This window comes from Mesorhizobium sp. Root102, from assembly GCF_001425625.1.
In the GTDB taxonomy this organism is placed as follows: Bacteria; Pseudomonadota; Alphaproteobacteria; order Rhizobiales; family Rhizobiaceae; genus Mesorhizobium.
Genome location: NZ_LMCP01000002.1, coordinates 1 through 55,883, shown reverse-complemented (window position 1 = coordinate 55,883; position 55,883 = coordinate 1). Strand labels below are relative to the sequence as shown.

Below are 55,883 nucleotides of genomic sequence, written 5' to 3'. Positions count from 1 at the left end.
AACTGCCCGACATGAAGATGGTCACACCGCTGCCGACGATGGCCGCGTTGGCGTTGATCTTGAGATCGCCCCGAACGACATAGACGCCCGGCGAAAGCGTGACATTGCCCTTTAGGTTCATGCCGCTGCAATAGGTGCCTGGACTGAGCGTCGGCTTGTTGTCGTTCTGGCAGGGGTTCGAGGCCGTCGGGGCCGGCAGGTCGGCAAAGGGATCGGCGACCGGCAGTGCCTGGGTGATTGGGGCCGCGCAGACGGTTGTGACGGGATTGCTGAGAGAGACGCCGCCCGCCGATATCAGGCAATCGACCTGGAGGCTCGCCGAGCCCTGGAGCTTGATGGCGTCCGGGGCGATCGAATTGGACATCACCACGCAGCCGGTGACCTTCACGGTGGTATTGCCGGAAAACAGTGCCGCCTGCGGGGCGGCCGGATCGAGCGCGGTCATGCAGGCCTTCGAGGCATCGGTGATGAGGGCCACCGCCCTCGCCTGTTCGGGAACCTGGGCCTGCGTAAAGATTGCGGTGAACATCCGGTCGAGCTTCTGACCCACGATGACCTCGACCGCCTTCTTCGCCGTATTTGGTCCAGACGCTGGTGGCGTATTGACGACGATCGTGCCCGAGCCCAATCCGTTCGTCGCTGCCGACTGGGTCGCGGCCGCGACGATTGTCGGCTTGTCGGAACCCGAGACCCGTTCAAGCGCGCCGGCATAGGCGGCGGCATCGGCCGTCGCCTGCAATCTCAGGCTGTTGTAGTACCAGTAGGAGGTCTCGACACCGAAGCCCGCGGCGCCGACAACGATCGGCAAGGTCAGGGCGAAGATGGTGGCAACATTTGCGCCCGTGCTCCGGCGCATGCCGTCTATTGTAAGCCAAATACGGGTGAAGCTACTGGAGGCCATGGCATAAATTAGAAAGCACGCACATATGAACGAATGGCTAAAAAGTCCCGTTCAATTTTGATCAGTGACCTATTTGTTTCCAAAAGGAAGGGTTTGTTGGCTGACCGACGGGTTTTGGACATGACGCTCCTTGCCCGCGCCAGTTCGCCGGTGCGAGCTCATTTCATAGCAGCGTGTCTTGGCGGGCGAATGGGCCAGCGTCATCAAGACGGCCGCTATTGGAGCACTTAATAGAGCCCGGTTCCGCGATATTTTCTTTAAGCGGAAAGTATTGGCATCGACTCCGCAGGCGTTCCAGCCAACATCTCTCGCTGTACGGCCAGGAAAAACCTGCGCACTTCATCGCTGGCTGCTGTTCTGTCCCTGCCGGAACCGACCACGAGATCGAGCAACTCCGACGCCTTGGCCCTCCAGAAGGAGGTGGCGGTCTCGCCATGCAGACTACCGAGCTTGGCAGCAACCTCCCTGACCAAGAATACCTGACGGTCGATCGGGAATGCACGAATTTTTTCTGAGGACATCTTCCGAACCATGAGACTGACGCAACGAATCAACCATTGCCAACAAGCAATGGCGTAGCCGGGAAGGTGGAAACGGAAGCTTAACGGCGCTGTCGCTGGTGCACCTGATGTGCAGCCGTACGCTCACGACATCGCCGTGTGCGTTCAAACATTGACGTTGCGACGGCCCTCAGGCCTGGAGCGCCCTCGCCTGACCGCCGCGCTTGCGCGGCGTCATCATGTCCCTGGCCATCAGTCCGCTCGCCCGGCAAAACGCCATGAATGCCCGGCACGCATCCTCGGTCTTGACCACGTCCACCGTGGCGCCAAAGCAGGCGTTGAACGCTTTCTGATAGATCGGGCCCTGACGGCGCGCAGGCCAGTCCTGAAGAAAATCGAGCGCCTGTTCGACGCCGTATATCTCCTCGACTGGCAGGCCGGGCGCGGATGCGATGCGCACCGGCACCTCGAATTGCAGTCTGTCCATTTCCTGTCTCCCGAACTGGCGTCACCGAGGCAACGCCATTCGTCGTCAAAAGTTGCTTTGACCAGCTTTTGGCCCAGAAATGTGTCGTCTCTTGGGTCGCTGAACCGCCACGTCGCCCAAACAATCGAGGATATGCTTTGGGCGACTGCGTTCACTGGTTCGCCGGATCCGTCTCCGCGTCGAAAGCCATGCGAATGGCGGTAATCAGCACAGATATCGTCGGCACAGCGAAGATGCCGCCGAGAGCAAGGGCCGCCATCGCCGACAGGCCGAGCGTCTCGGCAACCGCCCAATAGACGGTTCCGATGCAGATGAGCGCCTGGACAGAGAGGAACGCGGCAGCCGCGGCAGCACGCGACAGAGTTTTGAAAGTCTTGATGCGGTGTTGCATTGAAAATAGTCCGGAAATGACGCGCCGCGCTACCGCGGCGCGGCCGACAGCCGCCGCACGATCACGGCGCGAACAGGGATAGCTATGGGTGAAGGGTGCGGTTCTGGACCGCTCAGGCCGCGATGGATGGCGGTGCGCGCGGCTGGTTGGTGCTCGCCCTGGGAACCGAGGCCGCTCCGTATCCCGAAACAACCGCTCCCGCCGGCGTCCGTTCGACCCAAAGGAAGACAGCGTCGGGGACCGGCAGAGCGGGGTGGCCGCCGGCGAACTTGACCAGAGCCGGACGGACGGCGCGAACTTCCAGCGCTTGCGCCTTGCCGGTGACACGCAGCAGCGCCGCCACCTCATCGGACCGCTCGACACCGACGCTGGTAACGCTCGGCGCACTATCCGGGAAGGCTGGCACCACCGGCTGGCCGAGGCACAGCATCGCCAGCAGCACCATGCCCATCAGGCATGAGCAGGCTGCCGTCAGCGGCGCTTCAAGCCATCTGGCTTGCCTGGCCGCCGTGAAGGGGCGAGATCTCGAAAACATCACCCGCCCTACCGCACGATGACCAGAATGGAAAGCAAACCGGGCAAAACCCGGCAAGACATTAGCCCATGCAAGGCGAATATCCCGAATGCACGGCTGCATCAGGCAGTTCTTCCTTGAACCTTTCGCCCTCAAGTGCCAAATCTGGGGAGATTTTCACGTCGGCCCTCTTGCAGGGTCCTACCGGCTACACGGACAAAATGGTCACCTATCTCGACGCCGCCACGGCCCCGCTCAGAAACACCGGCCAGATTCGCCTCTATGGCAAGGACGGCTTTGCCGGCATGCGCAAGGCATGCGATCTCACCGCGCGCTGTCTCGACGAACTGGTGCCGATGGTCGAGCCCGGCGTCACCACCGAAGCAATAGACCGCTTCGTCTTCGAATTCGGCATGGACCATGGCGCGCTACCGGCGACACTCAACTATCGCGGCTACACGAAATCGTCCTGCACCTCGATCAATCATGTCGTCTGCCATGGCATTCCCGACAACAAGCCGCTCAAGGATGGCGACATCGTCAACATCGACGTCACCTACATCCTCGACGGCTGGCACGGCGATTCCTCGCGCATGTACCCGGTCGGCACGATCAAGCGTGCCGCCGAGCGCCTGCTCGAAGTCACGCATGAATGCCTGATGCGCGGCATAGCGGCGGTCAGGCCCGGCGCCCGCACCGGCGCCATCGGCGCCGCCATCCAGACATATGCCGAGGGCGAGCGCTGCTCGGTGGTGCGCGATTTCTGCGGCCACGGCGTCGGCCAGCTGTTCCATGACGCACCGAACATCCTGCACTATGGCAGCGCCAATGAGGGCGTCGAGATGCGGCCCGGCATGATCTTCACCATCGAGCCGATGATCAATCTTGGCCGGCCGCACGTGAAGGTTCTGTCGGACGGCTGGACCGCCGTGACGCGCGACCGCTCGCTGTCGGCGCAGTACGAGCACACGATCGGCGTGACCGACACCGGCTGCGAGATTTTCACCCTGTCGCCAAGAAAGCTCGACCGCCCCGGCCTGCCGGCTTAGCGCATCTTACCCGGCACGCGACCTTCTATGACGGTTGGGCACTTGGACCATTCGGCAGGACGACGGTAACGACCAGTCCATTGGGTTGGTTGTCCAGCAATTCGATCCTGCCGCCGTGCCACTCGACGATGTCGGCAACGATCGAGAGGCCCAGGCCGAACCCATGCTTCGACGCAACGCCGCGCGACGCATCCTCCTTGAAGAACGGTTCGAAAAACGAGCGCGGGCCGTCATCGGAAATCGTCGGTATCGACTGCAATGGCGTCGGCCGCAAGCACGATCCCCGAATGCGTTGAAAACAGAATTGCCATCGCCGCAAGAGAGGCCCGGCCAGCGAACATTCCAGAATCGATTTTGGCCAACGGCGTGCTCCGGAAGAGCGAGGCCGTGGGGCCCTCATGCTCTGGCTATTTCAGGTGAAAATGGCTGCATGCGTGAAGTGATGTTAAGTTTTGTTGCGCAATCTTGGTCTGATCTTGGCGCCTGTATTAGCTAGAGAATCCCGAAGTTGACAACACAGGCTGGCATGACGCCCGCGCCGGTCGTCTCGCGCTTGCAGAACAGAACGGTTTTCAATCCAGCCCAGAACGGTTTTAATGTTCGCATCGGAGGGGCGGCATATGGGGAACAGAAGCGACGACGACGAGCGGAATTTCTTCGCCGAAGTGCCGATGCGGCCAGCGGCGAATGCCAAGGCGAGAGACGAGAGGCCGCATTATCTCGGCCATCGCGACCGCTTGCGCGAGCGCTTTGCCTCGGCGGGTCCGGACTCCCTGCCCGATTACGAACTGCTGGAGCTTCTGCTGTTTCGCCTGATCCCCCGCGCCGACACCAAGCCGGTGGCCAAGGCGCTGCTGGCGCGCTTCGGCACGCTGGCCGAAGTGCTTGGCGCGCCTCTCGGCCTGCTGCAGGAGGTCAAGGGCATCGGCCCGGCGGTGGCACTCGACCTGAAAATCGTCGCCGCGACGGCGCAGCGCATGGCACGCGGCGAGGTCCACGGCCGCGAGATCCTCTCATCCTGGCAGCAGCTTCTCGACTATTGCCGCTCAGCCATGGCCTTCGAGGCGCGCGAGCAGTTCCGGATCCTGTTCCTCGACAAGAAGAACGCGCTGATTGCCGACGAGGTGCAGCAGACGGGCACTGTCGACCACACGCCTGTCTATCCGCGCGAAGTGATCAAGCGCGCGCTCGAACTCTCAGCGACCGCCATTATCCTGGTGCACAATCACCCGTCAGGCGACCCGACGCCGTCGCGCGCCGACATCGAGATGACCAAGGAGATCATCGAGGCGGCCAAGCGCCTGGGCATCGCCGTCCACGACCACATCATCATCGGGCGCAAAGGTCATTCCAGCATGAAGGGCCTGCTGCTGATCTAGGGCCGGAGGGCATAGTTGGGGACTGCCACGAGCGCCCGACCAAGCCCGGGCGATCGAATTAAGCGCAGGAAATTCGTTTGCATAATCTTCTGCCGAGATCCCTATCTGCGAAAGCACCCTGCCCGCGTCGAGTGGATCCTCGACGCCGACTGCGCCGAAATCCCGTCGGACAATCCCTTTGTCGGCGTCTTCCAGGAGGCCGTCAAAGAAGCCAACCTCTCGCCGGTCCTGAGTGGTTTTGGCGCGCACAGCGACATCGGCCTGCCGACCGGCCTTGGCAACACCCCGACCGTCAATTTCGGTCCCGGCGATCCGGCGCAGGCGCATCAGCCGAACGAACGCGTTTCGGTGCGCGATCTCGTCGATTGCACCAAGGCAATTGCAATTGCCGTCGAAAAATGGTGCCGCTAGCAGGCAGGAAGCGATGTCAGCGACGGAGAAATCCGGATCGAGCCTGTTGAGCCCGCCTCAAGGCCCTTCCATTGTGTCCAACGAGCCGATATCGACGCGACCTTCACCGTTCTGATCAGCCGCTGAAGTGGATGGGACGAATCCGGCTAAAATAAGCGAGTGCCCCGTTCATATTTTCCTCGAGCGCGGTTCGGAATTCTCGCTCGAACCCCTGTTGAAGCATGGGTGAGACCTGGGCTCTGTTTCTTATGATGTTGATGTGGCCGAGGAGATGGGGACTGAAGGGCCGTATCGTCAATCTACCTGCCCATCGAGCCGCCGAGAACGGGTCGACGATTGACACTCCCAAGCCCTGTGCGACCAGAGCGCACGCCGTATCGGCGAACGGTGTTTCGAAACAGTAGCCGACGGCAACCCCGGCGTGATGGGACGTTGATGCTTTTCAGGCGGCCAGAGCGTTGCCTATACGCCGGAGGGCCGTTGGAAGGGGTCGCTCAGTTCGACAGCTCTCGGCCTGACCGATGCCATCGCGACCTTGCCTTTCATCGGCGAGTCCACCTTCCTGAAGGTCGATGCTTCCCGCGTCGAGAGTTGCGCGGTTGACGGCATCCCGATTGTCGACACGCCCGCTGCCTTGCACAACACCATCTATGGGTTTGCCTGGACTGGCCATGGCTTCGCCATCGCCCTTGGCTTCACCAATACCTCACGGACTGGATCGTCGGTGGTGAAAAGCCGCAAGCGCTCGAAGTTTTCTCGGGCAAACGGTTTCATGGGCCGCTTTTGGCGAGTGGCATGCATACCCAAGTGGCTTTGGGCGGGATTCCGCGCCAGGAAATCTGATCACGGTACATCCGTGTTGCAGCTACCGGCAACCTGATTGACCGCTTCGCCGAACCCGGCGAGGTCGAAATCGGCTTCGCCGCGCCCCGACAGCAGCCCGAACCGCCACGAAAGCTGGAGCCGGTTCGCGGCGACAAGGCGCCTGATGCCATCGGCGCCGTCGCGCACCAGCATCCTGCCGCGTGGCCCGACCGACCAGCTTTCATCGAACTTGCTGCCCTGGTCGAGCGTGACCGACATGGTGATCTTGCGGCTGGCCGAGACGGCGTCGTTCAATTGCAGCCATTCGGTCCAATGCGGCTCGCCGTTTGCCCGGCAGGCAATCGTCAGGATCGGGCTGTAGCTCAAGGCGCCGCCGCCGGTGATCAGCTTGTTGGTGGCATAGAGCGACGCCGTGACGAGGCCGTCGTCGCCCGTGTCGAACCGCCAATTGTCAAGCACCGTATCGGCTCGGGCGATGCCGCAGGCCGAGACAAGGATCAGCGCGATTGCCGCTGCGTGTCCCAATTCGACGAAAAGTCTCAACACGCCCTCCAACAGCCAAGCGGCTTTCAATAAGAGCGCAGATAATGATCAAAGCTTGGTCGCCACAGGCCGTCGCTCGCGAAGCGAGCCGGCTGTTGCAGTTTGGCAACGAAAAAGGCCGCCTCGAGGGCGGCCTTTCCTGTCTCAGCGGAGCGCAGGTGTTGTCAGGCGTCCTTGGCAGCTTTCTTCTTCGGCGCGGCCTTCTTCTTGGGCTCTTCCGCGTCGTCGCCAGATTTGGCGTCGCTCACCTTGTCGTCGGCCTTCTTGGCGGCGGCTTTCTTCGCCGGCTTCGCCTTGACGGCGGTTTCGTCCTCCTCGTCGTCGGCCATCAGCTCTTCCTTGCTGACCTTGACGTCGGTGACCGAAATCTGGCCGAGCAGATGGTCGACCACCTTCTCCTCGAACATCGGCGCCCGCAACGTGTTCAACGCTTCCGGGTTGTTGCGGTAGAACTCGAAGACTTCCTGCTGCTGGTTGCCCGGATAGCGGCGCACCTGCTCGAAAAGGCCGCGCTGCAACTCCTCGTCCGATACGGTGACACCGGCCTTCTCGCCGATTTCAGCCAGCACCAGACCGAGGCGCACGCGGCGCTCGGCAAGCCGCAGATACTCGGCACGCGCCTCTTCTTCCGTCGTCTCTTCGTCGGCGAAGGTGCGGCCGGCTGCTTCCAGGTCGCGATTGACCTGCGCCCAGATGTTGTTGAACTCGGCGTCGACGAGCTTCGATGGCGCCTCGAACGAGTAGGCCGCGTCGAGCTGGTCGAGCAACTGGCGCTTGACCTTCTGTCGCGTCATGGCGCCGAACTGGTTCTCGATCTGACCGCGCACGACGTCGCGCAGGCGCTCCAGAGACTCCAGGCCAAGGTTCTTGGCGGTCTCGTCGTTGATTTCCAGCGCGCCGGGCTGGGACACCTCCTTGACGGTGACGTCGAAGGTCGCTTCCTTGCCGGCCAGATGCGCCGCCTGGTAGTTTTCCGGGAAGGTCACGGTGACCTGCTTTTCGTCACCGGCCTTGGCGCCGACAAGCTGATCCTCGAAGCCGGGGATGAACTCCTTCGAGCCCAGCACCAGCGGCTGATCGGTGCCGGCGCCGCCATTGAAGGCCTCGCCGTCGATCTTGCCGACATAGTCGATGGTGACGCGGTCGCCATTGGCGGCCTTGCCGGTCTTCGGCTCGTAGCTGCGCGCCGATTCGGCCACGCGCTGGACCTGCTCGTCGATCTCGGCATCCGGCACGTCGAACACCTGGCGCGTCACCTTAATGTCGGAAAAGTCCTTGATCTCGATCGCCGGAATGATCTCGTAGTTGAGGCGGAACTCGAAGTCGACGCCGCCGGCCAGGATCTTCTCGGCTTCCTTCTCGTCCTCGGTCATGATGACTTCGGGCTGCATGGCAGCCTTTTCGCCACGCCCGGTGATGATCGAACGGGTCGAATCATTGAGGATTTCGTTGACCACTTCGGCCATGAACGACTTGCCGTAGACCTTGCGCAGGTGCTGCACCGGTACCTTGCCGGGACGGAAGCCGTTGATGCGGACCTTGTTCCTGGCATCCGAGAGCCGCGCCATCAGCTTGGCTTCCATGTCACCGGCCGGCACGGTGATCTTGATCTCGCGCTTGAGACCGGAGTTGAGCGTTTCGGTGACCTGCATCGTAAAACCTTTGTTTTCACCAATGAGACTGCCACGGCCTCTGCCGTTTACAGCCTGCCGGTATATTCTTGCCGGGAATGGCTTTTGGTACGGAACCTGGCGATTTGACCGAAAATACGGCTCAAACTCTCCCAAACTGCGTTCCAAAATGTGAATAAGTTCTTGTTTTTCCTACTTCTTATCACATTCTGTAGAAGCGGATCGTCGCGTCCCGTCACATTTGACACGCCTTTTGTCACAGGCGAGGCTAATTTTCAACAGTCTTCGCATTTCGGCGAACAACCATCATTTTGGCCCTGATCCAACATCTTGTCTGACATTGACAGAATGATGGCTACATGGGATTGCCGACCCATGCGGATGTGGCGGAACTGGTAGACGCCCTGGATTTAGGTTCCAGTGCCGAAAGGCGTGGGGGTTCGAGTCCCTTCATCCGCACCACCCTTCGCTCTTCGAGCTTCGGGTGGCAGGCCACCTGAAGTTCGCTAGACGAAGGAGTGTCCTCCGAAGCCTTGGCGAAGGAGGACCGACGCAGGTTCGAACTCCATCTGCTCGGGCACACCAATGTCCCCGGCTAGTGGCCGCTCCATGGGATCATGCCTCGAACACTCGCCCGGTGAACCACTCGGCCAGCTTTGCAAGCTCCGGCCCCAGCACACGATCGTCGTCGACAGGCGGCACGATGTTTCTGACCTCAGTGACGAATGATTGCAGCGCCGGCGGCGGCGTGCGTTCGGTGACGTGCAGCGCCTGGGAGGCGATCATCGCCAGCATCGCCATGGCGGCATCAACGCAGCGTCCGGCGGTTGCCTCCTTGGTCCAGGCGAAGAACGCCGTCGTGGCGACGTCGTCCTGCCCGGCGCCGGCTGATTCCGTTCCCGGAATGAAGGTGCGCTGTGCGGCCAGCTTGGCCTGCTCGAGATAGCCGGTGATCGCCATCGGCACATAGCCGACATTGCCGTGGCCGTCGCTGTCGGCTGAGTGTCGTCCGGTCATCAGGAGATCGGGCAGCAGCGACACCTTGCCGTTGAGGAGTTTTGAGGCGTGGCGGTCGCAGAGCAGGCAGATATCGGCCCATATCGCCGCCAGATCGTCCAGCGCCGGCGTCGCCATGGCATTGTGATAGCCGCCCGTGCTGATGCAGCGGCCGAGCGGATGTGCATCGTCCGGCGTGATGTAGACTGGATTGTCCGATATCGAGGCCAGCGACACGGTGGCCGCCCGCTCCGCCGTTGACAGCGCTCGATGCGCCTGGCCGAGGACGCGCGGCACGATGCGGTAGCTGACCGGCGCCTGATAGTTGCGCCGACCGTCTCCGGCGCCGGCCAGAAATTCCCGCAACCCCTGCAGGGCAGCCGCTTCATGCTCATCGCCCCAAAGCGCATCGAGGGCCGCGTCGTAGTGCTCGAGCGGCGCACGAAAGGCTTCTATCGACAGCGCGAACACTTCTTGCGCCATGCGGAGGCGGCGGCGCGCCGCGAGCGCGGCATCAGCCACCAGAGCGGCAGCGCAGGGCGAACCGTTGATCAGAGAGCCTCGTTCCTTGACCTCCAGGTCGAAGCGCGTCGAAAGCTCGGCAAATAAGGGATAGAGCGCCAGGATCTCGCCGGCGCCGCCCTGGCCTGAGGCCGGCACCGTTGGCATCGGCCGACCGTCGAGCATTTCTGCGACGGCCAGCGCGATGCGCGGCGTGGTGGCGGCGTTGCCCTCGATGAAGTTTGTCAGGCGGGCAAGCACGATCCCCCGGACCACGCGATCAGGCAGCGGATCGCCGAACGAGGTGGCGGCGGCGAACGCCTTGATGCGCGCATGGCGGCCCCGCTCGTCGAGTTCGAGCTTGCGGCTCGCCAGCTCCCCCATGGCGGTGGTGACGCCATAAATGACCGGTGGCGGGTCGGATTCAATCAGCTTGAGGAAGGAAGCACGGCATTCGGCGATCCGCTGCAGGGCCTTCTCGCTGATCGCCACCGTTTCCTTCTTCCAGGCGACGCGGAAAACAGTGTCGAGGTTGATGTCCTCACGCGTCGACAAGGTGACTGGCATGCTTCACACCACGGCAAACAAGGACATTAATAAAGCGGTTCCTCGAACAGCGTCTTGTCGCCGTCCACCAGTGCCTTGATCTGCGCGGTGCCGTCGCCGGCAAGCGCGAGGCGGATGCCGAACGGCCGCACCCGCATGTCGTTCTGGATCGCCATCCCCTCGCCTTCCGGCAGATAGAAGCGCTCGATACCGTAGTCCGGCGCGATGGTCGCCTCTTCGCTGCGAAGGTCCCAGCCCTCGGCGACGTGGCCTGATATATCGGCCTCATCGGCAGCGGCCGGCGTCGGCGCCTTGCCAAACCAGGCGGTCATCGGCTGCCAATAGCCGTCGGCGCCCTTCTTGAGGCGAACCACAATCGCCGTATCGTCGCTGGAAAATTTGTCGGCCGGAATATTGGCGATCATTTTCACAGGTATGCGCGAAATCTCGTATCCCAGAATAATATAGTCGCCGCGCAGGAGGTCGCGCGGATCGACGGGCTCGATCTTCAGCAGCACGTCCTTGCCGTTGCGCAGGATCGCCGCGCGGCCTGCGATGATCCAGCTCAGGAAGCCTATCTGGACGAGCGCCAGCACCAGCGCCGAGATGACAAGTCTTTTCCCGGTCATCATGCCGTGACTCCCTTGGCAACTGGGCCCTTCATGCGTTTTTCCACGCGGATGATGACCAGCGCGAGGATGCCGAGCAGCACCGCGGCGGCAAGGAAGAAGCCGGCCGTATCGAGCATCGATTGCAATGTCACCACATAGATGATGGCGAGTTCGAAGGCGAAGCCGGCATAGGCAAGCCAGCGCAACCCGCGGCTTTCTCGTCCGGCCAGCACGATTGCCGCGACGATGCCGGCCAGCGCGACGACCGAGGCGATGGCGAAACCGTTGTTGTAGGTGCTCTTGTCAGCCAGTTCGAACTGGATCATGGCCAGGCCAGTGAGGAAGCCGAGCAGGGCGTGCAAGGGCAAGCGGCCGCCAAGCTGCACGATTCTGTCGACCGGATCCGGCGCGAAGACCGAGGCCGCAAACAGCAGCATCGAGACGACCACCAGCGGGATCGCCACCTGCAACGTGTCGTGGTTGGTGACCAGCAGCACCAGATAGAACAGCACCGACAGGATGATCAGGTGCCGCGCCGTCTGGCTGCGGGTCCAGAACGAGACGGCGAACAGCACGATCGCCATGACGACGAAGGCATGAGGAAATTCGCTGCGGCTGTAATAGTCGAAGCCTTTCAGGAACAGCCAGGCATCGGCAATGCCGACCGAAGCCACGGTCAGCGGGTTCGATCGCAGCGCCACCGCCGCCAGTGCCGTGCCGGCGCCCCAGGTGACCAAAGCCGACGCCTCGTCGCCGGACAGATGATACATCTGGCCGATCAGCGCGATCGACCCGCCGAAAGCCGCCGCCGCCACGATCCACAGCGCCTCGCCGATCGCCGCATGGTCGCGCGTCTTCAACAGTGCGCCGCCGACGTAGCCGCCAAGGATAACCGCAAAAAGTGTCAGAACGCGCGCCAGCCGCGGGATTGCGTCCCAGTTGGCGGCAACGAAAATCAGGATAGCAGCGCCGAACATCAAGGCAGCCATCATCGCCAGGATCGAGCCGAAGCTGAGCGACTTGCGCTCGTTGGCCTCGACATCGCGCGAGAGCGAATCGGCGGTCGCGGCGTCGATCATGCCGGCCTGCTGCCAGCGCGCGATATCCGCCCTGACCCGCGACGAATAACCCGCCATGCCGCTTCTCCCCCAGTTTGGTCTTTTTTTCAGCCGGCCCGGTCAAGCCGTTGACGCTAAGGCATTTTCCGATTCGGGCTTCTTTGTGTCAGGTCCGTGAACGCACGTTAATGCTGCATTGCACAATTTGCATTGCTGCCATGCAGCCATAGCGCTTTTAAATCGATATAGGCCCGCCTATCTATGCTTCGTACACAAAGACGGAATGATCCGGAAGAAAGACGAAACGAGAAATACCATGAACCTGATCCGCAACTACCGCAACTGGCGCCGCTACAGGGACACCGTGTCCGAGCTGAGCCGCCTGAGCAACCGTGAACTGACCGACCTCGGCATCAGCCGCAGCGACATTCCTTACGTCGCTCGCAAGGCGGTCTAACTCTTCGGACCGCAAATGGTCCGAACCAGTTTTGAAAAAGAGAACGACAATGAACCTGATCCGCAACTATCGTAACTGGCGCGTTTATCGCGAGACGGTTAGCGAGCTGGGTCGCCTTTCGAACCGCCAGCTGCATGATCTCGGTATCGTCCGCGACGAAATCAAGATTGTCGCCCGCCGGGCGATCTAACACAGGAATTTCGCCAGGGTCGACCTCCTCCCCGACCCTGACGGATCCGGTCAACCTTCACCTCCTCCCGAGGGTTGACCACCAAAACGGCGCCCGCCGCACCTCCTCCCGCGGCGGGCGTTGTTTCCCAAAAAGAGTTTTCGTCAAAGCCGACCTCCTCCCCGGCGATGACGAGTAGGCCCGACCTTCACCTCCTCCCGAAGATCGGCCACCAAAACGGCGCCCGCCGCACCTCCTCCCGCGGCGGGCGCTGTTTCCCAAAAGGGTTTCGCCCCTTTTAAAAAAGCGAAAGAGTTTTCGTCAAAGCCGACCTCCTCCCCGGCGATGGCGAATATGGTCGGCCTTCACCTCCTCCCGAGGGTCGACCCCAAAAATGACACCCGCCGGACCTCCTCCCCCGGCGGGTGTTGTTGTTTTCAGGGGTTGATCCCGAGCTGCTGTTTGCCCTGCGCCACGCACGGCAATTGCAATCGCCGCACCAAGCGATTATTCCGGCGCTCATGAGCAAAAATCCAATCCATATCATCGGTGGCGGCCTCGCCGGTTCCGAAGCCGCCTGGCAGGCAGCGCAAGCTGGCGTTCCCGTCATCCTGCACGAAATGCGGCCTGTTCGCGGCACCGATGCCCACAAGACCGATAGCCTGGCCGAGCTGGTCTGCTCCAATTCCTTCCGCTCCGACGACGCCGACAACAACGCCGTCGGCCTGTTGCACGCCGAAATGCGGCTGGCCAACTCATTGATCATGAGCGCCGGCGACGCCAACCAGGTGCCTGCCGGCGGTGCGCTTGCCGTCGACCGCGACGGATTCGCCGACGCCGTAACGAAAAAACTCGAAGCGCACCCGCTGATCACCATCCAGCGCGAGGAAGTGCCTGATCTGCCGCCGGCGGATTGGGACCAGGCGATCGTCGCCACCGGTCCGCTGACCGCACCTGGACTTGCCCAGTCGATCGCTGAAGCGACCGGCGCGGATGCGCTAGCCTTCTTCGACGCCATCGCGCCGATCGTCCATTTCGACACGATCGACATGCATACCTGCTGGTTCCAATCGCGCTACGACAAGGTCGGGCCGGGCGGCACCGGCAAGGACTACATCAATTGCCCGATGGACAAGGACCAGTACCTTGCCTTCGTGCAAGCGCTGGTCGATGGCCAGAAGACTGAATTCAAACAATGGGAAGGCACGCCCTATTTCGACGGGTGCCTGCCGATCGAGATCATGGCAGAGCGCGGCGTCGAGACGCTGCGCTACGGGCCGATGAAGCCGATGGGGCTGACCAACGCGCACAATCCGACGGTAAAGGCCTATGCCGTCGTCCAACTGCGGCAGGACAATGCGCTGGGCACGCTCTACAACATGGTCGGTTTCCAGACCAAGTTGAAGCATGCCGAGCAGGTGCGCGTGTTCCGTACCATACCGGGTCTCGAAAACGCCGATTTTGCCCGCCTCGGCGGCCTGCACCGCAACACCTACATCAACTCGCCGACCTTGCTGGACGCTTCGCTGCAGCTGAAGTCGCGCCCAGGCCTGCGTTTTGCCGGCCAGATCACCGGCTGCGAAGGCTATGTCGAAAGTGCCGCCATCGGCCTGCTCGCCGGCCGCTTCGCCGCCGCCGAAAGGCTCGGCCATGCACCGGCGCTGCCGCCGCTCACCACCGCTTTCGGCGCCCTGCTCAACCACATCACCGGCGGCCACATCGTTTCAGACGACGAGCCGGGAAAGCGCTCTTTCCAGCCGATGAATGTCAATTTCGGCCTGTTCCCGCCCGTCGAAGCCCCGAAGACCGAGGGCAAACGCATGCGCGGCAAGGACAAGACCGTCGCCAAGCGCCACGCCATCACCTCGCGCGCACGCGCCGATTGCCGGCAATGGCTGGGATTGGCGGCGCAAACGGAAACGGCCGAAGCAGCGGAATAGACGGCTTCGCATCAAGCCTTGCGCATCCGCTGCGCTGGCAAAGCGGAAACGGCCGCCCTTCCAGGTGAAATCGGCAAGCCGGAACGAGACCGTGTTCACATCTTCGGCGTGCAAAACCGCGACATCTTGAGGCGTGACGATGCGGGTCAAAAAGCAGTCGCCGATGCATTGAACGATCCCGATGCGCCCTCGCCCGATATCCAGAAACGCCGTCCTGGCGTCCGCCGTCAGGCGGACCAGTACCGCGATCTCGTCGGGAAAATCCTCCGCGAATCGGCTCATTGCCTGATCGGCGCCGGTTAGCGTCGCTGTCTTGCTGCCACCGGTGAAATGCACTGCGGCAACCGACAGCGCAATGCCAAGGGCGACGATGGCGACCAACAACGGCAAGCTCATGAATGGGTATCTCCTCCGAGCCGGTCTGTCGTCTACGGCGACAGTTTTCGGCTCGGAGATTCCTTAACATGATTGACGTTTACGTCAAAGTGCCGGCCAGCCTTTGCTCGCGCGGCGCAACAACAACCAATGCCGGCGCAAGGCCGACAGCCGCGCCACGCCATCGAGCGGCGAGCCATTCTCCATCTTGCCGAGATAGGCGCGAGACAGGGCCAGCGGCAGGAATGCCGGGCGCAGCGAGACCGGCAGAGCCGATGCGCCCTGTTCAAAGGCGGTGAGATGCTCCCGCGCCAGCGCCATCATCGCCGCCACCGCGCGCTTGGCACCGGGACCACCATCGCCGGTGACGAACTCCTGCGGCGAAGAACCTGCCGCAGCAAGGATATCAGCCGGGATGAAACATTGCCCGCGTTTGCGGTGCAGCGGCAACAGCAGTAGCAGGCCGGTCATCGCCTGCGCGCAGCCAGCCCTGCCCGCCAGCTCGGCAAAGCGCGGCGCCTCGACGGAATCGAGCACCATTGCCGCAAGCTGGATGAGCGCGGCCGCCGTCTCGCCGCAATAGCCTTCCAGATCGGTGCGCGACGGCATCGGATCGTCGTAGAGGTCGAAGATGCGCGCATCGAGCATGTTCTCGAAGGCCAGCTTCGGCAGGCTGAATGTCGCTATGGTGGCATTCAAGGCTTCAGCTGTGGGATGGCCGGCGCCCGCCTCCCCGCCGGCGGCAATGACATCGCGCCACCATTGCAGCCGCACCTCGCCAGGCAGCGCCTCGTGGATCCGATCGCGAATGCCTGCGATCTCGACATTGAAGGCGTAGAGCGCAAACAGCGCGTCGCGCTTGTCGGCCGGCGCGTAGAGCGCGGTCAGATAGCGGTCATGGTCGGCGGGGCGCACCGCGTCCATGACGATTTTGGCATTCTGGGACATGTCAATCGACGGCGATGAGCGCGGCGGCCACGGCGCGCTCTTCCGCCAGAAGGACATTGTAGGTCCGCACCGCGGCACCGGTCGACATCGGGTCGGACGCAATGCCTGCCGCCTTCAGCGCGGCCCGCAGTGCGGCGGGCAACGGCCTGAGATCCCTACCCATGCCGACCAGCAGGATTTCGATCTTGTTGGCTTCGGCCAGCAGCCTGTCGAAATCCGCTACCGCCAGCACCTGAGGATCCGCCGGTTCCCAGCCATGGATGCCGGATGGCAGACAGAGCAGCGAGCCGCGATGCGACATGTCGGCAAAGCGGAACCCGCCATTGCCGTAGGCTTCGATCGGCGCGCGGCCAGGGAAATGCGCCGCGCGGATGACGATGCCTTTGCTGGTCACCGTTTTGTCACCCCCTTCGGGGCGGCGCGTTAGGTCGCGACCGCCTTGCCGCCGCCGACTGGCTTTTCCTCGTCGGCCGTAGCCTGCGGCCGCAGCTTGAACAGGATCAGCAGCGGTGCGGCGATGAAGATCGACGAATAGGTGCCGAAGATGACGCCGAACAGCATGGCCATCGTGAACGAGCGGATCACCTCGCCGCCGAACAGCACCAGCGCCAGCAGCGCCAGGATCGTCGTCACCGAGGTCAGCGTCGTTCTCGACAGCGTCTCGTTGATGGCATTGTTCAAGAGTTGCGGCAGCGGCATGCGCTTGTATTTTCGCAGATCCTCTCGGACACGGTCATAGACAACGATCGTATCGTTCAGCGAATAGCCGATAATGGTCAGGATCGCCGCCAGCGATGACTGGTTGAATTCGAGCCCGGAGATGACGAAGAAGCCAAGTGTCATGACCACATCGTGCACCGTCGCAATGATGGCACCGACGGCGAACTGCCATTCGAACCGGAACCAGACATAGATCAGGATACCGAGCAGCGCGACAAGCATGGCGATTGTGCCTTGCTTGGCAAGTTCGCCCGAGACCGTCGGCCCCACCACTTCGACGCGGCGGAAGTCATAATTGTCCTGCAGTTCGCCGCGCACCTTGTCGATGACCGTCTGTTCGGCATTTTCGCCGCCATCCTGGGTACCGACCCGGATCAGCACGTCATTCGGCGCACCGAACTGCTGCACCTGCACTTCGCCGATATTAAGTTCGGTCAGCCGCGCGCGAAGGTCGGCGAGATCAGCATTGCCGCTCTTGGCCTGCACCTCGATCAGCGAACCGCCCTTGAAATCGATGCCGTAATTGATGCCGACGGTCATGAACAGCACCACCGACAGAATCGAAAGTGCGCTCGAGAGCGTGAACGTCCAGCGACGGATGCCCATGAAGGGGATCTTGGTGCCGGGCGGAACGAAGGTTACCGGGGCACGCGGCAATTCCTTTGGACGTGCCCGGCGCAGCCAGATCGAGACCAGCAGTCGGGTGAAGGTGAAGGCGGTGAAGACGGTTGTCAGGATGCCGATCGCATAAGTGATGGCAAAGCCCTTCACCGGCCCGGTACCGAGATAGAACAGCACCACGGTGGCGATCAGCGAGGTGATGTTGGAATCGACGATGGTTGCCAGCGCTTTGGTGAAACCGGTATCGATCGCCTGGATCACGGAGCGGCCGGCGCGCCGCTCCTCGCGGATGCGCTCGTAGATCAGAACGTTGGAATCGACCGCCATGCCGATGGTCAGCACGATACCGGCGATACCAGGCAAGGTCAGCGTCGCACCAAGCAGCGAAAGCACGCCGACGATCATCGCCACGTGCACAGCCAGCGCGATGTTGGCGAGGAAGCCGAGGAAGCCATAGGCGACGAACATGAAGGCAACGACGAGGATCGAGCCGATGATGCCGGCGACCTTGCCGGCATGGATGGAATCCTGGCCGAGACCCGGACCAACGGTACGCTCTTCGATCACCGTCAGCGTCGCGGGCAAGGCGCCAGCGCGCAGCAGCACCGCGAGGTCGTTGGCGCTCTGGGCGGTGAAATTGCCGGAGATCTGGCCGGTGCCGCCCAGGATCGGCTCGCGAATCTGCGGCGCCGAAATCACCTGGTTGTCGAGGATGATGGCGAACAGCTTGCCGACATTCTGCGAGGTTGCCTGGCCGAAACGCGCAGCACCCTTCGAGTCGAAGCGGAACGACACCACCGGCTCGTTGTTCTGCGAATTGTAGGTCGCCTGCGCATCGACGAGGTTTTCACCAGAGACGATGACGCGGTTCTCGATCAGATAGGGAACCGGCGGATCGTCCTGCGAATACAGCACCGACGAACCGGCGGGTGGGCGCCCATTGAGCGCGTCCTGCACCGGCATCGACTGGTCGACCATCTGGAAGGTCAGCTTGGCGGTCTGGCCGAGGATTTCCTTCAGCCTCTGCGGGTCCTGAAGACCCGGCACCTGGACGAGGATACGGTCGTCGCCCTGCCGCTGCACGATAGGTTCGGTCGTGCCGAGTTCGTTGACGCGGCGCTCGACCACCTCGATCGACTGCGTCAATGCGGTCGATGTGCGATATTTGATGCCGGCATCGGTGACGGTGAACTTGAGCAGGCCGGGCTCGGAATCGTCGAGCGTCATTTCCTGGATGGAGCCGCCGGTGAACAGGCCGGCGGCGACCGGATCGGTCAAGGTCTTCAGCGCCGTCTTGGCGGCTTCGAGCTGGGCGGGATCGGTGATGCGGACCTGCAACGTCCGTCCCGTGCCGGCAAGGCCGGTATAGCCGATCTTGGCGTCGCGCAGCAGGGTGCGGATCTCGTCGCGCGTCGTCTCCAGCCGGTCCTTGATCAGATCGTTCTGATTCATCTCCAGCAGGATGTGCGAGCCGCCCTGCAGATCGAGGCCGAGCGTCATCTGGCGCTTCGGCACCCAACTGGGCAGTTGGGCCAGCGTGCTGGCGGAGAACAGGTTGGGCGCGGCGAGGATCACTGTGATGGCCACGGCCACCCAGATCAGGATCATCTTGAAGCGCGAAAAATACAGCATAGGGCGTCGTCCGTCAGAGCGTGTCCGCGGATCGCTCCGCCTAAAATTGGATTATTTCTTGGCGTTCTGGTTCGCCACCGGCTCGCCCTTGACGCGCACATCGGCGATCGTCGAGCGCAGCGCCGTCACCTTCAAGCCATTACCGAGGTCGATCTCGAGCTCGGTATCGTCGATCACCTTGGTCACCTTACCGACGAAGCCGCCGCCGGTGACGACCGTATCGCCGCGACGGACCGCGGCCAGCATCTCGCCGCGCTTCTTCAGCTGCGTGCGCTGCGGCCGGATGATCAGAAAATACATGATCACGAAAATCAGGACAAACGGCAAAATGCTGATGAACATGTCGGGAGAGGCGCCGATACCTTGGGCGTATGCCGGTGTCACGAACATCGAGGTACTCCTGAATTTTGAAAACAGCCGCCAATTTTGCGGCCCCTTGAAATTTGGCCGGAATATAGTCGGTAAAGTTGTCAATGCAACTGCGCGGCCGGGCAAATCGGCTGCTTTTCCGGCCTGTTGAGCCGTGTTAGAGCATGATCGCGAAAAGCGCGAGCCGGTTTTCTCGGACAAACGGAAACCGTTTGTCCAAAGATCACGCTCGAACGAAAGGTTGCAACCGGTTTTGCATCAGACGGAATCGGCCACGTTCACGCTCCCACACGTCAAAAACGCGAAAAACAAAAAGACAGACATGACCGACAGCAGCATTGAAGCCCTGAACCAGAAGCTCGACCGGCTGATCGAGGCGGTGAGCCGCCTCGCCCCGCCGCCGGTGCCCCAAACCGACCTCGGCGAGGCCGATTGCTTCGTCTGGCAGGCCGATCCGGGCTATCTGGAGCCGGTGCGCAAGGTCAACCGCGTCGACATCGGCTTGATCCGTGGTGTCGACCGCGTCCGCGACATCCTTGTCGACAACACCGAACGCTTCGCGGCCGGCTATCCAGCCAACAACGTGTTGTTGTGGGGCGCGCGCGGCATGGGCAAATCGTCGCTGGTCAAGGCCGTACATGCCGAGATCAACGCCAAGGCCAAGTCCGACCTGCCGTTGAAGCTAATCGAAATCCACCGCGAGGACATCGACACGCTGCCGAGGCTGATGGGATTGCTGAAGGCGGCCCCCTTCCGCTTCATCCTGTTTTGCGACGACCTCTCCTTCGACCACGACGACACCTCCTACAAATCGCTCAAGGCAGCGCTCGAGGGCGGTGTCGAGGGGCGCCCGGCCAATGTCATCTTCTATGCCACCTCGAACCGCCGGCATCTGCTGCCGCGCGACATGATCGACAATGAGCGCTCGACCGCGATCAACCCGTCCGAAGCGGTCGAAGAAAAGGTGTCGCTGTCCGACCGCTTCGGCCTGTGGCTCGGCTTCCACAAATGTTCGCAGGACGAATATCTCGACATGATCGACGGCTACGTCAGGCATCACGATCTCGCCATCGACCCCGAGCAACTGCGCGCTGAGGCGCTGGAATGGGCAACGACGCGCGGCAGCCGCTCGGGCCGCGTCGCCTGGCAGTTCACGCAGGACCTGGCTGGACGGCTCGGCAAGCCGCTGAAGGACTAGAACCATGATTCCGAAAAGTGGAGGCCGGTTTTCGGAAAAGATCATGGTCAAGAAAAGCAACTGAAAAAGCCCGTTCCTTGCGGAACGGGCTGAGCCGGCGGGCGGACTGGAGGTCAGACGTCCCGCAAATTGCTTTTTTTCTTCTATTCGAGATAGCCTGACGGGTCGACCGGAGCCGAATTCTTGCGCACTTCGAAATGCAGCTTCGGCGAGTCCGTCGTGCCGCTCATGCCCGACAGCGCGATTTCCTGGCCGCGCTTGACCTTCTGGCCGCGCTGGACCTCGATCGAGCTGGCGTGGCCGTAGACGGTGACCAGACCATTCTCATGGCGCACCAGCACCGTGTTGCCGAATTCCTTGAGGCCGTCGCCGGCATAGATGACGACACCGTTCTCGGCAGCCTTGACCGGCGTTCCCGTCGGCACGGCGATGTCGACGCCATCCTTGCCGGAACCGAAACCGGAGATCACGCGGCCGCGCACCGGCCAGCGCATCTTGCCGATGCCGGTGGCGTCGGGCGCGACGGCGTCGTCGTCCTCGGCCTGCTGGATGACTTTCGAATCTTTCTTCGGCGGCGTGTAGGACGCCAGCGTCTCCGACGGCGTGGTCTTTGCCGCTGGCTGCGTGGTGGCCGTGGTCACCGGATCGACCTTCGCTGGCTTGGCGCTGGCGGCGGTCGCGGTTCCGCCGGCCGGCACCTTCAAGGTTTGGCCGATCTTGAGCAAGCCATCCTTCATCCCGTTGGCCTGCTTCAGCGCAACGACGCCGACGCCGGTCTTCCTGGCAATCGAGGACATCGTATCGCCCGACTGGACCGTGTAGGTGCCTGCAGCGCCAGTCGACTTGGCCGCGGCCACCTGCGGCTTGGGCTCCTTCGGCTGGCTTGCCGCGGCCGAAGTGTCGACCTGAGCGGCGGATTTGCCTTCCTTGAGCTTCGGCTGCTGCGGCAGAACGGCGACCTTGTCCGGCGCGGTGGCCGGCAGGTCATGCTTGCCGTCTTTCGCCGGCTTGGCATCGGCGACTTTCGGCTCGCCCTTGCTCGAATAGGCGTAGGCCGGGATGACCAGCTTCTGACCGGTCTTCAGTCCCTTGGTCGCGCTCAGCCCGTTGACCTTCATGATCACGTCGGACGGCACCTTGTAGCGTTGCGCCAGGCCGCCAATCGTTTCGCCGTCCCGAACGACAATCTCGGTTGCATGCGGCTTACCAGACGACGCCACTCGCGGTTCATCCGGCTGCGCAACCTTGAACGGCGATGCAGCCGGAGCGACGGTACCGGTCGTGGTCCTGTCGACATGCGGCGCCGGAGCCAATGCGGTCCGTACCGGCTTTGAGGCTGGCGCCAGTGCCGGAGCCGGCTGTGCCTGGGCAACGGGCGGCGGCAGCGGCCGCGTCGAGACCGGCTCGAGGCTGGAGCGGCTGACCGATTGTGTGTGGCTGCCATCGATCGGAGCGGCGGCGACGTCACCCGGATAGGGCTGCTGCACGGCGTCCTGCTTGTTGATGATGGCGCGCTGATTGTTGGTCGAGGATGTAAAGACGTCATCGACGCCATTGAACCGCGAAACCTGGGAACTGCACCCGGCCGCGGCGCCTGCAATCATGAGGACGGCGCAGCCTCGCGCCAGATTGCGTCCATTTGCCTTCAAAACACTGAGTTGCATCGCACTGACCCGCACATACCCGGTACAAACTAGGCATGATTAAAGCGCGTTAATGTTACTCGACGGTTAACCTCATGGAATCCGGCGCAATTTTCTTAAAATATTAGAGAGCGAGCTGAGGGGTGGTGAGATTTAGGTCACGCAGAGACGGAGTCGAAGACGAGCGCGAAGCGACCAAACGAGATGGCTTTCGGGGGCGCCCTCGCGACGAGCGGAGCGTACTTAAAGTGCCCGAGCACCGGAAGCGCAGGAAACCAACGTTTGCAGGTCGGCCTCACCTGAATATCAACGCCCCTAGATGACGGCGGCGACACTGCGCAGGATCGGCTGCAGGCGGACAAGGCCGATGTCCTCGCGCTCGAACCGGCTGCCGACCTTGGTCAGCTTGGCCAGCACCTGTTCGCCCTCCTCGGGTCCTATCGGAGCGATGACGATGCCGCCGCTCGACAATTGGTCGAGCAGGAAGCGCGGCAGGCTGTCGAAGGCGGCCCAGGCGACGATGCGATCGAACGGCCCTTCATTCGGCAGGCCGCCGGAACCATCGGCGTGGCGCACGATCACGTTGCCGATGCCGAGCGCCTCGAAACGCTGCCTCGCCTGCTCGACGAGCGTCTTGTAGCGATCGGTGGTGACGACCCGCGCCGCCAAGCGCGACATCACCGCCGCTGTGTAGCCGGAGCCGGCGCCGACCTCGAGCACGCGGTTGCCCTGCTCGATGGCGAGCGCCGCGATCACCGCTGCCTGCATGTCGGCGCCTTCGATCGCTTCGCCGCATTCGATCGGCAGCATGCGGTCCGACCAGGCGATGGAATGGAACTGGGCAGCCAGGAAACCGCGTCGCGGCGTCGCCTCGAAGGCCGCGATCAGCGCCTTCGGCACTGTTCCCCGGCCGCGCAGGCGCAGCAGAAAGGCGGCAAAGCCTTCGCGGTCATCGAGCCCCTGGTTCATGCAAGCGCCTTGCTCAGTTGGTCACGGATTTCATGCGCTGTGAGGTCGAGTTGCAGGGGCGTCACCGACACCAGCCTGTTGCGCAAAGCGTAGAGGTCGGTGCCTTGCTTGCCTTCGACAGGCTCGCGGCCGAAGCGCAGCCAGTAGTAAGGCAGGCCGCGCCCGTCGCGGCGCTCATCGACCCACAGGGAGTGCACCAGCTTGCCTTGCGTGGTGACCACCGTCCCGGCCACCTCTTCGGGAAGGCAGTTGGGAAAATTGACGTTGAGCAGAACGCCGTCCGGTAGCGGGGTCGCAACCAGCTTCTTCAGCAAGGCCGGCGCCAGCGCCTCGGTCGTCTCGTAAGGCACGACGCGATCTTCGCCGACATAGCTGTAGCCCTGGCTGAGCGCGATCGAGCGGATGCCGAGCAGCGCGCCTTCCATGGCGCCGGCGACGGTGCCGGAATAGGTGACGTCGTCGGCGATGTTGGCGCCGGAATTGATGCCGGATAGGATCAGGTCGGGTGCGCCAGGCAGGATCTTCTTGACGCCCATGATGACGCAATCGGTCGGCGTGCCGCGCACGGCAAAATGCTTCTCGCCGATATTGCGCAGCCGCAGCGGCTCCGAGATCGACAGCGAGTGCGCGTAACCGGACTGGTCCTGCTCCGGCGCCACCACCCAGACATCGTCGGACAGCGTGCGCGCGACGCGTTCGAGCGACGCCAGGCCCTCGGCATGAATGCCGTCGTCATTGGTCAGAAGAATGCGCATCATTTCGCTTCGATCTTTTCCAGACCGCCCATGTAAGGCCGCAGCACTTCAGGAATGGTTACGCTGCCATCCTCGTTCTGGTAATTTTCGATGACGGCGATGAGCGCGCGGCCAACCGCCGTGCCCGAACCGTTGAGCGTGTGGACGAAGCGGTTGCCCTTGCCGTCCTTGTCCTTGTAGCGGGCGTCCATGCGGCGCGCCTGGAAATCGCCGCACACCGAGCAGGACGAGATCTCACGATAGGCGTTCTGGCCGGGCAGCCAGACCTCGATGTCATAGGTCTTGCGCGCGCCGAAGCCCATGTCGCCGGTGCACAGCGTCATGGTGCGGAACGGCAGGCCGAGCCGCTTCAGCACTTCCTCGGCGCATTGCGTCATTCGCTCGTGTTCGGCAAGTGACGATTCCTGGTCGGTGATCGACACCAGCTCGACCTTGTAGAACTGATGCTGGCGCAGCATGCCGCGCGTGTCGCGCCCGGCCGAGCCCGCTTCCGAACGGAAGCACGGCGTCAGCGCGGTGTAGCGCAGCGGCAGCTTTTCATGCGCGGTGATTTCCTCGCGCACCAGGTTGGTAAGCGGCACTTCGGCGGTGGGTATCAGGCCAAGCCTGCCCTCCCCATGCGGCGTGAAGAACAGGTCTTCCTCGAACTTCGGCAGCTGGTTGGTGCCGAACAGAACGTCGTCCTTGACCATCAGCGGCGGGATGACTTCTTCGTAGCCATGCTCGGTCGTGTGCAGATCGAGCATGAACTGGCCGAGCGCGCGTTCCATCCGCGCCAGACCGCTCTTCAGCACGGTGAAACGCGAGCCCGACAGTTTCGCCGCCCGCTCAAAATCCATCATGCCGAGCGCTTCGCCGATCTCGAAGTGCTCCTTCACCCAGTTCGACCGCGTCGGCACCTTGCCGACAATGTGCTTCACCACATTGTCGTGCTCGTCCTTGCCGACAGGCACGTCGTCGAACGGTATGTTGGGCAGCACCGCCAGCGCATCGTTCAGCGCCTTGTCGAGTTCGCGTTCGCGCGCCTCGCCGTTCTGGATGAAGGTCTTGATCTCGCCGACTTCGGCTTTCAGCTTCTCGGCAAGGGCCGCATCGCCCGAACGCATGGCGTTGCCGATCTCCTTCGAGGCGGCATTGCGGCGCTCCTGCTTGATCTGCAGTTCGGTGACGTGTTCGCGCCGCGCCTCGTCCGAGGCGATCAGCCCGTCGACCGTGGACTGCGCCTCGTCAGCCGACCACGAGCGCTTCACCAGCGCCTCGACAAGGGGCTTCGGGTTGTCGCGAATCCATTTAATGTCAAGCATGGTTCATCCGTCCTCAGGGAGCATGTCGCCCAAAAGTGCGCAGCGTTTTGGGACAACGACATGCTTCAAACAAAGCTGAAACGCATCGCGTGGATAGCGATGCGTTTCAGCCAGAGGGCGTAAACCGCATCCTTGATCGATGCAAGATGAGGCTAGGCTGCGGCTGCCGTTTTCCACGCAGCCCGGTGTTACGAGGCCGCAGGCGCCGGAGGCTCGTCCGGGGCCTTGTCCACCACGGTCTCCGCCGCGTCCTGCTTCTCGCGTGCCACACGCTGCTTTTCCTGATCGCGCTCGATCAGCCGGGCAGCCCAGATGGAGACCTCGTAGAGAAGGATGGTCGGGATGGCCAGGCCGATCTGGCTCATCGGATCGGGCGGCGTCAGCACGGCCGCAACGACGAAGGCGATGACGATCGCCCATTTGCGCTTCTCGGCCAGCCCCTTGGACGACAGCATGCCGACCCGCGTCATCAGGCTGGTCACCACCGGCAACTGGAACACCAGGCCGAAGGAGAAGATCAGCGTCATGATCAGGCTGAGATATTCCGACACTTTCGGCAGCAGCGAAATCTGCACCTGATCGTCGGTGCCGGCCTGCTGCATGGCGAGGAAGAACCACATCACCATCGGCGTAAAGAAAAAATAGACCAGCGACGCGCCCATTAGGAACAGGATGGGCGACGCGATCAGGAACGGCAGGAAGGCGTTGCGCTCGTTCTTGTAGAGGCCGGGCGCGATGAATTTGTAGATCTGCGTGGCGATCAGCGGAAAGGCGATCACCATGCCGCCGAACATGGCGAGCTTGACCTGGGTGAAGAAGAATTCCTGCGGCGCGGTGTAGATCAGCTCGACCTTGTGCGGATCGAGCCCTGCCCACTGCGTCGCCCATTTGAACGGGACGACCAGAAGGTTGAACAGCTTCTTGGCGAAGAAGAAACAGACCAGGAAGGCAACGAAGAAGCCGCCCAGCGACCAGATCAGCCGTCGTCGCAGCTCGATCAGATGCTCCATCAGCGGCGCCGACGATTTCTCGATCTCGTCTTTTTCGGTGTCCGAAACGCTCACTTGGCGGCTCCAGCCGTCTTCTTGGCCGCCGGCTTCTTCGCCGCGGCAGGCTTCGGTTCGGCTTTTGCCACGGTTTTGGTCGCGATCACCTTGGCCTCAGCAGGCTTCGCGGCGACCGTTTTCGCCGGCGCCGGAGCCTTTGCGCCATTTGCCGAAGCCTTGGCCGATGCTTTTGCTATCGGCATCGCTTTTGCCGGCGCAGGCTTGGCTGCATTCTTCGCCGGGGACGCCTTCGGAGTCACAACAGGTGCCGTCGGCAGTGACGACGTCACCACAGATTCGTCTGTCATCGCCGGAAAAATCGGCGCTGCTGGTGCTGCTTCAGCCGCGTCGACGCCAGGCATGGTCGTTGCACCATTCTTCAACGGCTCGGCCGCCTGCGGGGTCGAAGCGACAGGTGTTGCCGGATCATCCGCCGGCTTCGGCTTCATCGCCGCGTCGACGCCGGAGCGAACGTCGGCTGCGGCCTGTTCGAACGGATTGAGCTGCTTCCTGATCTCGGCCATCGGGCTGAGCCCCCTGAGCTCGTCGACTGACTTCTTGACGTCGTCGAGCTCGGCTTCCTTCAGCGCCTCGTTGAACTGTTTCTGGAAATCGGATGCCATGGCGCGCAGCTTCGCCGTCGTGCGGCCGAAGGTGCGCAGCATATTGGGCAAATCCTTGGGCCCGACGACCACGATCATGACGATCGCGATGACCAGCATTTCGGTCCAGCCGACTTCAAACATGGCACTCTGTTCCGACTAGAACCCGTGGCTCAGCTCTTGCTGGCTTTTTCCTTCGCGGCCGCGACGGTCTCGTCGGCGCGATGTTCGACGGTGCGCTTGTCTTCGGCAACGTCGTCGTCGGCCATGCCCTTCTTGAAGCTCTTGATGCCCTTGGCCATGTCGCCCATCAGCTCGGGAATCTTGCCGCGGCCGAACACCAAAAGCACGATCACCAGCACGATCATCCAGTGCCAAATCGAAAATGAACCCATAGCAAATCTCTCTCGAATGTTTTCCCTGGCGATGATCTATGCGCTTTCGCGTTGGGATTCAAACACAACCGCGACAGAGTTTATGAAAGGGTGGCGGATGTCACGCATTTTCAACGCGATGGCCCGCTACGAATCCGCGCATCCTCATCAAGTTGGCCACTAATGCCAGTCAATCTTCCGTGACGCGCGGCGTCAGCAAGCCGAGTTCCTCGAGGTCGATGTCGGTCAGCGCATCCTCGTCGTCGGTCAGTGCGTCGGGATCGGCAGGCGGCTGCGGAATGGCGAAATTCGACGGCATGCGGCCCGAAAGCAGGCCGGCACCCTTCAACTCCTCCATGCCCGGAAGATCGCGGATCTCTTCCAGGGCGAAATGGTCGAGGAAAGTGTCGGTGGTGCCGTAGGTGACAGGGCGTCCCGGCGTTTTGCGCCGGCCACGCATGCGCACCCATTCCGTCTCCAGCAGCGTGTCGAGCGTGCCTTTCGAGGTTTCGACGCCCCGGATGTCCTCGATCTCGGCACGCGTCACCGGCTGGTGATAGGCGATGATCGCCAGCACTTCGAGAGCCGCGCGGGAGAGCTTCCTTTGTTGGACAGTATCCCGGCTCATCAGGAAAGCGAGATCACCGGCCGTGCGGAACGCCCAAGCGTCGCCGATACGCACCAGATTGACGCCGCGCCGCGCATAGATCTGCTGCAGCTCGGCCATGGCCAGGGCGATGTTGATGCCGTCCGGAAGGCGTGCCGCAAGCTGCTTTTCGCTGACAGGCTCGGCGCTGGCGAACACGATGGCCTCGGCCATGCGCACGGCTTCCGCCATATGCAACCGCTCGGCCGGGTTCTGCGCCTGCTCGGCCGGTTCCTGCGAAAACAGCTCATCTTCGGGTTCATCGCCGACCTTGAACGGGATAACCGAAGCGTTGGCGCGTTCGCTCATGATGCCACCTCGACTGCCTTGATTGCCTGCGTGCGGCCGCGCAGATAGATCGGCGCGAACACTTCGTCCTGCCGCACATCCATCTTGCCTTCGCGCACCAGCTCCAGCGTGGCCGCAAAAGAGCTGGCGATCGCCGTGCGCCGCTCCTCGGGGCTGGTCATGTACACGATCAGAAAACTTTCCAGCGTCGTCCAGTCGCTCACGGCCCCAACCAGGCGGGTCAGGATATCGCGCGCGTCCTTGAGCGACCAGACACCGCGCCTCGCGATCGTCACATTGTTGATCGCCTGCTTCTGCCGCTGCTGGGCGTAGGCGGTCAACAGATCGTAGAGCGAGGCCGAATAGGCGTTGCGCTTTTCGACGATGACCATTTCCGGCATGCCGCGCGCGAACACGTCACGGCCGAGCCGGTTGCGGTTGACCAGGCGCGCCGAAGCGTCGCGCATTGCTTCCAGCCGCTTCAGCCGGAACTGCAGCACCGCCGCCAGTTCCTCGCCGCTTTCGCCCTCGTCGCCCGGCTGCTTGGGGATCAGAAGCTTCGACTTCAGGAAAGCCAGCCACGCCGCCATTACCAGATAGTCGGCAGCGAGCTCGAGCCTGAGCGCCCTCGCCGTCTCGACAAAGGTCAGATATTGCTCGACCAGCGCCAAGATCGAAATGCGCGCCAGATCGACCTTCTGGGTGCGTGCAAGATGCAGCAGAAGATCGAGCGGACCTTCGAAGCCGGCCACGTCGACGACCAGCGACGGGTCGCCTGTGACGCGTGAATCGTCATTCTCGGCCCACAGACGGTCCATCGGTGCGGCCTTCGCGGCCTTGCTTTCCAATGTTTCCGCCACGGCCTGTCACTTTCCTTTTGCTATGCCACCGCATCGAAGTAGGTGGCGAATTCGGCACGTATTTCGGTTTCTTCAACCGTGTCACGGTTCTTTATATAGGTCAGCGCCCGCTTTGCTCGCTCCAGCGACGTGCCCTCAAGCCCCGTCGTGCGCGATGCGATGCCGGCCATCTCCTCGAAAACGCCGTTGCAGTGAAGGACCAGATCGCAGCCCGCCGCAAGGATCGAGGCCGCCTTTGTCGGGAAATCCCCAGAAAGTGCCTTCATCGACGTGTCGTCGCTCATCAGCAACCCGTCGAAGCCGATTTCGCGCCGGATGATCTCGTCGATAACCTTGCCGGAGGTGGTCGCCGGGTTGTTGGGGTCGATCGCGCTGTAGACGACATGCGCCGTCATTGCCATCGGCAGATGGTTGAGCTCCCGGAACGGGGCGAAATCATGCCGCTGCAGATCGCTGAGCGAGGCATTGACAACAGGCAATTCGAAATGCGTGTCGGCAAAGGCGCGTCCATGGCCCGGAATATGCTTCATCACAGGCAGCACTCCACCTGCCATTAGCCCTTCCGCGGCGGCACGGCCGAGTTCAATCACCGGTCGTGGGTCCTTGCCATAGGCGCGCGCGCCAATGACGTCGCTGGCGCCCTCGATCGGCACGTCGAGCACCGGCAGACAATCCGCGGTGATGCCGTAACGCAGCAGGTCGAAGGCATGCAGCCGCGCCATCAGCCACGCCGCGCGGGCGCCGGCATCATGGTCGTCGCGCCACAGCGCCCCGAGCGCGCCGCCGGCCGGATAGTTCGGCGCCAGCGGCGGCCGCAGTCGTTGCACACGGCCGCCTTCCTGGTCGATGAACACCAGCGCGTCCGGGCGCCCGATACAGTCGCGCATCGAGGCGACCAGATCGCGGATCTGTTCGGTCTCGCCGATGTTGCGCGCAAACAGGATGAAGGCCCACGGGCATTCATTGCGATAGAAATTGATTTCTTCGCGGGTGAGCGATTTCCCGGCACAGCCGAGGATCATGGATTTTGATTCGGTCATGTCAGGAGTCTAAAGCTTCGAGCGATCAAAGGGAATCATCCGGATCACAAGCGATCAAATGCCAGATCTGCTTTCCCCATGAAAAAAGCCGGCGCGGTGACCGCGCCGGCTTTTTGATCGGTTGGCTCCGGTTCTAGCGCGAGACGAAACAGTTGCCGCCGGCGGCCTTGTAGCTGGTGCACAAATTGATCGCGTCATTGCGCGACTGGGCCGGGACGCGCACGCGGTAGAACGTGCCCTTGCCGGCGATCTCGGCCTTGACGATGTTGGCGGTACGCCCGGCGAGCACGCTGCCGTAGCGGCGCTGCAGGTCCTGATAGCTCGACTGGGCGCTTTCGACCGTCGGCTGCGAAGCGATCTGCATCGACCACGAACCACCGCCGGTCGCGGTCGATGCCGGGTCGATGGACGCAACCTGATCGGGCTTGACCTCGCCGACGACATCGACCGGCTGGTCGGACGGGCGCTGCGGCGCGAGCGGAACCTTGGCCGGCGTGTTGGCCGACTGGGCCTTGGCCTCAGCCTTGGGCTTGGCTGCCGGCTTGAGGGCCGGCTCGTCGTCCACCTGGGCGGCGGCAGGCGCCACGGTGCCGGTCTGGTCCGCATCGGCCTGCGCCGACGGGGCAACATGCTGCGGCGCCGGGTCGACCGGCTCCGTTGCGGCCACTTGCGGGGCGGCAGGTGCCGGATCTTCACGCGGCACCAGCGAACCGTCCGACTTGACCACCATGGTCCTCACCTTGCGCGGCGCAACGGCGACGACATCGGCATTGGTGCCCTTGTCGGCATCCTGCAGCACCTGCGCGATGCGGTCCTCGGACTTGGGCGTGGCCGCCGAGTTGTCGGCCGTTGACGCAGCGTTGCCGACATCGGTTCCAGCGGCACCTGCGTTCTGGTCCGGTGAAAGATCGATGGCGCGGGCCGGGTCCTTCGCCTGGACGTCCACTGGCTCTTCGGTGGTGGTGACCAGTTTTTCCTGGACCGGCTCCGCGGGCTTCGCGCCCCTGACCGCGTCGTAGACCTTGTTGTCCTGGTTCGGCACCACGGCTCCACCCGGATTCTCCGGCTTGACCTTGATCGGCGCGTTGTCGGCCTTGACGATCACCGGCGCATCGCTGCCGCCCTTGCCACCGAAAGACAGCGCAAAGGCACCGAGGCCGCCTGCGACCGCCACCGCGCCGACAATTGCGGCAATGAACAGACCACGTCCACGCAATGGCCTCGCGGCTCCACGCTCGCCGAGACCGGGAACAGCCATCGTCTCGTCAAGTTCGGGATCGTAGTCCAGTTCATCGACGGTAAAATCATCCGCCTGTGAAACCGGCTGGCTGCCGGGCAGACTGTCGAGATCGAAGCCGTCAGAGGCGTCGGCATAACCCGTGGGCGCCGCCGCGCGGGCAGATATTTCCATCGGCCGCGCCGCATAGGTCCGCGCTTCCGGCTCATAACCCGGCTTGACCCCGTCATAGCCCGGCTTGACGCTGTCATAGCCCGGGCTGACACTGTCATAGCCCGGCTTGAAGCCTGCGGCGTAGGAGTCATCATCGTAAGACGCGCCGGCCACGCTGCCTGCGGGAGCGACCTCCACCGCGTTCATCTCGGAGAGAAGGCTGGAGAACTCGGCGTCGAGATCGTCATAGCCAGACGTCGCCGGCTGATCTTCCTCGAAGTGCAGTTCCGGAATATCGAGATCGTCCGCCAGCGCCATGACACGCTCGGGCACATCGACGGTCTCAACATCGGGCATGTCCTCGTAACGCGCGGACTGGCGCGATTGAGGCGCCGATACAGGGGCTGCGGGCGCGACGGTCTCGACCGGCTCGGCCGAACGGTAGGACGTCACCGCGGCGACTGCCGGCGCTGCGGCCATGGATGCCATCGAAGCGGCCGGCTGAGCGCTAAAAGCAGGCTGAGCGCTGAATGACGGCTGCTGCGGAACCGGCGTCACGCGGCTCCACGAACGGGCTACCTCTGGCGGCGTGGAACGTTCCGCCAGCCAATCGAGAGAATCCGCCGAATTGTCCCGGGCCATGTCACGCGGGTCGAGGTTTTTGGCCAAAGCCGCGTCGAACGCATCATTGTCGAAATCGACATCGCCATGCCCGGCAACACCCGAGCCCGAATCCAAGCCCTCAACTTCATCAAGCATAAGATCGTCGAGATTCACATCGGCTGCTTGCACACTACCAACGTGCTGATTCTGCTCAGGCTCGGATTGATCAAGATCCCACTCGAGGTCACCGACAAGTTCGGCCGGTTCTTCGGCGGTCTCTGCTGCTTCGACGACCGGCGGCTGGGCGGCGACAGGCGGCGGAGCGGCGACAACCGGCGGAGCCGTGACGGGCTCGCTGGCCACCGGCGCCGTGCGTGCGGTCATGGCGCCCAGCAGCGCATTCAACTCGTCTTCCAGGCTTCGTTCATCCGAGATCGGGGCTTGCACCGGCTCGGCCATACCAGCGGCTGGCACCACCGGCTGGAGCGAAGCGGCGGCAATTTCAGCGACCGTCTCTTCCACTGTTTCGGCAAACGTATCGTCGAAGTTCAGGTCGAAAGCATCATCCGACGCAGCTTCAGGGCTGGAAATCTCGCCCTTCGCATCCGTGGTATCGGCAAGCACATCATGCGCTTCCGGCTCGTCGAATGCGACCGGCGCATCAGCGCGAACGTCAAAATCCATGTCGACATCAGCCATGGCGTCGTCGAAGTCGCCGGCACGATACTCACCGGAGATTGCCTGGCCGTCACGCGCGGCCGCCTGCTCCGGCATGGGATACTCGACGGGATCGGCAGCCGTGTAGGACTGTTCCGCCGCCGAATGGTCGTCAAGCATCAGTTCGTCTTCGAGCGAGATCGCAACCGCATCGTCGAACACCACTTCATGATCGGAAGCCGTCTCGACTGAAGCTGGCGCATCGGCGCCGGCCACAGCGGGCTGGGTCTCTTCGGCTTCCTCATCGATCCGAAAATCATGGTCGAGCGACGCGGCAAGCTCGTCAGCCATCGGCTGATCGTCCTCGAAGGGCGAGACATCCTCAAGCGAACTGGCGACGGCATTGTCGAAATCGGCGTCGAAAGCCGGCTCGACGGATGGCGCGGCTTCGGCCGCGCCAAGTTCAACATGGCTGGCGACGGCTGCATCGCCGTCGATTTCAGCCAGATCCAGATGGAAGTCGTCATCGAGCGAGACGGCAAGATCGTCGTCGGCTGCGCTGACGGTGGCCGCCTCGAACAAAGGCTCCTGCTCGAAAGTCGGCTCATGAGCCTCGGCAACCGGAGCGGCGTCGCTGTCGTCAGCGCCGAACTCGCCCATCATCTCCTTCTCGAGATCGATATCGAAATCGCCCTCTTCCGCCACGTGATCGGCGGCGGGGGCTTTCGGCTGGGCGGGCGACTGCGGCTTGACCGGCTGGCGCGGGTCGAACCCCATGATCCTGGTCAGCTCCGCGAACGGATCATCGTCAGAGATGTCGTTGATGTCGGCTACTCTCAGCTGGGTTCTGTCTGCCATTATTGTTCCCGAACTCGCACTCATTCGGACGCCATGGACGTCGCGTAGGGTTGGCCCTTACCAGCGCAATGTGGGCAAAAGGTGACAGGTTATTTAGTCAAACCTAACGCATTTCGGTGGGCGCGGCGGCTCCGATCAACGTCAGGCCGGACGTCAAAACGTCCGAAACAGCCTGCACCAGCCCTAGTCTGGCATGCGTCAATTGTCGGTCGTTAACCTTAACAAAACGTAAGTCCGGATTATCCGTGCCACGGTTCCAGTGTCCGTGGAAGCTGGAAGCCAGATCATAGAGGTAGAATGCCAGCCTGTGCGGCTCGAGCGCAAGTGCCGCGGACTCGATCAGACGCGGGTATTCGGCAAGCTTGCGGATCAGGCCGATCTCGCCCTCGTCGGTCAGCAAAGCCACGGCGGACGCCAGGCTGTTGCGGTCGAAATTGGCCTCGCCCAATTGCTCGCTCGCCTGCCGGAACACCGAATGGCAGCGCGCCGAGGCGTACTGCACATAAAACACCGGATTGTCCTTGGACTGCTCGGTCACCTTGGCGAAGTCGAAATCCAACGGTGCATCGTTCTTGCGGTAGAGCATCATGAAGCGGATCGCGTCGCGGCCGACCTCCTCCACCACTTCGCGCAGCGTCACGAAATCACCGGACCGCTTCGACATGCGCACCGGTTCGCCATCGCGAAACAGTTTCACCAATTGGCAAAGCAGCACGGTGAGCTTCACCTCCTCGCCGGCAATCGCCCGCGCCAGGGCTTCCAGCCGCTTGACATAGCCGCCATGGTCGGCGCCGAGCACATAGATCAAGTCGACGAAACCGCGATCGACCTTGTCCTTGAGATAGGCCACGTCGGCGGCGAAATAAGTGAATGAACCATCCGACTTGACCAGCGCCCGGTCCATGTCGTCGCCGACCGCGGTCGAGCGGAACAGCGTCTGCTCGCGGTCCTCCCAATCGTCGGGCTTCTCGCCCTTGGGCGGCGGCAACTTGCCCTTGTAGATATGGCCCTTCAGCGTCAAATCGTTGATCGCCGAGCGGATCTTCCTGGCATTGTCGGCGTGCAGCGTGCGCTCGGAGAAGAACACGTCGTGATGCACGTTGAGCATAGCCAGATCCTCGCGGATCATCGCCATCATCGCATCGATGGTGCGGTCCTTGACGATAACGAGCGCCTCGTCATCCGGCATCTGCAGAAGCGAGCGGCCGAATTCCGCGACCAGCGCCTGGCCGACTGGCACCAGGTAATCGCCGGGATAGAGGCCGGCGGGTATTTCGCCGATGTCGTCGCCCAACGCTTCGCGGTAGCGCAGCAATGCGGAACGGCCGAGCACGTCGATCTGCGAACCGGCATCGTTGATGACATATTCCTTGGTCACGTCGTAACCGGCAAAGGCCATCAGGTTGGCGAGCGCGTCGCCGACGACGGCACCCCTGCAATGGCCGACATGCATCGGCCCGGTCGGATTGGCCGAGACATATTCGACATTGGTCTTCCTGCCGCCGCCAACCGTCGAGCGGCCGTAGTTGCGGCCCTCGCCAAGCAGTGCGGTCAGATGCGTCTGCCAGAAGCCGTCCTTGAGCCTGAGATTGACGAAACCAGGACCGGCCACTTCTGTCGCGGCGACATCCTTGTCGTCGCGCAGCGCCAGCGCCAGTCTTTCGGCCAGCGCGCGCGGATTCTGGCCGGTCGGCTTGGCCAACACCATGGCCGCATTGGTCGCCAGATCGCCATGGCTGGCGTCGCGCGGGGGCTCGACGGCAATGCGCGACAGATCAGGCGAAACGCCATCATTGCCTTTCAGATCAAGCGCTTCGACGGCTTTTATGATTCGCGCGGTGAAATCGGCGAAAATGTTCATTTGTGTGACTCTGGGGTCTGGCTCTGGCGGCTTTGCAGCGAATCCGGCTCGTTGGCCGGCAAAATCGAGCCCGCCCTAGCTCAATTCAGGCGTATGGTCAAACAAACGCCGGTGTTCCTTGAGCGCGTAGGTGTCGGTCATACCCGCCAGGAAGTCGGCGACGCTGCGCGCCTTGATGCGATCGTCGGCCCGATCCAGTCCCTCGCGCCAGCCGTCCGGCATGGCGCGCGGATCGGCGAAATAGGCGTCGAACAGCTCCTTGACGATCCGCTCGGCTTCCGCGCGCACCCGCATCACATTCGCATGCCGATAGAGATGCTTGTAGAGAAAGGCCTTTAGTTCTTTCTCCAAGGCGGCCATTTCGGCCGAGAAAGTGACCATCGTCTCGCCCGCCGCCCTCACCGCATCGGCGCTCTGCGGCCTGATGCGCTCCAGATTGGCTGTGGTGGAGACAATGACATCCTCAACCATGGCGGTGATCTGTCGCCGCATCAGCTCGTGGCCGGTGCGCACGTCATCGAGGGAGGGATAGCGTGCGCGCACGCCTTTCAGGATCGTTCCCGGCAGCGAAACCGTATCCAGCATGTCCAGCGTCAAGAGCCCTGCCCTCAACCCGTCATCGATATCATGCGTGTTGTAGGCGATATCGTCGGCGATCGCCGCGCATTGCGCCTCGATGCCGGCAAACCGGTCCATCTCAAGGTCGTGCAGTTCGGAATAATCACGGATCGCCTGTGGCACCGGCCCTTTCAGGCCTTTGCCGTTGGCGTCCGTCAGCGGTCCATTGTGCTTGACCAGGCCTTCCAGCGTTTCCCAAGTCAGATTGAGCCCGTCGAATTCGGCATAGCGCGCCTCAAGCCTTGTCACGATGCGCAGCGACTGCGCGTTGTGGTCGAAGCCGCCCCAGGCGGCCATCTTCTCGTTCAGCGCGTCCTCGCCGGTATGGCCGAAGGGCGTGTGGCCGAAATCATGTACCAGTGCCACCGCCTCGGCCAGATCCTCGTCGCCACGCAGCGCCCGTGCCAGGGCGCGCGCGATCTGGGCCACCTCGATCGAATGGGTCAGCCGGGTGCGGTAATGGTCGCCTTCATGCGCAATGAAGACCTGCGTCTTGTGTTTCAGCCGGCGGAACGCCGTCGAATGGATAATGCGGTCGCGGTCGCGCTGGAACGGCGTGCGGGTCGGGCTTTCCACCTCGTCGAACAGCCGCCCGCGCGACTTTGCCGGATCGCAGGCATAGGCTGCGCGTGGCCGATAACCGAATCCGATGTCGCCCAACTCATTGGTCATGGCTGATGCTGCCGCAGTTGACTTGGCCCCTCGCGCTTCATACCTATCATGTGAAACCGAAAGCAAGGTGACGCCCATGGGCGCTGATGCCAAGACTGCCATGAAAGTCGATATGACCGAGGCCGCCGCCAGGCGGATCGCCAAGATTGTCTCGGGCGAGGCCGGCAAGACGGCGCTGCGCGTTTCGGTCGAAGGCGGTGGCTGCTCGGGCTTCTCCTACAAGTTCGACCTGGTCGAAGGTGCGAATGACGATGACGTCGCCATCGAGAAGGACGGCGCCACAGTGCTGATCGACGACCTCTCGCTGGTCTATATGGGCGGCTCGGTGATCGATTTCGTCGACGATTTGATGGGCCAGTCGTTCCAGATCCGGAACCCGAATGCCGTCGCCTCCTGCGGCTGCGGCACGAGCTTCTCTGTATAGCCATGCCTGCCATCGGCGCGGTCCGTCAGATCGCGCTGTCGGCTGGACGTGACCTCGACGCGACACTGGCCTTCTGGCGCGACGTGCTCGGCATGAGTCTGCATGCCCGCTTTGATCCGCCGGGCATCGCCTTCATCATGGCCGACGATATCAGACTGCTGTTCACCGACGGCATACCTGCCGGCACCGTCTATCTCGACATATCGGACCTTGAGGACTTCCATGCGCAGGCGAAAGCTTCGGGTGTCCCTTTCACCGCGCCGCCGTCGCTTGTCCATCGCGATACCGAGGGCCAGTTCGGTCCAGCGGGGGAAAGCGAATGGATGGCCTTCCTAAAGGACCCGGCAGGCAATACGATCGGACTGGTCGAACGCCATCCGCCGCAAGAACAATGAGACCGTCATGAAAATCGTCACCTGGAACATCAACGGCGTGCGCGCCCGAATTGGCAACCTGACCCATTGGCTGACCGAGAGCGCGCCCGACATCGCCTGCCTGCAGGAGATCAAGACTGTCGACGAGCAATTCCCGCGCGCCGAGATCGAGGCGCTTGGCTACAATGTCGAAACTCATGGCCAGAAGGGCTTCAACGGTGTCGCCATCCTCTCGAAATTGCGCTTCGACGAGGTGATCCGAGGCCTGCCCGGCGACGATTCCGACGAGCAGGCGCGTTTCATCGAAGGCGTTTTCTCGACCGACAAGGGTGCATTGCGCGTCGCCTCGCTCTATCTGCCGAACGGCAATCCGATCGATGACGAGAAAAAGTTCCCCTACAAGCTGTCCTGGATGGCACGGCTGGAGCGCTGGGCGCAGGAGCGGCTCAAGCTGGAGGAGGCCCTGGTGCTGGCCGGTGACTACAACGTCATTCCCGAGCCGATCGACGCGCGGTTTCCGGAGAACTGGCTGGGCGACGCGCTGTTCCAGCCACAGACGCGGCAAGCCTTCCGGCGGCTGCTCAACCTTGGTTTCACCGAGGCGGTGCGCGCGGTCACCGACAGGCCCGACACCTATACGTTCTGGGACTATCAGGCCGGCGCCTGGCAGAAGAACAACGGCATCCGCATCGACCATCTGCTTTTGTCGCCGGAAGCCGCCAACCGTTTCTCATCGGCTTCGATCGAAAAGCATGTGCGTGCCTGGGAAAAGCCTTCCGATCACGTGCCGGTGGCGATTGATCTAGCGCTGCAACCTGCCTGACTGCGTTAAACCCTCACATCGCCCCATTTTGCGCCGTTGGTTGCGGGCCAGCATGGCGGCTGGGGTTCCCATGACCATTCGATTTTCTATTTGTCCGATCGGCCTGGCATTTGTCCTGGCCGCTCCTGCGGCGGCATTTGCCGACCAGGAATGCCTGGCCAATGGAAAATCCTACCAGCTTGGCCAGGTCGCCTGCCTGACGGTTGCCGACCAGAGCCATCTGGCCCGCTGCGACCTGGTGCTCAACAACACCTCGTGGACGAAGGTCGCGGACAGCTGCCCCGCAAACACGATTGCGCCGCACCCGCACGCCACGCCGATCTCGACGCCGGCTCCCAGCATGGTGCCGACGGAGCCGAGCGCGCACTGATCAAGATCGAAATAGAGTGCTGTTGGGTGAGGCCAGCGCGGCTGCAAAACTACTGGTCCGCGTTGTTGCCCTTGGTAAGGATGTCATCAGCCAGCGAGATCGCGGTGCGGCGGTCGGCTTCGCCGGCAGTGGCGAATGCCTCCTCCTGCATGCCGCGGATCCAGGGCTGATCGGCAGGCGAAGCGCGTTCGAGCGCTGCCGTCATCATCGCCAGGCCACGAACGATCTTGCCGCTCTGGAACAACAGGTGGCCCAGTGTCGCCTGGGCGCCGGCATGGCCCTTTTCGGCAGCGAGCTGGAACCAGCGCCCGGCCTGCCTGACGCTGGCCTTCACGCCGCCCTCGCCCTTCAGGAACATCTGCCCCATTTCGAACTGCGCGTTGGGATTGCGATAGTTGGCGGCGGCGCGCATGTAATATTCCTGGGCCGCGACCTCGTTCTCGGTAACCGGGCTGCCGGGAATACCCTTGCGCAGATAGTCGCCAAGCGCCACCAGCGCGTCGGAGACATAGCTTTCCTCGGGCGAGCCGGGCTCGACATCCTGGTCGACGATTTCCGAGAAGAACTTGAACGCCTCATAGTCGTCGCGCGCCACGCCATCGCCCTCGGCATACATGCGGGCAAGCTTCCAGGTGGCACCGATCTGGCCGTTCTCGGCGGCGTATTTATAGGCCTCGGCGGCCTGTTCCTTGTGGCCGTTCTTATAGGCGGAGAAGCCGAACTGGAACACCGCCCAGGGGCTGGATTGCGGCTTCACGCCGGTCTTGTCGTCGAACACCTTGTCGTCGAAGGCCATGGCCTGGCCCACGGCGCCAAAGGTCGCGCCAAAAGTGGCGATCACGACCAGTGCCGAAAAGACAGACGACCTCAACAACTCAGATGTCCGCATAGCAATGTGTTTCTTTCGCACCGCCCGGATGGGTCACCGCGCCATCGCGCGCCGGCCCTACCGTCTGTGCATATTTCCATATCGCGCCCGACTGATAGTCGGTCGTGCGCGCCTTCCAGGTCTTTGCCCTCGCCGCCAGTTCGCTATCGGACAACGCCACCTCGATCGTGCCGTTCACCGCGTCGATCGAGATCACGTCGCCATCCCTGAGCAGCCCGATCGGACCGCCCACGGCTGCCTCGGGCCCGACATGGCCGATGCAGAAACCGCGCGTCGCGCCCGAGAAGCGCCCGTCGGTAATCAGCGCCACCTTGCCGCCCATGCCCTGGCCGTACAGCGCTGCCGTCGTCGACAGCATCTCGCGCATGCCGGGACCGCCGCGCGGCCCTTCGTAGCGGATGACGAGAACCTCGCCTTCCCTGTAGTTGCGATGCGTCACCGCCTCGAAACATTCCTCTTCCGAATCGAAGCAGCGCGCCGGGCCGGAGAACTTCAACTCCGCCATGCCCGCGACTTTCACGATCGCGCCTTCGGGGGCAAGGTTTCCCTTCAAGCCCACGACACCGCCGGTTTGGGTAATGGGTCTGTTGGCCGGGCGGACCACATCCTGGTGTTCATTCCAGGCAACGTGCTGCATGTTTTCGGCCAAAGTGCGGCCAGTCACGGTCATGCAGTCGCCATGCAGATAACCGTGGTCGAACAGCGTCTTCATCAACAGCGGAATGCCGCCGGCCTCGAACATGTCCTTGGCGACATATTTGCCACCCGGCTTGAGGTCGGCGATGTAGGGCGTCTTCTCGAAGATCTTCGCCACGTCGAACAGGTCGAACTTGATGCCGGCCTCATGCGCGATCGCCGGCAGATGCAGTGCCGCGTTGGTCGAGCCGCCGGTTGCCGACACCACGGTCGCCGCGTTTTCCAGCGCCTTCAACGTGACGATGTCGCGCGGCCGGATATTCTTCGCGATCAGTTCCATGATCTTTTCGCCCGAGGCGAAATTGAAACGGTCGCGCATCTCGTAGGGTGCCGGCGCGCCGCAGGAGTAGGGCAGCGCCAGGCCGATCGCCTCGGCGACGGTGGCCATGGTGTTGGCGGTGAACTGGGCGCCGCAGGAGCCGGCCGACGGACAGGCGGCTTGCTCGATTTCAAGCAGTTCGGCATCGTCGATCGTGCCGACCGAGTGCTGGCCGACCGCCTCGAACACGTCCTGCACGGTGATCTGGCGGCCGCGATAGCTGCCGGGCAGGATCGAACCGCCATAGATGAAGATCGATGGCACGTTGAGACGCACCATGGCCATCATCATGCCGGGCAGCGACTTGTCGCAGCCGGCCAGGCCAACCAGCGCATCGTAGCAATGGCCGCGCATGGTGAGTTCGACCGAATCGGCGATGACCTCGCGCGACACCAGCGACGACTTCATGCCCTGATGGCCCATGGCGATGCCGTCGGTCACTGTGATGGTGCAGAATTCGCGCGGCGTGCCGCTGGCGGCCGCGACGCCCTTCTTGACCACCTGTGCCTGGCGCATCAGTGAGATGTTGCAGGGCGCCGCCTCATTCCAGCAGGACGCGACGCCGACCAGCGGCTGCGCGATCTCGGCCGCCGACAGGCCCATCGCATAGAGATAGGAACGGTGCGGCGCACGCGCCGGACCGACGGTCACATGGCGACTGGGCAGCTTGGCCTTGGAGATGACTCTGGCGTCCATACTCTTCCTTGCCGCGGGCGGTGCGGCCTGCCCCATCGCCGAGCCTTTTGGCGCGTGTCCCGAGACAAGATCGAGGTGCGCCGGGTTTATGGCGGGAAATGGGCAATTTCCTCAGCCTGACTTCTAGCGCAGGGGTTGTTCAGAAAGTGTTGCCAAAACGTCACAATCGCACGAGGCGAAAGCGGCGCGGCTCGTATGCAACGCAGCTTGGCTGAGACAATCGCGGGGCAGCACGAACTCAAACGAAAAAGGCCGGGCGATGCCCGGCCTTTTGTTATACTTTTCCGAGACTTAGAACTTGATCTTGAGGCCACCCGAAATTGCCGTGACCAGATCGTTGCCGAAATCATAGCTGACTTCCTCGCCGGCCACATAGCCGTTTTCGCCATTCACTGTTCCCGAATGGCCGCTGGTCAGCACGCCAATCGCACCGGCCAGACGAACTTCGATATTGGGCTTCGGTGTATAGGCGACACCACCGCCCACAGTCCAGGTATCGGTCTGCGAGCCATAGCCGTGTGAAGTGCCGCGATCCCATGAAAGCTGGCCGGCGGCGCTCCACTGATCATTGAACTTGTGGCCGATGCCGCCGGTGACGGTCCAGCCGTCGCGGTACATCAAATCCAGCGAGGTGATCTGGCCTGAATGCAGAGTATCACCCGTAACGCAATCCGAAGCGGGAGTACCTTGGACACAAATCGGAACACTCTGCAGCAGGCTCCAGTTGACCCACTTGAGCGAACCAAAGGCAAGCCAACCGGGCGCAATGCCCGACTGCAACTTCAATTCCACCGTATCCGGCATGTACTCTGTCGCACCGTAGATCGGGAGCACGACACTGCCAACATGCGTCAGGTCCAGCGTGCCCGAGATATTGTCGAGCTTGACCCGCGAATTGTAGACGAGGCTGGCACGCAGCGCGATCTCAGGGATTTCGTAGGCGATGCCGGCGCGCCACCCCCAGCCGGTGCCTTTGAGATCCACCCGACCGGTTCCCTGGAAATCCGGCACCAGAGGCGATACCAGGTCTTGCTTGAAGCCATAGACTTCCTGGTAATAGACACCGCCAATGAAGCGAACCTGGCCTTTGCCCGCATCCATTTTGTAGGAGCAAGTCGTGGCGTAGTTGTTGCTCTTGATGTCGGTTTCCATGTTGGACTCGGAACCGGCCCACAGACCCGGATTTGTATGTGCGCCCCAAGGCTGGGAATAGTCGAACATACAGTCGACACCCTGGACGATCTGCGCCTTGACGCCGATGCGCGGGACCCAATAGCTCTCGCTGTCCTTCGCCGTGCTACCGAGGAATGTCACATCCCCGTCGTTCGGGTCCGTGTCCACCGCATTCTTGAGTTTGCGCTGCGGCATCACATAGGTCGATTCCGCTTCGGTCGCGAACGGAGCCGGGTCAAACAAAAGATCGATGTCGTAACCGCCGCGCTCCAACCCACCGGCGTGCGCCGTCCCGATCAAAGCCAGCGAACAGCACCCCGCCCCCAGCAGTGCTTTCAGTCGCAGAATAATCATGAGATGTTCTCCCCGAATTCGAGTGCATCAAGCTAGAACCAATTCAGGTTAACGGTGCAATAACGAATTCAAGGGCGTACATGTACGTATTCGCCAGGCGCATTTTCGAAAAAATGCAACCGGGTACAGCAAGGGCGAAAAACGGCCCATGCGGGGGTATCGTCCGAAAAAAAGGAGAACAACCGCCTAAAAAGGCTCGAAAACAGTGCTTTTTTAAGGGCCACGGGCCCCATTGTTACATTATGGCAACAATGGGGCAAAAACTCCCGTTTACATCAAAATTAACGCAACGGAATGCCGATTTTGGAGGCAAAAAACCGGCATTTGGAGAGGGCTAAAGTCTAGCGAATCTATCCCTCACCCGGCATCACGAACCCGGGTCAACGCCACCGATAGCTTGTCCTGCGCATCGCGGTACTCAGCGAGCTTTTCGCGCTCGGCATCGACGATCTCGGCCGGCGCGCTGGCGACGAATCTTTCGTTCGACAGCTTCTTGTGCAAGCGCGCGATTTCCTCGGTCACCTTGGCCAGTTCCTTCTGCAGCCGCGCCGCCTCGGCGGCAAGATCGATCAGGCTGCCAAGCGGCAGACAGATCGTCGCCTCGTTGAGCACGATCTGCGCCGAACCCTTTGGCGCGATATCGGCGAGCGAGATGTCGCCGATCCGCGCCAGCCGCTTGATCGCGGATTCCTCGCGAACGAGCCGTTCGCGTGTCACAGCGTTGGCGCCGACCACGACCAGCGGTGCGATGGCTGCCGGCGGCACGTTCATCTCCGAGCGCACCGAGCGGATGCCGGAGACGAGGTCGACCAGCCAGTTGATGTCGGCGGCGGCATCCGCGTCTTCGAAGTCCGGTGACGGCCACGCGGCATGACACAGCAGCGACGACCGTTCCTTGCCTTCGCCTGCGGTCTGCGCCCACAGTTCCTCGGTCATGAACGGCATCATCGGATGCAGCAGCTTGTAGATCTCGTCGAGCACGAAGGCGACGCAGGCGCGGCTTTCGGCCTTGGCCGCCTCGTCGGTACCCATGAACACCGGCTTCAGCAGTTCCAGATACCAGTCGCAGAACAGGTTCCAGACGAAGCGGTAGGCAGCGCCTGCCGCCTCGTTGAAGCGGTATGAAGTGATGCCGTCCGTGATCTCTCGCGCGGCCCGCGTCAGCTCGGTCAGGATCCAGCGGTTGACGGCCAGCTTGGCGTCGTTCAGCCAGAATTCGTCATTGCGCGCGACCTCGTTCATCTCGGCAAAGCGCGTCGCGTTCCAAAGCTTGGTGCCGAAATTGCGATAGCCGGCGATGCGTGCCGGGTCGAGCTTCACGTCGCGGCCTTGCGCCGCCATCACCGTCAGGGTGAAGCGCAGCGCATCGGCACCGTATTCGTCGATGAGATCGAGCGGGTCGATGACGTTGCCTTTCGACTTCGACATCTTCTGCCCGTTCTTGTCGCGCACCAGCGCATGGACATAGACGGTGTGGAACGGCTCCTCGTCCATGAAGTGCAGGCCCATCATCATCATGCGGGCGACCCAGAAGAAGATGATGTCGAAGCCTGTCACCAGCACGTCGGTCTGATAGTAGGTCTTCAGCTCGGGCGTCTCATCGGGCCATCCCAAGGTCGAGAACGGCCACAGCGCCGACGAGAACCAGGTGTCGAGCACATCCTCGTCGCGGGTCAGGATCTCGCCCGGCTTGTAGTTCTCGAGCTTGTCCTCGACCCAGGCCTTCCATGGGCCTTCCAGTGCCAGATAGTATTCGATCGCCGCGCCAAGGGCCTCTTCCTCTGTCTTCTCGACGAAGACGCGCCCGTCCGGCCCGTACCAGGCCGGGATCTGGTGACCCCACCACAGCTGGCGCGAGATGCACCAGGGCTGGATGTTCTCCATCCAGTCGAAATAGGTCTTTTCCCAGTTCTTCGGCACGAAGTTCGTGCGGCCTTCGCGCACCGAGGCAATCGCCGGCTTGGCCAGTTCCGCCGCGTTGGCATACCACTGCTCGGTCAGGAACGGCTCGATCGGCACACCGCCGCGATCACCATGCGGCACCGCGTGGCGATGTGGCTCGACCTTTTCGAGGAAGCCGCCCTCTTCCATCAGCTCGACGATCTTCTTGCGCGCAACGAAGCGGTCGAGGCCGTCGAGTTCATCCCAGACCGCCTGGCGCTCCGGCGTCACCTCGAGGCCGGCAAGGAAATCCTCATTTTCCCTGAGGCTCACCGCCGCCTCCGTGGTGAGGATGTTGATCGCCGGCAGCTTGTGGCGCTTGCCGACCTCGAAGTCGTTGAAGTCGTGCGCCGGCGTGATCTTCACCGCTCCCGAACCCTTTTCCGGATCGGAATACTCATCCGCCACCACAGGAATCCTGCGGCCGACGATCGGCAGAACGATGTTCTTGCCGACCAGATGCCGGAAGCGCTCGTCGTCAGGGTGCACGGCGACGGCCGTGTCGCCCAGCATCGTCTCGGGACGAGTCGTCGCCACGGTGATGAAGGTTTTCGGATTTTCCGGGTCGAAGACCTCACCCTCGATGGGATAGCGGAAGTGCCAGAGATTGCCGTTGACCTCCTGCTGCTCGACCTCGAGATCGGAGATCGCGGTCAGCAGCTTGGGATCCCAGTTCACAAGGCGCTTGTCCTTGTAGATCAGCCCTTCTTTGTAGAGCGTGACGAACACTTCGAGCACGGCCTTGGACAGGCCTTCGTCCATGGTGAAGCGTTCGCGTGACCAGTCGGCCGAAGCGCCGAGCCGCTTCAGCTGGTTGAAGATCGCGCCGCCGGATTCGGCCTTCCACTCCCACACTTTCTCGATGAACTGTTCGCGGGTAAGGTCGCGGCGATGGATCTGCTTCTCCATAAGTTGACGCTCGACCACCATCTGCGTGGCGATGCCGGCATGGTCCATGCCCGGCTGCCACAAGACGTTCTTGCCGCGCATGCGCTCGAAGCGCACCAATATGTCCTGCAGCGTGTTGTTGAGCGCGTGCCCCATATGCAGCGAACCGGTAACGTTCGGCGGCGGGATGACGATGGTGAAGGCCTCGGCCCCCTCCTCCGCCCCGGCACCGGCGCGAAACGCGTCGGCCTCTTCCCATACTTTGGCGATCTTCGGCTCGACGGTTTTTGCGTCGTAGGTCTTTTCAAGCATGGGAAAATGGTCCGCGCTGTCGGGAGTTTTGCTGGTCCGGTGTAAATCGGAAGGTATTGGCCAAGTCAACCGCAAGGGCTGTCTTGGACACTCGACGTCAAATAGGCGTGACCATGAACATTTCAACGGGACAAGGCGGCAACGGGCCGTTCCGCCAGACGTTGCGAACCGCACCGTCGGGCGCCCGCACGTTCATCGTCAAGGATCCCGACGGAAACCTCATCTGCTTCGCCACCAGCGCGAACTGACCTCACCGAAGAGAAACGGCGCCACGAAGGCGCCGTTTCTCCTGGGCAATCGGTATGGGGAACTACTACGCCCCGCGCGCCACGCGCTCGATCTCCTCGCGCACCAGCCTTTCGACCAGTGTCGGCAGATTGTTGTCGAGCCAATCCTGCAGCATCGGCCGCAGCATCTCTTCTGCCATCTCGTCGAATGTCTTCTTGCTGCGGCTGGCAAACGCATCGGAGAGCTCACCAAAGGCGGCGGCGACCTGCCGGCCGGTGTGCTCGGAAACGATCGCCGGACGCGGCGCGTCGCTGGCCGCCACCGGCCGCAACACGCTTGCATCGGGACGAGACGGCTCGATGACCGGGTCCGTGGCCGGCTCGTCCCTGAAATTGTCCACCGGCGGCTGGGCAACCGACTTGCGTGCCTCTCCCCTGTCCGGCACCGCCCTCGCCTGCTCGCCAACCGCGGCGATCTCGCGCCGCCAGTCGGCGACGGGGGCGTCGGTGGCAAGGACAGGACGCGGTGCTGGTGCGTCGACAGTGGCCGGCTCGGCCGCAACACGGGCGCTGACCTCGGCAAGTGTCATCGATGGCCTTGCCGGGGTGGGATCGGGGCGCACCGGCGTTTCCATGCGCGCGATCACCGGCTCGACCGCAGGTAACTGTCCCTGGACTCCCGCCAGCGTCACCGGCTTCCTGACCTCGGGAGCCGCATGCAGGTCGGCACGAAATGCTTCGACGTCGGGGGCTGCGGCGGCGTTCGACGCCGGCTCCAGATCCTGGAGCAGTTCATCGGCATCGCCCGGCTGCTTGCGGCCGCCGTCGCTGTCCTCGATGATCCGCCTGATGGAAGCCAGTATCTCTTCCATGGAAGGTTCGCGCTGTGCGCTGCTTGCCGTTGCCATCGTCACATCCGCCGCCTTTGTGACCCCTGTGGGTTTCCGCTCCGGCAAAGCCGGATCGAATCATGGCGACAGCGTAACCGACGGAGCGCCGCACGAGAATCCCCAATCTGGGGACTTGTGGGATTTCAACAGATTAGCGCGATCCCGAACACAAGAGCAGCGGGGCAAAAAAAGCGCGCTCAAACGGGAAGACGGCAAAGTCCGGGCCGAACGCCCTCAGCGGCCGTCCGGCGTGCGCAGGCCGTACCACTTGTCCTTGACTGCGTTGTAGTGCTCTTCAGGCTTGTATTTTGTCACCTGCAGGCCAAGGCGATCGACGGACAGACGACCTGTCGCCTGCAGGATGGCGTAGCTCGCCACCACCACATCATGTTCAAAGCCGGCCTGGTTGATCTCGGCGGTGATGACCGTTGCCTGTGCGTTGAGGACATCGAGTGTGGTGCGCTGGCCGACATTGCGTTCTTCGATGACGCCGCTCAGTGCCAGCTTCGCTGCCTCGATCACTTGCCTGTTGGCCGCGAGGCTTTGCTGCGCGGCGGTATACTCGGTCCAGGCGGCGGTGACGGCCTGGCGGACCTGGTCGCGGCTGACGTCGACCTCGATGCGGGCCTGACTGAGAGATTCCTTGTCCTGGCGCACGATCGCCGAGGTGCGCCCACCGGAATAGATCGGGATGGTCAGCGTTGCCCCGACACTGGCCGAATTTGTCGTGCCGTCCTGCGAACCGACGCCCGGCAAGGGCGAGGTATTGCGATAAGCGCTCGAAACGCCAGCGGATGCCGACAGTTGCGGCAGCAGCGCACCTTCGGCCGACTTCACCGAAAACGCGGCGGCATCAACCAGGTGCTGGGTGGCAAGGATGGCTGGATGCTCGTTCGAGGCCACCCCGACAGCGGCGGCAAGGCTCGACGGCAACAGCTTTGCCACCGGCGAAGCGCCCTTGAGCTTGCCAGGTTCGTCGCCGACGATCTGGCGGTAGAGTGCCGCACTTGCCAATGCCTGCGCCCGGGCAGCACTCAGCGATGCCACGGCGGCCGCCCTCGAAGCGTCGGCCTGCGCCACGTCGGTGCGTGTGCCTTCGCCAACCTCGAAGCGCGAACGTGCCGCGCGCGCCGTTTCGGTCAGGAACTGCAGGTTCTGCTCGGTCAGCACGGCGATCTGCCGGTCGCGAATCACGTTCATATAGGCCTGAGCGGCGCTGAACAGGATGCCCTCTTCGGTGTTGCGAAGGCTTTCGACCGAAGCGCGGACCTGTGCTTCGGCGGCAGCAACATTGTTCCTGGTCTGAAAACCATCGAACAGCGTCTGATTGATCTGGACGCCAAAATTGCCGGTGGTCAGCCGCACGCTTGAGTTGGTGCCGTTGAGATGGCTGCTGGAGTAGTCGATATTCGCCGAGCCGGTGACGGTCGGGCGCCAGCCCGACTTGGCGATGGCGACGCCCTCATCGGTGACACGAACGCCGGCACGGGCCGAATTAAGCGAAGAATTGTACTGATATGCCTTTGCAAGCGCGCCGGAGATGCTTTCGGCCGAAGCGGCCAGTGGGGACAGCATGGTCGCCGAAACGAGGACGGCGGTGAAAAATGACTTGCGTACAGACGGCACGGTTAAACCCTCATTCGTTTCCATGGGAACTGCGCCGCGCCAGCTTCTCCTTTGAGCAGCTGTAGCGGCGTGTTTCATGTTCCCTGCTGCTCAGCCCCAAAGTGCCCCCAGTCTGGGATCAGCAATGATCGTTCAAATGCAAGCGACCATGACAACGCCTCTCCTGCAAGGCAAAATCATTCAGAATTCGAAGGCACGAATGCGTTCGAATCCCGGTAGTGGCTTAATTGCCGCATTAAACGCGCGTCTTCCGGTTACAACCCCCCCCGCTTTGAAAAAAAGTCGGGCCACGCCGGAATTGCCCTGTCCTTCGACGGCGACGAGTCGGCCACCTTCGGCAAGCTGGTCGAGCAGCGGGGCCGGCACTTCCGCGACGCTGCCGCCGACAAAGATGACATTATATGGAGCCTGGGCTGCATGCCCTTGCGGCAATACCCCCTGGACAACGGTCACATTGCCGCAGCCAAGCGACGAAAGCGTCGATCTGGCGGTTTCGGCCAGCGCCGAATCGCTTTCGAGCGCGACCACGGATCCGGCCAGCCGCGACAGGATGGCCGAGGCGTAGCCCGTGCCGCAGCCGACATCGAGCGCCGAATCGGTCGGGTTGATCTCGGCCAGTTGGATCAGCTTGGCCAGCGGCGAGGCTTCCATCAGGTAGCGCGCGCCGTCAGCGCCTGCGGCAATGCGGATGTCCTCGTCGATATAGGCGAGATCGCGCTGGGCGGCGCCGACAAAGACCTCTCTTGGGACGACAAGCATGGCGTCGATCAGCGGCGCGCTGGTCACATCGGTGGTGCGAACCTGACCATCGACCATTTTGACGCGAAGCTCGGAGAAATCAGCGCTCATGTCCCAACCAATCCGCTTGCCGCGCCAGAACCGCGGTTCATTACGTCAGGAACTTCAGGCCCCAGCGCTGCTGCGCGGGGGCCCGGGCATTGGAGGCCTCGCCCGGAATCGAACCGGGGTGCAAGGATTTGCAGTCCTCTGCGTAACCACTCCGCCACGAGGCCTCGTTGCTCCCGGCGTTCCACCCGGTTCCAATAGGTTGCGGCGAAAATGCCGTCAAGCGGCCACCGTGCATTCCGAACGGTTTCCTCGGCGCGAGTGCGGACAGCATCCGTCAAATCCTCATTACCCAGGCAACACAACGGCATATTAGCCGATTGTTAAGCATGACCAACCGCCGGAAGAAACGCATCAACGGCCCACGCGTTGAGCACGCCAGGAGGCAAAGCGATGCACCAGGCAACTGTGGTAAAGGACAAGAACGCGCCGTCCGGCCTGTCCCTGTCGCGGTGCGGAGAGCTTTTGCACCACGCCATCGACCGCCTGTCCATCGAAGGTGCGAGCAGCCTTTCGCCGCACGACCGGGCAAGGCTTGCCTCGGCCGCGGCGATTCTCAAGCAAATCCACGATGCATTGGAAGAGCACGCCAGCCGCTGAAGCGCGCACCTTGCGCTATCGACGTCAATCCGGTCGGCGGCGCCGTTCCCACCAGACGACAAAGCGGCGTCGGTGGCGCCGAACCATGGCGAATTCATAGGACAGCACGAGCAATCCGAGCGGAACCATCCAGAAGCCGAGGATCGGCAGGAAACCGAGGATGCCGCCGATGGTCAGCAGGAAACCGATGGTGATTCTGAGTCCGCGCGAACGCGGCATTTTGAACTCACGCCCGAAAACCGAGATTTTTCGCGCCGGCATCTGATTGTCCTGTGCTGTCATCGTCTCGAAAGATTGACCCGTTTTGATCGTTCAGGAGCATCGTTAAACCAAGCCGCAGCCGCGCATTCGGTTCCCTGCCCCCTGCCAAGACGGCTAATATGAGGGCATCCATCGACGATTGCGAGAAACGCCTATGCGAAAAAGCCTCGGAAAAATGCGAAATGCTTCTTTGCAAAGCCGAAAAGGGCAGCTATAGGCTGCGCCACTCACATAAGAGCCTCCGTTCCCCGGTAGCTCAGTGGTAGAGCAACCGGCTGTTAACCGGTTGGTCGCTGGTTCGAATCCGGCCCGGGGAGCCACTTTCCACACTGAAAGCCAGCAATCCTAAGGTTTTCAAGGGTCCCAGCTTCCCCCGAGATACATCCCGAGATACAGAGCGGGATACAAATCGGAATGTTGGTCGAAGTGAATTACCTCCAGAAACGCGGCAAAGCTGGGTGGCGTTATCGCCGCATCGTCCCCGACAAACTACGCCCGGTCATCGGCAAAAGGGAGTTCCTAGAGCCCCTTGGCAGGACCGAAGCGGAGGCCCTGAGAGCTTACCCGAAGGTCCACGCTGCGGTCGAGCGGTCCATCGTTGATGCGATGAGGAAGCTGCGCGCCCCGGCGACTGCATCATCAGCACAGCCAGGTATCGCCAAGACAGAGCTTGAGCGGTATCGATGGGCAACCCGACACGTCGCTGAGTGGAACCTGACGGACCCCGACGAGGTCGACGTCATGGCGGATCATCTGGAGGCGACCGGACAGGCTGACCTCTACCGCGCCTTGGTCGTCCCCGACAGGAAACCCGAGCCGACGCTCGAAGATGCCAAGCGGCTCTACCTCACCGAGCGCGTGAAGGATGACCGGAAGAAGGGTCTCGAACTGGAGCGGGTCTTCCGGCTGGTAGCCGAGGCCGTGGAACTGAGCAGGACGCTCGACAGCCTGAAGCGCCAAGACGCCAAGGAAGTCCGCGATCACATGCTCGATGGGCGCAGCGCCACCTCGGTGGACCGCTATCTCAATGTGGTGCGGGCCGCCATCAACCACGCTCTTAAAGAGTTCGACCTCTCCTGCAAGAACCCGTTCATGGGTCTGGAGGTCGGTGACAAGGACAAGGCCGAGCCCGACCGGGACAAGCGCCGGCCCTACACCGATGCGGAGGTCAAGATGGTACGGCAGCGCGTAGATGGCCACGCCAGTGAAACCCTCGGTCACATCTGGCGCATCCTCGAAGGCACCGGATGTCGCCTCGCTGAGGTCGCCGGGCTTCGTGTCAAGGATGTCTTCCTCGATCACGCGGTCCCGCACATAGAAGTAGAGTGGCACGACGACAGGCGCGTCAAGACCATGGCATCACGCCGAAGGGTCCCTCTCCTCGGTGACGCTCTGGTGGCCGCTAAGCAGGCTGTGAAGGCAGCCAAGGGCGAAACCGCCTTGTTCCCCGCCTACTGCCGCGAGGGTGGCCCGGCGTCCTGTTCAGCGATCCTGAGCAAGCACGTCAGGGCAGTCGTCAAGGACCCGAAGATTGGCCCCGCGCATTCATTGCGGCACCGTATGGCCGACAAGCTCGATCTGGCTGGGGTGCAGGACAGCGTCCGAGACCGGCTCCTCGGGCACACCAAGGGCGAGGCCCGAGAGGGTTACGGAGGTGGCGTGGATGCGTGGCTGCAGATTGCCACTGATGCGCTGCGAGCTGCCGGTGGCTAACAGCAGTCGCTTGAAGGCGATGCTGAAGACGATCTTGGGGGAAGCCTGAGAGGCTCCTTAATCAAGCGGGTGCAGGACGTGTTCTTCAGCCGCTTTTGGATGGTCGTGGAAAATAAATGAAGGGGATTATCCCCTTCAAACAAGTGAGTGTAATCGGCTGCTCGGGGAACCTCCGGCACCGGCTCGCATCACTGCTTCAAGGGGCGCTTCAGATAGTAGTACCGATGCCTGCTGCGGTACTTCCCCGCCGTTCGCTCTACAACGCCCTTGCTCTCCAATGACGTAAGGACGGCACTAGCGCCGCGCCAGTCTCGCCCAATCACCAATCCTGCATCCTTCACCGTCACCTTTTTCTGATCTGCCAAATAGTTGACGATCAGTTTTTCGCTTTCTGTCAGTGTCTCATATATCTCTGGGTTGATCGCGTGTGCGGCCTCAGAGCGGATGTAGAATTTCCGATGCTCGACGTTGTTCTTAAGCGTTACGATTATCTTGAAAGTGCCGATCTGCATTTGATCGAAAATCGGATCTGGAAGGTTTGCGTGTCTCATCTCTTCACGCATTCGTCGTGTGCCTTCGTAGGCACATTGGACACGATTGAAATAGAACATCGCCCACATGAGATTTGGATTTCGCGGGTTGTGAGATTCGTAGACGGTCGCTGCCGTGGTCGGCGGCATGAACGCGCCCGGCGATTCAATCACCATCCGGTCCTCAAACATCTTCACGAAGATATTCATGTTCTTCAGGTTGTAAGACCGGTGCATGATCGCGTTGACAATCGCTTCAAGCCATACCGTCTTGGGGTACTCGGGATTGTTTTGGAACCGACCATCAACGCCAAGGCGAATAAAGCTCCGCACCTGGGAGTTAATGTAGGTCTCGGCATTGACCAGTTGCGTGGCTAGAGGGCCGTCGAAGAATTCATCCGACAGGACATTTTGACTTTGCCCAAATCGTTCTTCTATCCCGTGGTAGCGAATGACCCGTATGAACGCGCCGGGCACCACGGCACGAGGGTCATTCGCAAAGAGAAGCGCACATGCAAGGTTCGGTTCGAAGCCGCTTGCGCGCTGCTTCCCTAGCTTACACAAGGCCAAAACATCGGTTACGGAATACTGGCGCTCCAGCCTTCTCTTCGCCACATACTGGCGTCGAAACTCGTCCATAAGGGCGCTGTCGAAATCCTGCGGAAACTTAAGGGCAGTGATCGCTTCGGACTCAACATCAAGTTCACCTTTTTGGAGGCGAATTTCCCGCTTCTCAGCCTCCGTCAAGCGCCGCTTTTCCGAACCCTCTCTTACGAAAGCCTCGCCAAAATCGGTCTCTACGAGTTTGTCTTCCCGGTAATAAACCCGCATCACGATGACAAAATCGTCGGCGTCCTTTGAGTTGGTGACGGCAACATCCTTGAACTCAACACGAGCGTCGGAACAGAGCCTTCGAACAGCACGTAAATCATTGCGATGGGACTCTTCGGACGCCTTGCAGCCTATTATTTCCCCATCGTTGCCGATGCCTATAAACACGATTCCGCCGGAAGGTTGCGTGTTCGCCCACATCGAAAGGTAGTCGACAAGGTCGCGCTGGCTGACAGTCACGCGCTTACGCTCTACGCGGTGGTCTTCCTTGAAGCGCCTGATAGTGTCGAAATCGCAAGCATTGAAAATGTCGTCTGGAGTCCAAAGCTGTGGTAAAGTCGGCTCTGGAAAAGTGAATTCAAAACTTTGTTGCTCAGCCATTTCGGATCATTGCTTGTCGGCGCCCTGTCGACATAGACGAAAAATGCCCGCTAATTCAAAGGCTTAATCTATGCACGGAAACACCACGTTATCACTCTCGGAAGCGCAACGAAAGGGTAAGATCGGGGAGTTCATCCGCCAGCAAGAGGCCGCAGGCGTCGGCCCTAACTAGGGAACACCGAACGCCCCTCCTGACGCCATGGGTTATGAAAAGGGGACTGATCCGATCCCTGCCCCTGAGCTGCACTTTTCTGTCGGCGACAGAAAGCCTTCATCCGATAAAGGGCTACGACGCTCGTAGGTTCGATCTCCAGGGTTCGCCTTCAGAAACCCTCAGAACGATGCGCGGTAACGCCTCCAGAAGCCCGTTCAGCGTCTTGCTGGTGTCCTACACCGGGGATCATCAGACGCCTCTCTGCGGGACAAGGCGTAGCCGGGTGCCGGTGTCTCGACTGATCGACTGGGCGAGTTAATCCCCCCACGTGATAGGAGACGGTCCTCGTGGCTTCCTGACCTCATGAGAGTTAATCCCCTCACATGATATGAGTGGCCCTCGGGCTGTCTCTGTCCTCCCGGTTCACCTGATCATCCACCTATTGCTTCACCCAGAGTTCTCTGCATTCACCTATAGGGAGGGGTCAGGGGAGGAAGAGAGCTGACCTGAAGTGGAACAAGGACAGAGTAGTCACTGATCCATCCAGCTTGAAGGTGCTACCCGAGAGGAGACCTGACCATGATCCCGAGGTGCCCTCTCAGTGACACCTGATCGACTTCCTCAACGGGACCTTGACGTGACCCGAGGCTGCACAAGTCCGTAGTCGTCCCTGCAAGCCATCGGCTGAAGAAGCCTCCCAATCGTATTCAACATGAACATCTATCCGAAGCTGGCCACATGCGTGGGTGGTTGCCGGTGTCGAGACTTGCAAGGGTCTCCATCGGGTTCCGAACCGAGGATGTCGGTCCTTCTCCTACGGTTCCGCTGTGGCCAGCTTCGGATAGCTGCTCAATCGTCGTTCGCTCTTGACCAGAACCACCTCCTCCGTCTGCACGGTCCTCGCTGTTCCCCGCAGATTGGCTCCAGTCGATACATGGACCGGGGAGTTCTCCCTACCCGACCACTCGTCGGCTTCGAGGGGGTGGTTCTGGTCAACAGCGGACCCATCATTCAAAAGGACCATGTCGTCTGAACGACCGAAGCGAAAGTACACGATGCCGAGGCGCAAGTTTGCCTCGAAGGAAGAAGCCGCAGAGGCCCGCAAGGCTTACCTGAAGGAATACAACAAGTCCTATCAACGGCCCGATGAGGATGCCTTGAGGGCTCGGAGCAGAGCCGCCTACTTCGACAACCCGGAGCCGGCCCGAGAGCGCGAGAACAGCCTTTATCGATCCGACCCTGCCTTCAGGGCGAGGAAGATCGAAGCGGCTCGACGATGGCGCAAGGACAACCCTGAGCGGGTTCTGGCGTATCGTGAAGAGGCCCGGATCAACCGCCTCATGGGCAGGATCGTCAAGGCCAAGGCTGTCTCGACGGGCACCTGAACGCGGACCTGAGGGGGTCGGAATGTTCACTGCAGATAATCGTGAACCCAATCGGATAATAGGCACGCGCCCCGGCCCCCCGTGCCACCCTCGTCGGCCAATAGATCGCCGGCAAAGCGCCTGTTGTTGATTGCCACTGAGAACTGACCCGGCAACCCAGGATATTTCCATCGAGAATTGACCCATGTTTGACCCTTACCCTGCGTTTTTTCAGCGGGGATT

53 protein-coding genes, 3 tRNA genes and 3 pseudogenes (1 of these 59 running past the window's edge) are annotated in these 55,883 nt (G+C 62.1%); 19 read left to right on the top strand and 40 right to left on the bottom strand.

What is annotated here, in order from left to right; all coding sequences use genetic code 11:
* From ASD12_RS03705 to ASD12_RS03685, 5 genes are all read right to left on the bottom strand, one after another.
* Positions 1 to 856, bottom strand: the 5' portion of a protein-coding gene (locus ASD12_RS03705) for a pilus assembly protein TadG-related protein (protein ID WP_082525240.1). Its footprint begins 326 nt before the window's first position; the window shows 856 of its 1,182 coding nt (coding positions 1-856); its start codon is at positions 854 to 856; its stop codon lies off the left edge, out of view.
* Between the two features lie 302 nt (positions 857 to 1,158).
* Positions 1,159 to 1,422 (bottom strand): DUF6074 family protein, encoded by a 264-nt coding sequence (locus tag ASD12_RS03700; RefSeq protein WP_056582385.1) that lies wholly within the window; start codon positions 1,420 to 1,422, stop codon positions 1,159 to 1,161.
* Positions 1,423 to 1,591: 169 nt separating this feature from the next.
* A complete protein-coding gene (locus ASD12_RS03695; protein WP_056582039.1) occupies positions 1,592 to 1,888 on the bottom strand; it encodes a DUF982 domain-containing protein in 297 nt (98 codons plus the stop codon).
* Positions 1,889 to 2,039: 151 nt separating this feature from the next.
* Positions 2,040 to 2,279 (bottom strand): hypothetical protein, encoded by a 240-nt coding sequence (locus ASD12_RS03690; protein WP_056582037.1) that lies wholly within the window; start codon positions 2,277 to 2,279, stop codon positions 2,040 to 2,042.
* A gap of 112 nt (positions 2,280 to 2,391) precedes the next feature.
* A complete protein-coding gene (locus ASD12_RS03685; RefSeq protein WP_156389095.1) occupies positions 2,392 to 2,814 on the bottom strand; it encodes a hypothetical protein in 423 nt (140 codons plus the stop codon).
* 200 nt (positions 2,815 to 3,014) lie between these two features.
* On the opposite strand from ASD12_RS03685, the gene map reads away from it, so the two are divergent.
* Positions 3,015 to 3,842: a type I methionyl aminopeptidase gene (gene map / locus ASD12_RS03680; protein WP_056582033.1), complete on the top strand. Its 828-nt coding sequence runs from the start codon at positions 3,015 to 3,017 to the stop codon at positions 3,840 to 3,842.
* 25 nt (positions 3,843 to 3,867) lie between these two features.
* Here map and ASD12_RS03675 read toward each other — a convergent pair.
* Positions 3,868 to 4,056 (bottom strand): annotated as a pseudogene (locus ASD12_RS03675) (ATP-binding protein); the annotation flags it as partial.
* 406 nt (positions 4,057 to 4,462) lie between these two features.
* On the opposite strand from ASD12_RS03675, the gene radC reads away from it, so the two are divergent.
* Both radC and ASD12_RS03665 read left to right on the top strand, forming a co-directional pair.
* Positions 4,463 to 5,221 carry a DNA repair protein RadC gene (gene radC / locus ASD12_RS03670; protein ID WP_056582030.1) on the top strand — a complete coding sequence of 253 codons (759 nt, stop codon included), beginning with the start codon at positions 4,463 to 4,465 and terminating at the stop codon, positions 5,219 to 5,221.
* Positions 5,222 to 5,236: 15 nt separating this feature from the next.
* Positions 5,237 to 5,632: a M20/M25/M40 family metallo-hydrolase gene (locus tag ASD12_RS03665; RefSeq protein ID WP_056582027.1), complete on the top strand. Its 396-nt coding sequence runs from the start codon at positions 5,237 to 5,239 to the stop codon at positions 5,630 to 5,632.
* A 115-nt stretch (positions 5,633 to 5,747) separates the two neighbouring features.
* Here ASD12_RS03665 and ASD12_RS35850 read toward each other — a convergent pair.
* Positions 5,748 to 6,047 (bottom strand): annotated as a pseudogene (locus ASD12_RS35850) (hypothetical protein); the annotation flags it as partial.
* 120 nt (positions 6,048 to 6,167) lie between these two features.
* On the opposite strand from ASD12_RS35850, the gene ASD12_RS35030 reads away from it, so the two are divergent.
* Positions 6,168 to 6,512, top strand: a complete 345-nt coding sequence (locus tag ASD12_RS35030) for a hypothetical protein (RefSeq protein ID WP_156398529.1) — start codon at positions 6,168 to 6,170, stop codon at positions 6,510 to 6,512.
* Here ASD12_RS35030 and ASD12_RS03655 read toward each other — a convergent pair.
* Positions 6,476 to 7,000 carry a hypothetical protein gene (locus tag ASD12_RS03655; RefSeq protein ID WP_056582384.1) on the bottom strand — a complete coding sequence of 175 codons (525 nt, stop codon included), beginning with the start codon at positions 6,998 to 7,000 and terminating at the stop codon, positions 6,476 to 6,478. The two genes, ASD12_RS35030 and ASD12_RS03655, sit on opposite strands and share 37 nt — an antisense overlap.
* A gap of 164 nt (positions 7,001 to 7,164) precedes the next feature.
* Positions 7,165 to 8,652, bottom strand: coding sequence for a trigger factor (gene tig / locus ASD12_RS03650; RefSeq protein WP_056582023.1), 1,488 nt, complete (start codon positions 8,650 to 8,652; stop codon positions 7,165 to 7,167).
* Between the two features lie 356 nt (positions 8,653 to 9,008).
* Here tig and ASD12_RS03645 point away from each other — a divergent pair.
* Positions 9,009 to 9,093 (top strand) — tRNA-Leu (locus tag ASD12_RS03645).
* Positions 9,094 to 9,246: 153 nt separating this feature from the next.
* Here ASD12_RS03645 and ASD12_RS03640 read toward each other — a convergent pair.
* From ASD12_RS03640 to ASD12_RS03630, 3 genes are read right to left on the bottom strand one after another with little or no spacing between them, the layout of a single operon-like run.
* Positions 9,247 to 10,695, bottom strand: coding sequence for an aromatic amino acid lyase (locus tag ASD12_RS03640; RefSeq protein WP_056582021.1), 1,449 nt, complete (start codon positions 10,693 to 10,695; stop codon positions 9,247 to 9,249).
* Between the two features lie 26 nt (positions 10,696 to 10,721).
* On the bottom strand, positions 10,722 to 11,306 hold the full coding sequence (locus ASD12_RS03635; RefSeq protein ID WP_056582019.1) for a GDYXXLXY domain-containing protein: 585 nt from the start codon (positions 11,304 to 11,306) through the stop codon (positions 10,722 to 10,724).
* A complete protein-coding gene (locus ASD12_RS03630) occupies positions 11,303 to 12,421 on the bottom strand; it encodes a DUF2157 domain-containing protein (protein ID WP_056582017.1) in 1,119 nt (372 codons plus the stop codon). The genes ASD12_RS03635 and ASD12_RS03630 overlap by 4 nt, the downstream gene beginning before the upstream one ends.
* 238 nt (positions 12,422 to 12,659) lie before the next feature.
* On the opposite strand from ASD12_RS03630, the gene ASD12_RS32710 reads away from it, so the two are divergent.
* The 4 genes from ASD12_RS32710 to ASD12_RS35845 all read left to right on the top strand — a co-directional run bounded on the left by ASD12_RS32710 (position 12,660) and on the right by ASD12_RS35845 (position 15,212).
* Positions 12,660 to 12,800, top strand: a complete 141-nt coding sequence (locus tag ASD12_RS32710; RefSeq protein WP_013531315.1) for a DUF1127 domain-containing protein — start codon at positions 12,660 to 12,662, stop codon at positions 12,798 to 12,800.
* 49 nt (positions 12,801 to 12,849) lie between these two features.
* Positions 12,850 to 12,990, top strand: coding sequence for a DUF1127 domain-containing protein (locus tag ASD12_RS32705; RefSeq protein ID WP_082525239.1), 141 nt, complete (start codon positions 12,850 to 12,852; stop codon positions 12,988 to 12,990).
* A gap of 500 nt (positions 12,991 to 13,490) precedes the next feature.
* Positions 13,491 to 14,909, top strand: coding sequence for a methylenetetrahydrofolate--tRNA-(uracil(54)-C(5))-methyltransferase (FADH(2)-oxidizing) TrmFO (trmFO, locus tag ASD12_RS03625; RefSeq protein ID WP_056582382.1), 1,419 nt, complete (start codon positions 13,491 to 13,493; stop codon positions 14,907 to 14,909).
* A gap of 18 nt (positions 14,910 to 14,927) precedes the next feature.
* The gene (locus tag ASD12_RS35845) at positions 14,928 to 15,212 is read left to right on the top strand and encodes a hypothetical protein (protein WP_056582015.1); all 285 of its coding nucleotides are present in this window, start codon (positions 14,928 to 14,930) and stop codon (positions 15,210 to 15,212) included.
* Positions 15,213 to 15,389: 177 nt separating this feature from the next.
* Here the strand turns inward: ASD12_RS35845 and ASD12_RS03615 are convergent, their stop codons facing one another.
* Genes ASD12_RS03615 through yajC form a run of 4 tightly spaced genes read right to left on the bottom strand, consistent with a single transcriptional unit; the run spans position 15,390 to position 19,595 of the window.
* Positions 15,390 to 16,232, bottom strand: a complete 843-nt coding sequence (locus ASD12_RS03615) for a phytoene/squalene synthase family protein (protein WP_056582380.1) — start codon at positions 16,230 to 16,232, stop codon at positions 15,390 to 15,392.
* Position 16,233: 1 nt separating this feature from the next.
* Positions 16,234 to 16,626: an Mth938-like domain-containing protein gene (locus tag ASD12_RS03610; protein ID WP_056582013.1), complete on the bottom strand. Its 393-nt coding sequence runs from the start codon at positions 16,624 to 16,626 to the stop codon at positions 16,234 to 16,236.
* A gap of 29 nt (positions 16,627 to 16,655) precedes the next feature.
* The gene (secDF, locus tag ASD12_RS03605) at positions 16,656 to 19,205 is read right to left on the bottom strand and encodes a protein translocase subunit SecDF (RefSeq protein WP_056582011.1); all 2,550 of its coding nucleotides are present in this window, start codon (positions 19,203 to 19,205) and stop codon (positions 16,656 to 16,658) included.
* A gap of 51 nt (positions 19,206 to 19,256) precedes the next feature.
* Positions 19,257 to 19,595 carry a preprotein translocase subunit YajC gene (gene yajC / locus ASD12_RS03600; protein WP_056582009.1) on the bottom strand — a complete coding sequence of 113 codons (339 nt, stop codon included), beginning with the start codon at positions 19,593 to 19,595 and terminating at the stop codon, positions 19,257 to 19,259.
* A gap of 301 nt (positions 19,596 to 19,896) precedes the next feature.
* Here yajC and ASD12_RS03595 point away from each other — a divergent pair, with 301 nt between their 5' ends.
* Positions 19,897 to 20,772: an ATP-binding protein gene (locus ASD12_RS03595; RefSeq protein ID WP_056582378.1), complete on the top strand. Its 876-nt coding sequence runs from the start codon at positions 19,897 to 19,899 to the stop codon at positions 20,770 to 20,772.
* A 143-nt stretch (positions 20,773 to 20,915) separates the two neighbouring features.
* Here the strand turns inward: ASD12_RS03595 and ASD12_RS03590 are convergent, their stop codons facing one another.
* The 13 genes from ASD12_RS03590 to ASD12_RS03530 all read right to left on the bottom strand — a co-directional run bounded on the left by ASD12_RS03590 (position 20,916) and on the right by ASD12_RS03530 (position 36,958).
* Positions 20,916 to 22,436, bottom strand: coding sequence for a peptidoglycan DD-metalloendopeptidase family protein (locus ASD12_RS03590; RefSeq protein WP_056582006.1), 1,521 nt, complete (start codon positions 22,434 to 22,436; stop codon positions 20,916 to 20,918).
* Between the two features lie 294 nt (positions 22,437 to 22,730).
* Positions 22,731 to 23,384: a protein-L-isoaspartate(D-aspartate) O-methyltransferase gene (locus ASD12_RS03585; protein WP_056582004.1), complete on the bottom strand. Its 654-nt coding sequence runs from the start codon at positions 23,382 to 23,384 to the stop codon at positions 22,731 to 22,733.
* Complete coding sequence (surE, locus tag ASD12_RS03580; RefSeq protein ID WP_056582376.1) at positions 23,381 to 24,139, bottom strand: 5'/3'-nucleotidase SurE; 759 nt, start codon at positions 24,137 to 24,139, stop codon at positions 23,381 to 23,383. Before surE ends, ASD12_RS03585 begins: the two co-directional genes overlap by 4 nt.
* Entirely contained in the window at positions 24,139 to 25,443 is a 1,305-nt protein-coding gene (gene serS, locus ASD12_RS03575; protein WP_056582001.1) for a serine--tRNA ligase, read from the bottom strand. Before serS ends, surE begins: the two co-directional genes overlap by 1 nt.
* Before the next feature lie 188 nt (positions 25,444 to 25,631).
* Positions 25,632 to 26,507 carry a twin-arginine translocase subunit TatC gene (tatC, locus tag ASD12_RS03570; RefSeq protein ID WP_056581999.1) on the bottom strand — a complete coding sequence of 292 codons (876 nt, stop codon included), beginning with the start codon at positions 26,505 to 26,507 and terminating at the stop codon, positions 25,632 to 25,634.
* Positions 26,504 to 27,235 carry a Sec-independent protein translocase protein TatB gene (gene tatB / locus ASD12_RS03565; RefSeq protein ID WP_056581996.1) on the bottom strand — a complete coding sequence of 244 codons (732 nt, stop codon included), beginning with the start codon at positions 27,233 to 27,235 and terminating at the stop codon, positions 26,504 to 26,506. The genes tatC and tatB overlap by 4 nt, the downstream gene beginning before the upstream one ends.
* Before the next feature lie 29 nt (positions 27,236 to 27,264).
* The gene (locus ASD12_RS03560) at positions 27,265 to 27,486 is read right to left on the bottom strand and encodes a twin-arginine translocase TatA/TatE family subunit (RefSeq protein WP_013531295.1); all 222 of its coding nucleotides are present in this window, start codon (positions 27,484 to 27,486) and stop codon (positions 27,265 to 27,267) included.
* Positions 27,487 to 27,655: 169 nt separating this feature from the next.
* On the bottom strand, positions 27,656 to 28,420 hold the full coding sequence (gene scpB, locus ASD12_RS03555; protein ID WP_056581994.1) for an SMC-Scp complex subunit ScpB: 765 nt from the start codon (positions 28,418 to 28,420) through the stop codon (positions 27,656 to 27,658).
* A complete protein-coding gene (locus ASD12_RS03550) occupies positions 28,417 to 29,217 on the bottom strand; it encodes a ScpA family protein (RefSeq protein WP_056582374.1) in 801 nt (266 codons plus the stop codon). Before ASD12_RS03550 ends, scpB begins: the two co-directional genes overlap by 4 nt.
* A 62-nt stretch (positions 29,218 to 29,279) precedes the next feature.
* Positions 29,280 to 30,299, bottom strand: coding sequence for a beta-N-acetylhexosaminidase (gene nagZ / locus ASD12_RS03545; protein ID WP_056581993.1), 1,020 nt, complete (start codon positions 30,297 to 30,299; stop codon positions 29,280 to 29,282).
* A gap of 133 nt (positions 30,300 to 30,432) precedes the next feature.
* Entirely contained in the window at positions 30,433 to 33,807 is a 3,375-nt protein-coding gene (locus ASD12_RS03540) for an SPOR domain-containing protein (protein ID WP_056581991.1), read from the bottom strand.
* Between the two features lie 103 nt (positions 33,808 to 33,910).
* Entirely contained in the window at positions 33,911 to 35,668 is a 1,758-nt protein-coding gene (gene argS, locus ASD12_RS03535) for an arginine--tRNA ligase (protein WP_056581989.1), read from the bottom strand.
* A gap of 75 nt (positions 35,669 to 35,743) precedes the next feature.
* Positions 35,744 to 36,958: a deoxyguanosinetriphosphate triphosphohydrolase gene (locus tag ASD12_RS03530; RefSeq protein WP_056581987.1), complete on the bottom strand. Its 1,215-nt coding sequence runs from the start codon at positions 36,956 to 36,958 to the stop codon at positions 35,744 to 35,746.
* 76 nt (positions 36,959 to 37,034) lie between these two features.
* Between ASD12_RS03530 and erpA the strand changes: the two genes are divergently transcribed.
* Genes erpA through ASD12_RS03510 form a run of 4 tightly spaced genes read left to right on the top strand, consistent with a single transcriptional unit; the run spans position 37,035 to position 38,949 of the window.
* On the top strand, positions 37,035 to 37,382 hold the full coding sequence (erpA, locus tag ASD12_RS03525) for an iron-sulfur cluster insertion protein ErpA (protein WP_056581985.1): 348 nt from the start codon (positions 37,035 to 37,037) through the stop codon (positions 37,380 to 37,382).
* 2 nt (positions 37,383 to 37,384) lie between these two features.
* Positions 37,385 to 37,777, top strand: coding sequence for a VOC family protein (locus ASD12_RS03520; protein WP_056581982.1), 393 nt, complete (start codon positions 37,385 to 37,387; stop codon positions 37,775 to 37,777).
* Between the two features lie 7 nt (positions 37,778 to 37,784).
* Complete coding sequence (xth, locus tag ASD12_RS03515; protein ID WP_056581979.1) at positions 37,785 to 38,579, top strand: exodeoxyribonuclease III; 795 nt, start codon at positions 37,785 to 37,787, stop codon at positions 38,577 to 38,579.
* Between the two features lie 52 nt (positions 38,580 to 38,631).
* Positions 38,632 to 38,949: a hypothetical protein gene (locus ASD12_RS03510; RefSeq protein WP_056581976.1), complete on the top strand. Its 318-nt coding sequence runs from the start codon at positions 38,632 to 38,634 to the stop codon at positions 38,947 to 38,949.
* 49 nt (positions 38,950 to 38,998) lie between these two features.
* Here the strand turns inward: ASD12_RS03510 and ASD12_RS03505 are convergent, their stop codons facing one another.
* The 4 genes from ASD12_RS03505 to ASD12_RS03490 all read right to left on the bottom strand — a co-directional run bounded on the left by ASD12_RS03505 (position 38,999) and on the right by ASD12_RS03490 (position 46,217).
* Positions 38,999 to 39,838, bottom strand: a complete 840-nt coding sequence (locus ASD12_RS03505) for a tetratricopeptide repeat protein (protein ID WP_056581973.1) — start codon at positions 39,836 to 39,838, stop codon at positions 38,999 to 39,001.
* Complete coding sequence (ilvD, locus tag ASD12_RS03500) at positions 39,825 to 41,549, bottom strand: dihydroxy-acid dehydratase (protein ID WP_056581971.1); 1,725 nt, start codon at positions 41,547 to 41,549, stop codon at positions 39,825 to 39,827. Before ilvD ends, ASD12_RS03505 begins: the two co-directional genes overlap by 14 nt.
* Before the next feature lie 291 nt (positions 41,550 to 41,840).
* The gene (locus ASD12_RS03495; RefSeq protein WP_056581968.1) at positions 41,841 to 43,076 is read right to left on the bottom strand and encodes an OmpP1/FadL family transporter; all 1,236 of its coding nucleotides are present in this window, start codon (positions 43,074 to 43,076) and stop codon (positions 41,841 to 41,843) included.
* A 357-nt stretch (positions 43,077 to 43,433) separates the two neighbouring features.
* The gene (locus ASD12_RS03490; RefSeq protein ID WP_056581965.1) at positions 43,434 to 46,217 is read right to left on the bottom strand and encodes a valine--tRNA ligase; all 2,784 of its coding nucleotides are present in this window, start codon (positions 46,215 to 46,217) and stop codon (positions 43,434 to 43,436) included.
* Positions 46,218 to 46,366: 149 nt separating this feature from the next.
* Between ASD12_RS03490 and ASD12_RS33920 the strand changes: the two are divergent.
* Positions 46,367 to 46,465: pseudogene (locus ASD12_RS33920) on the top strand (VOC family protein); the annotation flags it as partial.
* A 65-nt stretch (positions 46,466 to 46,530) separates the two neighbouring features.
* Here ASD12_RS33920 and ASD12_RS03485 read toward each other — a convergent pair.
* From ASD12_RS03485 to ASD12_RS03470, 4 genes are all read right to left on the bottom strand, one after another.
* The gene (locus tag ASD12_RS03485) at positions 46,531 to 47,352 is read right to left on the bottom strand and encodes a PopZ family protein (protein ID WP_056581962.1); all 822 of its coding nucleotides are present in this window, start codon (positions 47,350 to 47,352) and stop codon (positions 46,531 to 46,533) included.
* Between the two features lie 216 nt (positions 47,353 to 47,568).
* Positions 47,569 to 48,960: a TolC family outer membrane protein gene (locus tag ASD12_RS03480; RefSeq protein ID WP_056582372.1), complete on the bottom strand. Its 1,392-nt coding sequence runs from the start codon at positions 48,958 to 48,960 to the stop codon at positions 47,569 to 47,571.
* Between the two features lie 180 nt (positions 48,961 to 49,140).
* Entirely contained in the window at positions 49,141 to 49,809 is a 669-nt protein-coding gene (locus tag ASD12_RS03475; RefSeq protein ID WP_056581959.1) for a protein-L-isoaspartate O-methyltransferase, read from the bottom strand.
* A gap of 90 nt (positions 49,810 to 49,899) precedes the next feature.
* A tRNA-Cys gene (locus ASD12_RS03470) sits at positions 49,900 to 49,973 on the bottom strand.
* Between the two features lie 226 nt (positions 49,974 to 50,199).
* Here ASD12_RS03470 and ASD12_RS03465 point away from each other — a divergent pair.
* The gene (locus ASD12_RS03465; protein ID WP_056581956.1) at positions 50,200 to 50,406 is read left to right on the top strand and encodes a hypothetical protein; all 207 of its coding nucleotides are present in this window, start codon (positions 50,200 to 50,202) and stop codon (positions 50,404 to 50,406) included.
* 24 nt (positions 50,407 to 50,430) lie between these two features.
* Here ASD12_RS03465 and ASD12_RS03460 read toward each other — a convergent pair whose 3' ends face one another.
* Entirely contained in the window at positions 50,431 to 50,688 is a 258-nt protein-coding gene (locus ASD12_RS03460; protein WP_056581953.1) for a hypothetical protein, read from the bottom strand.
* 224 nt (positions 50,689 to 50,912) lie between these two features.
* On the opposite strand from ASD12_RS03460, the gene ASD12_RS03455 reads away from it, so the two are divergent.
* Together ASD12_RS03455 and ASD12_RS03450 are read left to right on the top strand one after the other, a co-directional pair.
* Positions 50,913 to 50,987 (top strand) — tRNA-Asn (locus ASD12_RS03455).
* A 94-nt stretch (positions 50,988 to 51,081) separates the two neighbouring features.
* A complete protein-coding gene (locus tag ASD12_RS03450; protein WP_056581950.1) occupies positions 51,082 to 52,380 on the top strand; it encodes a site-specific integrase in 1,299 nt (432 codons plus the stop codon).
* Positions 52,381 to 52,568: 188 nt separating this feature from the next.
* On the opposite strand, the gene ASD12_RS03445 is transcribed toward ASD12_RS03450, so the two are convergent.
* A complete protein-coding gene (locus ASD12_RS03445) occupies positions 52,569 to 54,122 on the bottom strand; it encodes an ATP-binding protein (RefSeq protein ID WP_056581949.1) in 1,554 nt (517 codons plus the stop codon).
* 1,209 nt (positions 54,123 to 55,331) lie between these two features.
* Here ASD12_RS03445 and ASD12_RS03435 point away from each other — a divergent pair.
* The gene (locus ASD12_RS03435) at positions 55,332 to 55,661 is read left to right on the top strand and encodes a hypothetical protein (protein WP_056581947.1); all 330 of its coding nucleotides are present in this window, start codon (positions 55,332 to 55,334) and stop codon (positions 55,659 to 55,661) included.
* A 26-nt stretch (positions 55,662 to 55,687) separates the two neighbouring features.
* Here the strand turns inward: ASD12_RS03435 and ASD12_RS35025 are convergent.
* Positions 55,688 to 55,883: hypothetical protein (locus tag ASD12_RS35025; RefSeq protein ID WP_210173851.1), on the bottom strand; the 196-nt coding region annotated here is incomplete at its 5' end.

Bases quoted from the DNA above. Each gene is read 5' to 3' on its own strand.
- ASD12_RS03700 (WP_056582385.1), bottom strand. From the start codon at position 1,422: ATGTCCTCAGAAAAAATTCGTGCATTCCCGATCGACCGTCAGGTATTC.
- ASD12_RS03695 (WP_056582039.1), bottom strand. From the start codon at position 1,888: ATGGACAGACTGCAATTCGAGGTGCCGGTGCGCATCGCATCCGCGCCC.
- ASD12_RS03690 (WP_056582037.1), bottom strand. From the start codon at position 2,279: ATGCAACACCGCATCAAGACTTTCAAAACTCTGTCGCGTGCTGCCGCG.
- ASD12_RS03685 (WP_156389095.1), bottom strand. From the start codon at position 2,814: ATGTTTTCGAGATCTCGCCCCTTCACGGCGGCCAGGCAAGCCAGATGG.
- map (WP_056582033.1), top strand. From the start codon at position 3,015: ATGGTCACCTATCTCGACGCCGCCACGGCCCCGCTCAGAAACACCGGC.
- radC (WP_056582030.1), top strand. From the start codon at position 4,463: ATGGGGAACAGAAGCGACGACGACGAGCGGAATTTCTTCGCCGAAGTG.
- tig (WP_056582023.1), bottom strand. From the start codon at position 8,652: ATGCAGGTCACCGAAACGCTCAACTCCGGTCTCAAGCGCGAGATCAAG.
- ASD12_RS03640 (WP_056582021.1), bottom strand. From the start codon at position 10,695: ATGCCAGTCACCTTGTCGACGCGTGAGGACATCAACCTCGACACTGTT.
- ASD12_RS03635 (WP_056582019.1), bottom strand. From the start codon at position 11,306: ATGATGACCGGGAAAAGACTTGTCATCTCGGCGCTGGTGCTGGCGCTC.
- ASD12_RS03630 (WP_056582017.1), bottom strand. From the start codon at position 12,421: ATGGCGGGTTATTCGTCGCGGGTCAGGGCGGATATCGCGCGCTGGCAG.
- ASD12_RS32710 (WP_013531315.1), top strand. From the start codon at position 12,660: ATGAACCTGATCCGCAACTACCGCAACTGGCGCCGCTACAGGGACACC.
- ASD12_RS32705 (WP_082525239.1), top strand. From the start codon at position 12,850: ATGAACCTGATCCGCAACTATCGTAACTGGCGCGTTTATCGCGAGACG.
- trmFO (WP_056582382.1), top strand. From the start codon at position 13,491: ATGAGCAAAAATCCAATCCATATCATCGGTGGCGGCCTCGCCGGTTCC.
- ASD12_RS03615 (WP_056582380.1), bottom strand. From the start codon at position 16,232: ATGTCCCAGAATGCCAAAATCGTCATGGACGCGGTGCGCCCCGCCGAC.
- secDF (WP_056582011.1), bottom strand. From the start codon at position 19,205: ATGCTGTATTTTTCGCGCTTCAAGATGATCCTGATCTGGGTGGCCGTG.
- yajC (WP_056582009.1), bottom strand. From the start codon at position 19,595: ATGTTCGTGACACCGGCATACGCCCAAGGTATCGGCGCCTCTCCCGAC.
- ASD12_RS03595 (WP_056582378.1), top strand. From the start codon at position 19,897: ATGACCGACAGCAGCATTGAAGCCCTGAACCAGAAGCTCGACCGGCTG.
- ASD12_RS03590 (WP_056582006.1), bottom strand. From the start codon at position 22,436: ATGCAACTCAGTGTTTTGAAGGCAAATGGACGCAATCTGGCGCGAGGC.
- ASD12_RS03585 (WP_056582004.1), bottom strand. From the start codon at position 23,384: ATGAACCAGGGGCTCGATGACCGCGAAGGCTTTGCCGCCTTTCTGCTG.
- surE (WP_056582376.1), bottom strand. From the start codon at position 24,139: ATGCGCATTCTTCTGACCAATGACGACGGCATTCATGCCGAGGGCCTG.
- serS (WP_056582001.1), bottom strand. From the start codon at position 25,443: ATGCTTGACATTAAATGGATTCGCGACAACCCGAAGCCCCTTGTCGAG.
- tatB (WP_056581996.1), bottom strand. From the start codon at position 27,235: ATGTTTGAAGTCGGCTGGACCGAAATGCTGGTCATCGCGATCGTCATG.
- ASD12_RS03560 (WP_013531295.1), bottom strand. From the start codon at position 27,486: ATGGGTTCATTTTCGATTTGGCACTGGATGATCGTGCTGGTGATCGTG.
- scpB (WP_056581994.1), bottom strand. From the start codon at position 28,420: ATGAGCGAACGCGCCAACGCTTCGGTTATCCCGTTCAAGGTCGGCGAT.
- ASD12_RS03550 (WP_056582374.1), bottom strand. From the start codon at position 29,217: ATGGACCGTCTGTGGGCCGAGAATGACGATTCACGCGTCACAGGCGAC.
- nagZ (WP_056581993.1), bottom strand. From the start codon at position 30,299: ATGACCGAATCAAAATCCATGATCCTCGGCTGTGCCGGGAAATCGCTC.
- ASD12_RS03540 (WP_056581991.1), bottom strand. From the start codon at position 33,807: ATGGCAGACAGAACCCAGCTGAGAGTAGCCGACATCAACGACATCTCT.
- argS (WP_056581989.1), bottom strand. From the start codon at position 35,668: ATGAACATTTTCGCCGATTTCACCGCGCGAATCATAAAAGCCGTCGAA.
- ASD12_RS03530 (WP_056581987.1), bottom strand. From the start codon at position 36,958: ATGACCAATGAGTTGGGCGACATCGGATTCGGTTATCGGCCACGCGCA.
- erpA (WP_056581985.1), top strand. From the start codon at position 37,035: ATGGGCGCTGATGCCAAGACTGCCATGAAAGTCGATATGACCGAGGCC.
- ASD12_RS03520 (WP_056581982.1), top strand. From the start codon at position 37,385: ATGCCTGCCATCGGCGCGGTCCGTCAGATCGCGCTGTCGGCTGGACGT.
- xth (WP_056581979.1), top strand. From the start codon at position 37,785: ATGAAAATCGTCACCTGGAACATCAACGGCGTGCGCGCCCGAATTGGC.
- ASD12_RS03510 (WP_056581976.1), top strand. From the start codon at position 38,632: ATGGCGGCTGGGGTTCCCATGACCATTCGATTTTCTATTTGTCCGATC.
- ASD12_RS03505 (WP_056581973.1), bottom strand. From the start codon at position 39,838: ATGCGGACATCTGAGTTGTTGAGGTCGTCTGTCTTTTCGGCACTGGTC.
- ilvD (WP_056581971.1), bottom strand. From the start codon at position 41,549: ATGGACGCCAGAGTCATCTCCAAGGCCAAGCTGCCCAGTCGCCATGTG.
- ASD12_RS03495 (WP_056581968.1), bottom strand. From the start codon at position 43,076: ATGATTATTCTGCGACTGAAAGCACTGCTGGGGGCGGGGTGCTGTTCG.
- ASD12_RS03490 (WP_056581965.1), bottom strand. From the start codon at position 46,217: ATGCTTGAAAAGACCTACGACGCAAAAACCGTCGAGCCGAAGATCGCC.
- ASD12_RS03485 (WP_056581962.1), bottom strand. From the start codon at position 47,352: ATGGCAACGGCAAGCAGCGCACAGCGCGAACCTTCCATGGAAGAGATA.
- ASD12_RS03475 (WP_056581959.1), bottom strand. From the start codon at position 49,809: ATGAGCGCTGATTTCTCCGAGCTTCGCGTCAAAATGGTCGATGGTCAG.
- ASD12_RS03465 (WP_056581956.1), top strand. From the start codon at position 50,200: ATGCACCAGGCAACTGTGGTAAAGGACAAGAACGCGCCGTCCGGCCTG.
- ASD12_RS03460 (WP_056581953.1), bottom strand. From the start codon at position 50,688: ATGACAGCACAGGACAATCAGATGCCGGCGCGAAAAATCTCGGTTTTC.
- ASD12_RS03450 (WP_056581950.1), top strand. From the start codon at position 51,082: ATGTTGGTCGAAGTGAATTACCTCCAGAAACGCGGCAAAGCTGGGTGG.
- ASD12_RS03445 (WP_056581949.1), bottom strand. From the start codon at position 54,122: ATGGCTGAGCAACAAAGTTTTGAATTCACTTTTCCAGAGCCGACTTTA.
- ASD12_RS03435 (WP_056581947.1), top strand. From the start codon at position 55,332: ATGCCGAGGCGCAAGTTTGCCTCGAAGGAAGAAGCCGCAGAGGCCCGC.